Source organism: Bacillus taeanensis (genome assembly GCF_003318295.1).
Lineage (GTDB): Bacteria > Bacillota > Bacilli > Bacillales > UBA6769 > Maribacillus > Maribacillus taeanensis.
Genome location: NZ_QOCW01000022.1, coordinates 1 through 57,671, shown reverse-complemented (window position 1 = coordinate 57,671; position 57,671 = coordinate 1). Strand labels below are relative to the sequence as shown.

Sequence of the window (57,671 nt, the reverse complement as noted above, 5' to 3'; positions counted from 1 at the left end):
GATACCTCCATTAAATAACCTTTATAGTCTGCTGGAGGAGCCTGCCATTTCCACTCGACTTGTTTTTCTTGTGTAACAGAAAAAGATTCACTTTCTATCAGCTCATTTAAATGCCAATACTGAACTTTCACATCGATTTTTTCAGAACTTTTCTTATTCAGTATAAGAGTTGAGGAAACCGTGTTCTCCGGTGAATATTGCGCTTTATCGGTTATTAAACTTTGGATAGCTGGGGCATCTTCCCTTTTCTTTTTATCATTAGAAGTTGTTATGATAAAAATGATGCCGATAATTATACTTGTGATGAGCAGGAAGAAAAGCAATTTTTTACTCATGTTCATTTGCTCCCCTTTATTATTTGACTGACATGAAGAAGTTGATCTAAAAAAGAATCAGCCCCCTCGCATAATATATAACCACTATATATTTTATAAATATGAGAGGGGCCGACCCTTATCAATCAACTTTTTTTAAACTATAAGAAACATATTTTAAATTATTTGTAAGTGTCCCTACCTTGCACTTTCTGTTCCCTTTATTATTTGGCCTTTCCATTCAAGAAGACTTTTACTTCCTTGTCTTCTGATACTGGAATGTTTACATAAAGAGTCGATTGTGCTTCATCATAGAAATAGGTTTCACTTGTTTGTTTGACTTCCTCCACGCTGTTTACTGCTTTATATTTGCTGGATGCAGCTTGAATTTTGCGCGGTTTTTCTACATGATTAAGCTTTAACGTGTAGGCTTCCAACTGAGAATCTTGATAGTTTTGAACTTCTTTTTCTTGTGTAAATGTTACAAGTTTTTTATTTTCATTTGTGACTGTAAAGTTTGTAACATTGTATTCGCCTTTTTTGTAGTCTTCCGTTTCACTGTCATCCTCATAGAAGGAGTAAGAAGCTTCTTGATCTAAATACGTATCCAGTACAAGATTTGTTAATGGTTTTTCACCTGTGTACTGCTGAACTTCACGGCGTGGAATGATTGAGTCTTTCTTTACATAGATTGGAAGAGTTGCAAGATCTGCTTCTTTATGAATTGTTTGACCGCCTTTAAACTCTTCTCCTGTCCAGTAGTCTACCCAATTCTCTCCTGCCGGAAGGTATACGTCACGGGAAGTCGCTCCCTCGTAAACTACCGGTGCCATCATAAGCGAATCACCGAACATGAATTGATCTTGGATATTATGTGTGTTCTCATCCTCTTGGAATTGGTACACGAGCGGCTGCTGGATGAGCTTGCCGTTTTCAGTCGTTTCTTTAAAGGTATTGTACAGGTAAGGCATCAATTCATAACGCAAGGAAATGTACTTGCGGCTGATGTCCTCGACTTCCTTGCCAAACTGCCATGGTTCTTGTCTGCTCCACTCTAAAAGATTACCAGCATCTGTCTCCATCGGGCTCTGACCGGCATTATTGTAATGGTCGCGGGAGAACGGATAGAAAGCGCCTACCTCAATCCAACGCGCAAACAATTCCGGCGTAGGTACAACCCCTTCGTGAGGTTTTTTCGCAAAGCCACCGATGTCGTTTCCTACCATCGCGAAACCTGTCAAACCGACATTCGCATTTTGGAAAATTGAAATTCTGAGCATTTCCCATTCGCTCCAGTTATCGCCTGTCCAGGTTGCTGTGGCGTAACGCTGAGTACCTGTAAACGAAGCACGCGTTAAAACAAACGGTCGCTCATTCGGTTTCAATGTTTTAAATGCTTGATCTGTTGCTTTGTTCTCCAGGTGAGCGTAGATATTGTGTGCTTCTTCATGCGTCATTTTTCCGCCATCATCCGTTTCGAAAACAGTATCGAGCGGTAAAGACCAATAGTCTTTCGTACTAAAGTTAGCCGGTTCATTCATATCGTTCCAAATACCGTCAATGCCTTTATCAAACATCATTTTATGCCAACCTGCCCACCAATCTCGGGTTTCTTGCTTTAAGAAGTTCGGGAAAACAGATTTGGATGGAACACCCCATGGCCAAACTTTACCCAAATAAGGGGTTCCGTCTGGATTTTTAGCCCAAAGATCTTTCTCTGTCCCTTCCGTATAAGGAAGATATTCCGGTTGGCCAGGATCTGGTACACGCATTGCCGGATCGACAATTGCGACCGTATGGTAATTCTGTCCTTCCAGCATTTCGTTCAAGCCATCTGGATCAGGGAATTTATCGCCGAAGAAGAACGTTTTATAATCGTCCATCCATTCGATATCGTACCACATACCGTCTGCTGGGATTTTCTTTTCGCGGTAAGTTTGGGATACTTCCTCAAGGTCTTTCTGATGATAACCCCACGCAGCTTGATGGAATCCCATTGACCATTTTGGAGGCATTTGCATCTTACCGGTTAGATCAGTATAACGGTCAACAACATCTTGAATCTCTGGGCCGTTAATGAAATAGTAAGTCAGTTTTCCGCCATCAGCGTGGAAGTAGTAGTAATCATCACTTTCAGCTGCCATGTCGTAGTAAGAACGGTATGTGTTATCAAATAAAATACCGTATGAATTTGTTCCTTTTAAACCGATAAAAAACGGAACAGAGGAGAAAGTGTATTTTGAAACCGGTTGTGGCTGATTCTCGCGGTTCCAAACTGCAATATCTTTACCGCGGTGGTTCAAACCAGTTGTTTTCTGTCCGAATCCGTAAAAATCTTCGGTTTTGTCGGTTTTCTTGAACACATAAGGCTTGCCGTTCTCGTACCCTACGCCCTGCTCCGCGTCCTCGTTGATAACGTTCCCGTCTTTATCCAAATATTTGATTCCGAACGGACTCTTCTTAATATGTACAGTTAAGCTGTCGGAAGCCAAAACGATTTTTTCGTTATCTTCAGTCATTGTAAATTCAGCCGTATCCCAATCAGTTTTTGCGATACCTACAGAAGTATACTCTTTCTCGCCTTTTTTCAGGACCGACACTTTGGAAATGTCAGGAGACAGCAAGCGGATATAAGCTTCCATTTCTCCCAAGTTCAGCTTAACGCCGTTTTCTAATTTTGTGACTTCTTGCACTTCCATCGGTCCTTGCAGATTGTTTTGATCCAGAGGTCTTTCCGGATGCACATGCTGCAAGTTGCCGTTCTCATCAACCATTTTGCCTTCCCACATTTGGGCCCCTGGGGGAGCCACAAGCTCTGCAGCCGATGCAGCTTTAGGCATTAGAGGCGCAACAGTTCCAGCAGCAGTTCCACTAGTCACTACTGTAGCGGCAAGTAACATGGAAGCACATTTCTTGTTTAACTTCTTCTTTTTTAATTTCATAGCTCTCTCCTTCTTCGATTTAAATTAAACACAGACAAACTTTCAAATGGAAAACTACTTCACACCAGCTTATTTTTTCAGATCCTTTCTCTCCTCTCCCCGATCATTTTCAACCAAGCGGAACCTTGTTTTCCTAGGCTTACTACTAAGTTAGCAACTAAAGGAGATCTAAACAATCGGAAAAAAATCCTATTCGATTGTTTGAAAGCGTCCTCAAACCGAGATGGAAAGCGGTTTCGAAATACTCTTTAAATAAAGGTAAAATAGCGCCAGCCTTAAGTTTTTGTTATTCCTTTTACACCGGGCAGATAATTTCTAGTCTTAGATTTTAAAAATGTGTAATTTCAGAAAATATAGTTCAAAAGAACTAAATAGATGTACGCTTTTCTGACTTGTATACTGGATCGTCAACCTTTTATTTATCGTTTATCGCTTAAAATATGACACTTAAACAAGCGTTTTTTCCTTATTAATTATTTAATTGAAAATATAGGATATCCTTAGTTCCTTTTAGCGGAAACTTAGGAGGGGTAAAATTTTTCGCTCTTCATTAAAAATAAAACACCTTTATATATGGGAGAGGACAAAAATGATATGTTAATTAATAGATAAAAGGCTGGACAAGCAGGCTGTTTCCAAAAACTTCATTGGTAAAAGGCGCTTCTCAACCTGTACAATGAGTAAAGCAAGAAACGAATAAGGCGGGGTGTTATGTTCCAAAAATTTTTATTATCCAGAAGCTTTTCATCGAAAATCATAGTGGCCTTTCTGCTCGTGATATTGATTCCAACGCTTTTTATTTGTTTGGCTTTTTACTGGGAGTCTAATTCTATCTTAAAGAGAAACGTGCGGGAGTCCACCGTCCAAATCGCCAAACAGACGGCGGAGTCGCTCTCTTTCATATTGAATGTTGGAATCGATACCTCCGATTTTATTAGCAGTGACACGAATATTCAACGTGCTATTTTACAATTGAATAACAGAACAGCAAGCGAACAGAGAAAAGATTCTCAATATATTAATACCTTATTGAATAATTCCGTCTATTCCAACTCCTTCGTCAAAATTATTTATGTGTTAAAAGAGGAAGGCATCGGATGGGGAAGCGGTACTTTTGCCGAAACAAACCTTAACAACATACAGCTCTCTGACCAGGAATGGGTGAAGGAAGCCAAGCTCAAGGATGGAGCTTTGGTTTGGCAAGGAATTCAGTATGATCTTTTCCACGGTGGCAGCGTTAATACGGACTTGGTTCTTCCCGTTAGCAGAGTCTTAAAAGATTTTGACACCATGAAAAATATCGGACTTGTGCAGGTTCATTTGGACGGGCGATCCATTCTGAATACGATTGAGTACTTGAAACTCGGGGAGACGGGAAAGTTTTTCGTCGTGGATACCGAAGGAAGGATCATGATCGATTCCAATCTCGACATGATCAACAAGAAGGTGGAGAATCCCAACTTGTACAGGCATATTGTGGGAGACGATGCTGTGGAATTCGAGTTTGCCGTAAAAGGGGTTCCTTATTACGGTGTTAAACAGCCTTTGAGCAACGGCTGGATGCTTGTAGGTACTGTTCCAATCCATGAAATCATTGGACAGTTGGATCGTCTCCAATCTTGGATATTTTTCTCCTCTGGTGTCTTCTCCTTAATTGCGATCGGCATCGGCCTTTTTACTGCTGGATGGGTAACCAAGCCTGTAAAACAGCTTACCCAGAGCATGCTGCGGGTTAAACAAGGGGATTTAAAAGAAAGAACGACCGTTAATTCCTCCGATGAGATCGGCTTTTTGAGCAATCAGTTTAACGAAATGCTTCATGAAATCGAAAACTTAATGCAGCAGGTGGAAAGTGAGCAGAGTGAAAAATATCATGCAGAGCTTCGGGCTGTTATGCACCGGATTAATCCGCACTTTCTCTATAATACACTTACCACCCTTCGTTGGCTTATTGATTCGAATCAAAACGAACGAGCTTCTCTCGTATTGTCAGCACTGAACCATCTGTTGGAAGCGAACATGGGGAAAAGTGGAAGCATCATAACGGTAGGAGAGGAACTGGACATTATCCGGAAGTATTTAGTCATTTTAGAGCTTCGCTACGAAAAAACATTCCATCTGGAGCTGGATATTGAACCGGGTACAGAAAAAATCCCCATCCCCCGAATGCTCCTGCAGCCTGTGGTAGAAAACGCCATATTCCATGGCATCGTGCCCAAAAATACGGATGGACGAATCTCGATAAGGATCCATTTTAATAACGGAGATATAGAATTTCTTATTAACGATGACGGTTTGGGTATCAGGAATGATAAGTTGAAGGAATTGAATGATCCGAAAACTGCCGTCGAAAAGGGAAATATCGGTATCGGTTTACGTCATATCTTTGACACACTAAGGCTGTATTATGACCAAAATTGGGAATGGTCTATTTCTAGCGAGCCGGAGCAAGGTACGACAGTACGCATTTTGCTGAAAAGAATAGTGGAATCTTCCATTAAAAACTAGCTGAACAGGAGGAATAATATGTATAGAGTTCTTATCGTCGATGACGAACCTGTCATTCGTAAAGGAATCACTGCCTTTGTTGATTGGGAAAAGGAAGGAGTAATAGTCGAAGACCAATACGCCAACGGCGCCGAAGCACTGGCTGCTCTTGAAAAACGTTCCTATGATATTCTCATTACGGATATCAAAATGCCTTTGATAGGCGGCATTGAGCTTATGCAGCAAGCACTAAAGCTTTACCCATTTCTCAAAGTGATCCTGATCAGCAATTACAACGACTTTGAATACGTAAAAGAAGGACTTAAGCTGGGGGCAGTCGATTATTTGTTAAAACTAACCTTAAAAAAGGAGGACCTTCTCGCCGTGCTTCGGCGGTGTATCTCCATGCTGGAAGAAGAGCGGAAAAAGGATTCCGAACTAAACCATTACCAACAGGGAGCCGTTTATCTGGCACGGAAAAATGTCGAACAGGAAATCAAACGATTAATCGTGCAGGAGCAAACCTCCCCTTTGCCAACCGATTGGGCCCCCGCATGGTTAGAAAGTTCCTATGCCTGTGTCTATCTTATGCTGGATGAAGCAGAGGAATGGATTGAAAACCACGGCTACCTGTATGTACAGTTCCTATTGGAGGAATGGCAGAAAATGTTTTATATGCAAATTGAGGAAGGAGCCGCACTGCTTGCGGATGAAAGCTGCATGTTTCTCATTTTACCGAACCAGGATAAGAAAGCGAAACAGCGGCTTCTCAATTGGAAGCAGTTATTGGAAAAGGAATGGCATGTTTCAACGTCAGCCGGCTTTGTGACAGAACAAGGTATAGATAGCATTTTCAAGGGGTTTGCCAACAGCCACTCGGCATGCCAAAGGCGATTTTTTGAAGGACTGGGCGGTCTGTATGGTATAAACAGTTCAGAATTATGCATGAAAAAAGAAGGACATCATGATTGGACGTCTTTCTTCGAAATGATTCACAATGGCGATCCGATTTCCTCTGCGATTGAAGTCGCGCTTGAACGCTGGAAGAGCGGAAATTTGACCCCGGAACAAGTGCGGCAGGAGGCATGCAGCCTTATCACGGGTGCTTATCGTTTGCATGGGGACGCAGAATCAATGCTCCCTGAACGTCATGATTTGCTTTGCCGGGCGGAGACAATGGAACAAATGGTATCCCTTCTAATTAGTCAACTGGAAGAAATCGAGACGCCCTTTATACGGAAACTGACTGATACTGGAGACGACGAGCAGGTGATCACGAAGGCGCTGGAATATATATCCGCGCATTATACCGAGAACTTAACACTTCAGAGTGTAGCGGATATCGTTCATCTCAGTAAAAGTTATTTCAGTCTCTACTTCAAAAAACAAACAGGAAGAAACTTTGTTGATTATTTGATCGAGCTGCGTATTAGAAAAGCAAAGCAGCTATTGGTGCAAAATGAAAGTCGGATTTACGATGTAGCGAGGGTCTCAGGCTTTAAAGATGTAAAATATTTCAGCAAAGTGTTTAAGAAAGTAACCGGATTAACCCCGATGGAGTATAGGGAAAAATACCAGACAACAAGATCGTCTAATGATTAAGAAAGGAGGGTTACGTTATGGATTGTCGGTGGGTATCCTTTTTACTAATTCTAGTATTGCTTACCGGGTGTAGGAGTCCGTCCATGATCTCTGATCCAAAGAAGGTTCAAACACTTCAGGATCACGAAAAAACCGTCATTACTTTTTGGCACACATACAATGAAAAAGAAACCAGGTTACTGGAACAAGAGTTGATCCCTGCTTTTGAGCGCGAGCACCCAAACATTCAGGTAGAGTCTATAGACTTGGCTTTTAATAATGAATTAATTAACACCTTAATCGCACGAACCTCTTCCAAGCGTGGCCCTGACGTTGTACGACTCCATATCGCCTGGATTCCCGAGTTTTTATATAAAGAGCTTCTTGAACCGTTGAGCGGGTTCGGTGATTTCGAAAACATCCGAAAAAGGTTTAATACAAATTTAATGAATATAGGTCTCTATAAAAATAATTATTATTCTTTGCCGCTCAACATTTACACGAAGGCTCCTATCTTTAACCGTGAACTTCTGAAGCGTGCGGGCTATTCCAAGCCACCAATTACGATGGACGAAGTGCTGGAGCTTGCCCGACGTTATCAATATACTATTGGACTCAGGGGTTTAGGACCATGGGATACTATTCCATACATTTATAGTCTTGGCGGATCCTTTATTGACGAGCATGCCAACAAAGCTTCTGGATATTTAAATAGTGACGAAACCATCCATGCTGTGGAGCAGTTAACAGCTCTTTTTAAGGAAAATCTCATTGATCTTCCGCAGGACAAGCTAGGTGCAGTAGAAAATTGGGAACGGATAAAGGCCGGAAATATGCTTATGACAGACGATGGTCCCTGGTTCTACAGTTTATTAGATAAATCAGAATTTGATAGTGCTCTAAAGCTAACCTTTCCTGTACCATTTCCACAAAATAATGGTCCTGCTTCAATAATTGGCGGCGAAAATCTGGTCATTATGAAGGACAGTAAACGGAAAGCTGAGGCATGGACGTTTATGAAATGGATGACAGGAAAGAAAGCACAGTTATTACTCTTGGAGCATACCGAATTAATACCGACTAACCTAGAAGTGGCCAAGGCTTCGACAATAACTAGAGATTCTTACCTCTATCCTTATAGAGAAGATGCGAAAAATGCCATCCTGCTCCCTCTCGTTAAGAACTGGCGTAAAATCGATGGAGTGTATACGGAATACATGAATAAAATATTTGAGGGTGAATTATCGGTTAAGGATGGTTTGGACCGCGCGGCGGCTGAAATAGACAGGCTCTTAGCCGATGACCCCGTTACAAACTAAACATAACGAACATTACCTTTTTATTATTATAAAAGCAAAAAAGAGGTTGGATTTGAATGTACACAACCTCTTTTTTCGCAAACAAAATTCGTATAAGCGAAAATATTAAACTATTTGGACTATATAATACACAGCTAAAATCCACTTTTTAATTAGTAGTCGTAATTACTTGTGCTTCAGCAGTAGATACCTTTGCCGTTTTCACCAATAACATATCGGTTTCTGTATCGTAGTACCAAACATCGTTCCCTGCTTCAACTGCTTCTTTAGAATCAACTAATGTTAACTTTGTACCGTTGCGTTCCACAGATCTAACTTCTTTATTATTGCCCGCATTAACCTTTATTTCTGTAACCCATGTTCTCTCTTCAATCTGTCCGTCAAAGCTGCCATTCATCGTTTCAATTTTAAGTGTCACATTACCTTCTTCCGATACTGCTGACGAAAACACTGTATCAGTCGACTGACGGGTTTCATATTTGTAGGTTTTACCGTCATCTTCATATAAAGTAAAGCTTGAAGATTCTCCGTTTTGTTTTGGATAGACCTTCAATGTTATCTCTGATGCAGGTCTTTCATTTGTATAATTTTGTACCTCCTGCTGCGGAATAATCGCACCTTCTTTTACAAATACCGGAATCTTAGACAAGTCCGCCTCATACTCAATCGTTTGCCCTCCCGAAAATGTTTTCTGGGTAATCCAGTCATACCATGTACCTTCTGGAAGATAAATACTTCTCTTAGAAACGCCTTCCTTAGAAATAGGAGCTACCAGCATATTTGGACCAAACATCCATTGATCTTGAATACCATATACATTTGAATCCGCTGCATAATCCATGACAAGTGGTCTCATTAACGACACATTTCCGTCTGTTGTTTGCTTGGCTGCTGAATAGATGTAAGGCAGTAGTCGGTAACGCTGTTCAATGCTTTGTTTTACAATCCCTTCTGCTTTCTCACCAAACACCCAAGGCTCTCTTGTGTTTGTTGGATCCCCACATTCACAATTATGCGCACGGAAGATCGGCATAAAGGAACCAGCCTGCATCCAACGTGTATATAGTTCAGCAGTAGGTTTGCCGTTAAATCCACCAATATCTGTTGTAAAATAAGGCATACCAGACATCGAAGAGCTTAATCCTAATTGCATATTGTGCGTAAAGGACTCCCAGCTTGCATCAACATCCCCGCTCCATACCGTTGCCCCATATTTTTGAATGCCAGAAAACCCGGAACGTGACAAGCTCCATATCCGGTTATCACTGTAGCTTCTATGACCGTTATAGAAAGCTTTTGCTTCGTTTAATGCATAGACATTTCTAATTTCTGCTGCGCTTCCCTTGGAGAAGTGGTGTCTTAACGAATCCATCTCTATTTCTGGTTCATTCAGATCAATCCAATACCCTTTCACACCGGCATCATGTAAGAGTTTCACCTGTGCATTAAACCAATCTACAGCTTTTGGATTGGTGAAGTCCACTAACCCTGCTTTACCATACCAAGCGTCATAAATTATTGTATTTCCCGAAACGTCTTGAACAAAGTATCCATTCTGATCGCCTTCGTTAAAATTGTTCGCCGTTACTTGAATGTACGGATCTACAATCGGTACTGTCTTGATCCCTTTTGTCGCTAACTCCTCCATGCTTTCTTTTGGATTAGCAAAAGCTTCAGACCACGTCATATCAAAGTAATGATTCTCTTTGGCCCAATAAACATCAAGAATCATACCATCTAAAGGAATTTGTTTTTCTCGAAAGGTATCGACGATCTGATTCACTTCTTGCCAGCTCTTATATCCATACTTAGATTGGATATAACCTAATGCCCATTGTGGAGGCATCGGAGGAGTACCTGTTAAGCTTGCAAAACTTTTCATAATATCAGTGAGAGTACTTTCCTTTTCACCAGCCATAAAATAGTAAATCATTTCCCCATTTGGTGCATTGAAAGAATACTTTCCACTATCTGTCGCACCCATATCAAACGTCACATTTTCATAGGTATTATCAAAGTAAAGACCATATCCCTTTGTACTTGTGAAGAATGTACCAGAAATATCAGAAGTATTTCCGCCATATCCTCCCTTCATGCCGTTCTTCATTACGACTTTGTGACCTCTGCGGTCAAAAGATTGAGAGTCACGATCCACACCTAGACCAAAGAAATGCTCATTTGGATCAAGCTTCATAGCGGAATAAACCCCTGTATCGCCATCATAACCTAAACCTTTACCATCAAGATGCTCTGTTAACATCTTAGTATTGGCTGCATCATAGTATGAAAGCTTAAATGGAGACTTGTAAGCACGCAAACTCAATTTTTCCGTTTGAATCAAAACGTAATCTTCTTGATCACTTATTTTAGGGACTACCTTTGCTATTTCTTGATCAACAACAAAAGAAGCTTTTTTCTTAAATGTTCCAGTTTGTTCCATCCATACTTTTGCCGTGTTCTCTTGAACAAACTCTATCTTTATCTTTTCCTGACTTGCAGAATTCAACACAATGGCCTTCCCATCATCGGTTACAGTATATGGTGTGTCAGCATCTAACCTTTCAACATACGATATAGTTTGATGCTCGCTTGAATCTGTTGCTATCATTTTTACATCATCAACATCCAGAACACTTCCGGCTTGTCCTTCTGTCATGACGCCCACCTTGACCACTTCACCATTCATGAGCTCGATATTCGGTATTTTTACTTCTTTCCAATCACTGCTTGCCGGTATAGAAACTTTTTTAGTACCGCCAGAGTATGTGACATAAACCGATGCTTTATCAAAACTTCCAGATTTACGAGTGTTAATAGACAATTGGTAGTTTCCATCAATAGGGGCATTACTAAATTGCCACAAATCGGATGAATAAGCATCCGTACCTGTAACTCGTGCAAACGCCTTTCCATCTTCGGATTTAATGGAGTGGTTGATCATATTGGTTCGACTCCACTGGGTGAAGCCTTGCTCAAAACCAGTGTTATATAGGTTGACCTGTACATCCTTTGAAATCTCAGCGTTCGCTAACCGCAGTTCTACATTATCAATTTGCATGGAAGTCTCTCCTTTAGGGGCTTCCATATAAAACTCTACAGTCAATTGACCTTCCGTAACGTCGATTGTGTCCGTACTGAATTCTTTATACTCAAACTCATCGGCGTTCCACATCTCTTTTAAAGGACCATCCGGATCTTTTAATTGAGGTTTAATTGTTACCTCCACCTTCTCTTTACCAGGCTGAGATATAATCATTTTAGCAACCCCACCAGAAAATGATGGATCTAAATGCGGCATGAGTTTGACCATCGCCGCTACCGTGTATTGGCCATCCTCTAAACCAACAATTGTTTGTTTAGAAGAGACTTTTCCACTGCTATTCGGAGAATACAAGTATTGTTTATACCCTTCATAAGCATCATTTTTATCCACACCATGCCGCACCGTTGTGCCAAAGGTATCGACAGTCCAACCTGTTTCATTGCCCATTTCAAAATCTCCATTAATAAGCTGACCTGTACCGAATTCAACCTGGATGGAATCCATTAAAACGGCACCTGTATCTTTAGCAGTGAATTCCAAGGTTATCAAATTCAACCCTTTGTTCAGTTGTACAGATTCTTCGACAGTTCCCCATTTATCTTGGGTACTTGGGAACGACACTGTAGTCGGTGCCTCAATAACATTCTTCTTTACATCCTCAACGGAAAGAGATAAAGTACCAGTTTCTGCATTACCGTTCGCATATTTCATCGTTATTGGAAACTTTCCTGATTTCGGTACTTCAACGGCAATCATTACCTTTGAGTCTTTCGTATTCAGTCCAGTGATATAGCCAACTCCATCGTACCCCAATTGTTCGTTATCAAAGATCGCTCCGCCTTGATAAGAAGCTGCTTCGGTTTGATAGACTTTTTTCGTTGATTTTGGAATTAACTTCAATACAGTGCTGTCATGCGGCTCCAACATGCTGGAATACATAGTGCGGTAGCCTAGATCTTTATGTTCCCAAAGATCGCGAACAAAAGCTTCTTCCTTGATTCCAAGAGCTTTTTTGAAATCTATTGAAAGCTCTTTGCTTTCATCACTACGATTAAAGAGAGAAACAATCCAAGATCCATCTGGTAATTGACCAGCCCACCTTTCACTGTCGCGACTTATATTGTTCTTATAATGCTCATTTGAATAAAAGATTGGTTTTCCTGCAAAACCAAGTTTGTTCAATTCAATTAATTCAGGATTTTGATAATATTGATAGTTATCTCCAATTGTATCATATTGATCGGCAATCGTAATGGGGGAACCTGCCATAGTGAAAAGAGAGACAGCTGTTTTCTTTTCGTTTTCAGCATAAAGGCCTTTAAACGTATTTAACCTTAAGAAATCACCGTCATTAATCATCGAACTGCGTCCAGAAATATCCGCAAAACCAGTAAACCCTTGGAATGGATTGGCCCATTGAGACCAATTATTCGTCCACTCTTGTCTACGGCCGCTGATATGCTCCCAACCGCCGCTGAAAGCATCCTCATCAATTCGAATCATATCGCCATACTTTTGCTCATATTCGCCGTGATTCTTTAAGTCCGGCATAACCAAACTAAGGAATACACCATTTTCTTTAGTGGCTTCATCCATCCATTGAAGGGCTTTTCGATATTGTTCTCTCGTATGACCTATACCAACTTGACCTAATCCTTTATCGTATCCGCTTTCATACCAGGACAAAAAGTCTACACGTAGATACGAAGCACCTTGTTTGGCAAAAAAGTCTACATATCCTTTCAGAAACTTCTCAGCATCAGGATGATCAACATTTAACCAATAAAGAGCTCTTTCTCCCCCTTGTCCCCCATCGAAGCGATCACCTTGCAGCGTTTTACCGTCACCAATATCTTGAGGTTCTATAATAACAAGATCTGCGACTGGTGTATCTGTACCTATCACTTTGTATTTATCCGGATTTTTTACAACTTCTGGACTAATCCAAAGCGGATTGTAATAGATACCAAATTTCATACCTTTACTCTTTACATAATCTGCCCAGTCTTTCCATGTATGGCCGTTTGGATAACGTTCGTGCGGATAACCCTGCCACGTGTTGTATAATACGGAGACATCGTCAATATCGATTCCAGCATCGCGTGCTTGATTTTCCGTAGGATCTACGATAAATTCTATTTTTAATTCGCCTGAAGTCACATTCACAGTCTCTGTATATGTTGCCCAATTTTCTGTAGTCACTGGCTGGCTTACAGAAGCTTCAGGATTCGTCTTGTCATATCCAGAAAGCTTCATTTCTACAACAACCCCTTTGTCAGCAAAACCATTCTTTCCTTTAGCCTTAGAACTGACGTAATAGTTACCATCCGGTAAATCCGTTATTGTTTGAGAAATTATTTGTTTTTTCGGGTCTTCGCTATAAGTCCATAACGACTTATCACCTTCAGGATCATCATTTCGTCCGTGAGAAAATTCCCCTTCAAAAATCCAGCCTTCCGTTTCATCATGCTCAAACCCGCTATTCATCACTACATTTCCATCAGGAATGGGAGGTTGATCAGAAGATACTGCTTCAAAGGTGATATCATCAAGTTGTAAAGAAGTACTTCCAAGCTTAGAGTCGATGATAAATTCAACCGTCATATCATCTCCAATAGATTCTACATCAAGTGTATAATTTTGGTAACTTGAACTCAGCTTGATTGGCACACTCTTTGCCACTTCCCCATTCTGACTGATACGCATTTCAGCGTAGCTTCCCATGTCATTATCGATAAACTGATTGGAGCCGCTAAAATCCTCTAACGTTGCCCAAGCAGACAGCCGATAGGCTTTACCCTTCTCGAGTCCAGTCACTGTTTGACTTGCGGAAGCGCTGTAAGCTGAATCTTTATAAAAGTAAAACTTAAAGTTATTGCGAGCATTGGACTTATCAACTCCATAACTAGCATTCCCCTTAATCTCCCAGCCTTCCGTAGCAGCATACTCAAAGTCACCGTTAAATAATTTTCCTGGTTTAAGATATGGTTTATCGCGACCATCCATATAAATGGGGTCACTCATCCATCTATCATTATGCGACACAATGTAACCGTTTTCATTTAACAGCGCAGCACCCTCGATCCACCCATCGGTACTAATCATGTCGTAACCGTAATCTTTGAAATTTTCGGCCATCCAATCGATATTTTCTTTCAAACGATGTTCTGGCATGAATACATCTTTTCTGTATTGATGCTCATAAGTAATCCAGTACATCGGACCAGCACCTTGTCTAGTAAACTCACTATCTCTTGCAAACGCAGAACTAACGTTAAAAGCAGAAATAACCAACGCAATCATCATTGTCAGCATCATGGCCTTCGGTAATTGTGTGTGTTTACTTCTTCGCATGTTTACACTCCCTATTTGTTTTTGTTCAATTAGAAACTACTTGTTATTGTTTCTTAAGCCTAAAATACTAACACCTCCTTTAAATCTATTGCAGATTAATAGAAGAGATAGATACTTTTTTCATTGAATGAAGTAATTAAACAAAAGGAGACAACCGCAGTCGTTTCCTTTATTATTTATAAATAGGTACTTTAAACAAATGGCTAGCCACCAGTGCACACGCTCCAATCAACCATACATCCTCACCCATCTCCGTGGTATGGAACTGAAGTTTGCGAGGGTGCTTCACGAAAAAGTGAACGGCTAGCTCCTTTTTAATTCCTTTTAGTAGAAATTCTTCTTCTCTTAATCCTTCCCCGCCTAAAATGACGGCTTCTGGATTAAATAGATGTACCATATTCTTAATACCTATTGCTAGATTTTCTCCTTGCTTTACCAACAATTCCTGCGCATATGTATCTCCTCTTTGAGCTGCAGTCACGACACTTTCTGGGGTAATTGGAGTAAGCGACTCTAGTAATGTAGGAACACCTATCGAGACCATCCTCTTAGCCTCATTCACAAGGTAAGCATCGGAAGCATATAGCTCTAAACAACCTCGTTGCCCACAATAACAAAGGCGATCTCCCTGATGAATAGTGATATGGCCTAACTCTCCAGCTCCGCCAAAGGTTCCCTGGAACAACATATTATCGATGACAATGCCTGCTCCCACACCAGCTCCTACCGTAACCCCAATAAAGTTTCGGTATTCTCTTCCTAAGCCGATCCACTTCTCTGCCAGTGCAAATACATTCGCATCATTATCGATAAGCAAAGGTACATTAAAATGCTCGCCAATCGGCTTCAAATCTCCATGATCCACCTTCAAAATAGGAGAATAGACCACTTCATTGCTTTCTTGGTCTACATAGCCAGGGGTCGCAATCCCAATCCCTACTACTTTGGAGGCGCATACATTTTGTTCAATAAAAGATTCAAGTTTTTCAATAATAACGCCTGATAATTGATTCTTTTCCTTGAGAACGTATGTAAAGTGATCTTTATGTAAGATTTTCCCCTCCAAGTTAGCTAGGCACATTTTTATCTGTTGCTTCTCGATTTTCAGGCCAACAATAACCCCATAATCTCCATTAAATTTTAATAATACCGGCTTCCTGCCGCCCCGTGAATCTCCAGTTCCAATCTCAGAGACAAGATTATCCTTAATGAGTTCATCAATAATATTTGTTATGGTAGATAAACCTAATCCAGTTTTTTTAGCAATTTCGGTGCGTGTAAGATTTCCTTGAAGACGTACCATATCAATCACAAGAGAACGGTTCAGCTCTTTTATAAGATCTTTATTTCCTTTTCGAAGTAAATTCATTCCACTCTTCTCCTCTACCCTCATTTCACTATGTAAAATTTAACATAATTCATTCAGTGAAACAAGATAAATCTCACACAATTCAAAATAATTAAATTAATTATCAAATCTCTCCATTCAAATCGTTGTTTCGTTTCTTTCATTAATAAAACCATCTCGCCTGCTCCCTGCATCAGCGGCTCGATAATGACATCATAAATTTCGTTATGACGTTTTGCAAGTTTTGCTACCGGTACATTTGTCATACTTAGAAGAGTGAAATGGACTATTTTACAAAATTGTCCACTAATCGCACCATTAAGTTCATTTTTCACTAACCATGAACATTCATCATAGCGAAAAAAACCATCATAGTATGCATTCCCCTACGATTCTTTTAGCAGGACGCCTTCCTCACATTCTATAATGAATCGTTATCATAATCCTCCATCTGTGTAAGCGGCAGTCATAAATACTGTTTACTTTTCTCAATAAATTCCTTTTCTTCTGATTTTCATAGTGTATTAGTCCTGCAAATTGTTTTTCTTTAAATGAGGATTTTTAGAAACAAATTTGCCTATCTATCTTTTTTATTTTTATAGAGAAAAAATATTTTAAACTAAATTTGCTCATTATTAGATTTTTAATAGATTATCTTCACATGGTACAAAAAAACTAGGTATAATTACTTAATTTCATATTTTTCAGAAAACGGTTAACAACAAGAAGCATTCGTTTTCATTTTTATAAAATCAAAGATATTAGTTCTTAATACCTATCCTTTGAACCTCTAGAAAAGAAGTTGACGAAACATTTTTTCGATGAGTATAGTGTTTGTAGAACCCATTGACGAAACACTTTGTCGATAGGAACCACATTTTAAGTCTCAAATAATTTTATGGGAGGTGATAACAGACTAGGAACCAAAAATTCTTAATATTTATCTCTTTTATGTACAATGTTTTATGTGTAATGTTTTATGTCCCAAAAAAAATTAGATGAGGTGAGAAAATGAAATTATCGAAAAAATCATTGCGAGTATTAGCTAGCGTTTCACTTGCAACTGCTATCGGTTTTACAGCAGAAGCCCCTAATGTTCTAGCAGCAGTTACTCAACCAGAGCCAGACACTCCTTTAGTGAAAGAAAACCTTCAACACCTTTCCGTTCAAGGAGTTGAAAAGCTTTCTAATGGTGTCAAGTTAGACTTAGGAACAAATGAAGCTTATATTCGTCTTTTTGACAAAGATCTAGTAAAAGTTTCTGTAGTAAAAAAAGGTGAGAAAGAATTCGAATCAAGAGGAATTGCCAAAAAAGCGTCTGAGTGGGATACTCCTATCTTTAGTGCAAACGGTAGCGCAGATAAATACACACTAAAAACAGATGAAATAACGGTTGAAATTAAGATGAAACCATTTGGTGTGCGGTTCCTTGACAAAAAAGGAAATGTCATCAATGAAGATTATGTAAATCAAGGTAAAACATCAGGATATGAAAACGGAAAACCTTATGTATTTAAGAAAACAGATAAAGACGAAGATTTCTATGGCTTTGGTGAACAGGCTGGATTAGAGCTTAACAAACGCGGTGACAGCATTGGTTTATGGAACACAGATGCTTATGCCTACGATAAAGATACAAAATACTTGTATACAGCAATTCCATTCTTTATCGGTTTAAAAGACGAAAAAGCATACGGTATCTTCTTTGACAATACACACCGTTCCTACTATGAAATGGCTAGTGAGTCTGATGACTACTACTACTTCTATGCAAACGGTGGGCAATTAACATATTACTTTGCTTACGGTCCGGAGATTGGAGATGTAATCGACCGCTATACAGATTTAACGGGGAAAATGGATGTTCCTGCGAAATGGTCTCTAGGGTTACATCAAAGTAAATGGGGTTATACGGCAGATGAAATTCTGAATGTTGCGAAAACATATCGTGATAAGGAGATTCCATTAGACACGATGCACTTTGACATCGACTATATGGATGGCTACCGTGTATCTACATGGAATGAGGAGTATAAACAAGCATTAAAAGATTTAAAAGCAATGTCTGGATTCCACGCCATCGCAATTAACGATCCAGCTGTTAAACAAGATGAAAACTACTTTATGTATCAAGAAGGAACAAAAAATGATTATTGGGGGAAAAATCCTGACGGCACTCCATTTGTAGGACCAGTATGGCCTGGAGATTCGATGTTCCCTGATTTCTCTAAACAAGAAGTACGCGATTGGTGGGCAAAAAACCATGATGTCCTATTAAATGAAGGTATTGACGGTATTTGGAACGATATGAACGAACCAGCGGTCTTTCTTGATGATGATAGACATCGTCATACAATGCCGCTTGATACTTACTTCGGTACAGAAGATAACAAAATTATGCATACAGAGTATCATAACTTATATGGTCATGATGAAGCCGATGCAACTTATCAAGCGTTTAAAATGCATAAGCCTGGTACTCGTCCATTCGTGTTAACACGTGATATGTATGCAGGAACACAGCGTTGGGCTGCATTATGGACTGGAGACAATGTAAGTAACTGGGAGCACTTAGCGATGTCACTTCCTATGAATATGAATGTAGGGATGTCCGGTGTCTCATTTGTTGGTAATGATATTGGCGGTTTCGCTTCTCGTCCAGATGCAGAATTATTTGCTCGTTGGATTGAGGTCGGAGCATTCTTACCATTCTCTCGTATTCACTATGATAGTGATGCAAAAGCAGAGGTAAAACAAGGGCAAGAACCTTGGGCATTTGGTCCAGAAGTTGAGAAAATCAGCAAAAAATACATTGAAATGCGCTACAAGCTGCTTCCTTACTTATACAATGAGTTTAAAGAATCAGCAGACAGTGGTAAACCAGTACAGCAGCCGCTTGTTTATCAATTCCAAAACGATGAGAACACTTATGACATCAGCGACCAATATATGTTCGGTGACTCTATGATGCTTGCACCGGTTGTAACAAAAGGGCAAACTTCTCGTAACGTGTACTTACCAGAAGGTGTAAACTGGACAGATTATTGGACTGGTAAACAATATAGTGGCGGACAAACGATTACTGTAGATGCCCCACTAGGTCATTTACCAATTTTCGTGAAAGATGGATCGATTATTCCAACTCGTGAAGTTCAGCAGTACACTGATGAAAAACCATTAACAAACCTTGTTCTTGATACGTATTTAGACAAAAACGCTTCCTATAACTTCTATGAAGATGATGGTGCAACAGAAGACTACAAACAAGGGGAATACAACTTAACAGAATTTGATGTAACACGTAAACCAAACGCGATTACATTCAAACAAAAACAACAAGCTTACAGCTACCAAGACTCTAAACTACATCAATATACGTTGAAATTAAACAACGTAGAAAAACCATCTAGAATCCAAGCTGGTAACAACAAGTATCAAGAGGTTGGTTCACTAGAAGAAACGCAAGGTCAAACAAATACATTCTTCTACGACGAAAACACAAAAGTACTTTATGTAAGTATTCCAGCAGATGAGAAGAAAGAAGTTCAAATCCGTTAAGTTAGACATAAAACCATATAAAGAAGGAACTATCATTTTTGTTAGTTCCTTCTTTTCAAATGTTATAAATAATTCAAAGATAGGATGTGTTCCCAAAGGAAAAGACGAAACGGTGTCTTTGAGGGAAATCGGATTTTAAATTTATGAATAACAAGAAATGAATATCCCCGACTTAATCTTCTAACGAAAATTTGAAGTCGGAGTTTCTAACGTGTCGATCTATTAAAGCGAGCGATTAACGTTAGTGGAGTTGACACATTGGTGTGCAAAAAACACCCAACCCCTCTATCTCGTTGATCTTGTCTCCGATACTTCTTTTAAGGCGATCCATTTGCGCTTGAATCGTTTACGTGACAGAGCTTTCTTCCTACAACAACCATCTATATTTAGTTTTCAAACGGCCTTTTCTTCATTGTAAAGGGGATAAGTGATGATTCAATTAGGTCAAAACCGCTAATTCACCCCCTCCTTCCTTCGTTGAAGAAGGGATACTCTTGGCACATTTGATAGAGACAGATTAAGAATGACAATAAGAGATTTGTAATAGTGAGGTTTGTTTAATTTTGAAAAGAAGAATTCCAAACTGAAATCACAAGAGTAGACATTGTCTAAACTTATTAACTATAATGGGAGTGTTCTTGTATGAAAAAATGGTTATCTTCCCTTGGAATAGCAGCTGGAGTCCTTACTCTTTCTGCTTGTAATCCAGGTGATGTCAATTCAGATATAATTGTTCAATCCAAAGCTGGGGAAATTACCAAAGAAGAGTTTTACAACGAATTAAAAACTCAAGCTGGTGACAAAGTCTTAAGACAAATGATTGATATCATGCTTCTTGAAAAAGAATATAAAGTAACAGATAAAGAGATTGATGCCAAAGTCAAAGATTATGAGAAACAATTTGGTGGTAAAGATGGCTTAAAGCAAGCTCTTAAGCAACAGGGAATTAATGATGAAAAAGTATTTAACAATCTTGTTAAACGAGAGTTATTGGCTGAAAAAGCTGCAACAGACGGAGTTAAAGTTTCTGAAGAAGAAATCAAAAAAGAATTTGAGGACAAGTATAAAGTAGAAATTAAAGCAAGTCACATTCTTGTCAAGGATGAAAAAACAGCAAAAGAAGTCAAGGAAAACCTTGATAAAGGTGGGGATTTTTCTAAACTTGCTAGTGAATATTCAATCGATCCTGGTTCAAAAGACAAAGGCGGAGACCTTGGGTACTTTATAAAAGGGAACATGGTTCCTGAATTCGACAATGTTGCATTTTCACTTGACGTCAATAAGGTAAGTGACCTTGTGAAAACAAAATACGGTTATCACATTATTAAAGTAACGGATAAGAAAACAAACAAATTCGAAGACAGCAAAGATAGAATTGAAAAAGAACTAAAATTTAAAAAGGCTAAGCCAATGAACGAAGTGATTTCCAACCTTCAAAAAGAAGCTGACATTAACATCAAAGACGAAGATTTAGAGGGTATATTAAAAGATTCGTAAAACAATTAAAACAAAAAAATTATTTTATTTAGTTAAATTTTTATCAAAAGGTAAGTTATATTAACCATGTATAATACAGCTTACCTTTATTTTTGAATTTTTAAATAGACACGGAACATACCTCAATAATATCGTAGAACAAGATCATCATTTCATTAAGAAAAGAGTACGCTCCATTCTGGGATTTGAAACGTATGAAACTGTCACTTCAATAAGACATAGGATGAAAAAAGGGCAAATCCACCAAAAAGTGAAGTCTGCCCAAAATCAAAAAGAATTCATTGATAAACTGTTTGACATGTAGCATAATCAGTAAGCTAGCAGAAACTTCATATTCTATGTTTTTTGAAATTACCTTTCACCAGAACCTGACAATGAATGAATGCTTTGATTTTGAAGAGGATAGATAGGAAGTACGACATCAACTGTCGTTCCTTTATCAACTTCACTTTCAATAACAATCTTCCCTTGAAGTGTTTCAACAATTTTATAACAGATCGTTAATCCTAAGCCGATTCCTTCTTCTTTAATACTATAAAACGGTTCACCGAGATATGGAATACGTTCTGGTGGAATCCCACACCCTTGATCAGTAAAACGAATATTTACTTGATGATCATTAAGTTTATTGATTTGGACTAAAATTTCTCCTCCCGCCGGCATCGCTTCAATCGCATTTTTCATAATATTGATAAACACTTGTTTTAACTGGTTCTTTTCACAAGGAATCAAAGGAATGTCGGATTCAAATTCTCTTCTAATTTTTACATTATTCATCGTCGCTTGAGATTGAAACAGTGTTACAATCTGTTCTACTAATAGCTGCAAATCATTAGGATACATTTTCACAGCCTGCGGCTTGGCTACTGACATAAACTCATTCGTAATATCTTCTATTTGTTCGATCTCCAGTAACATCACCTCTACATAACACTGAATGTCCTTATTTTCTGTTGATTTTAGTAATTGCATAAATCCTTTAATAGACGTTAAAGGATTTCGAATTTCATGAGCAATCGCTGTAGCTAATTTTCCTACGACAGCAAGCTTCTCCGATTTCCGTAATAATTCTTCTGTTTTTAACCGTTCCGTGATATCTCGAGAAATAAGCAGTATAACTTCCTTTCCATTCAAGTTAAAAACACGAACACTAAACTCATTATTTATTTTTTTGCCTGTTTTTTTAAAGACAAATTCGTCTTGTAAAGTGAAAGAACGTTTTCCTTCTCTGATTTTTTCTACACTTCTTTTGAGCATGGTAGAATTTTGAGGAACAATATCGGCATATGGCATCGAGAGAAGTTCTTCTCTGCTGCAGTCAAATCTTTCACATCCAACTGGATTGACTTCCAGTAATCGAGCTGGATATCGATCCTCATTCAATTCCACTAAGTATACAGCATCAGCTGCCTGTTCAAATAGAACACGGTATTTCATCTCACTTTCCTTTAATTGTTGATGTAATTGATGGAGTTCTCTTTCTACTTGTTTTCTTTCAGTAATGTCTCTATAGATTGCTGATAAAGCAATCACATTTCTCTTTGAATCCAGAATAGGTGAAAGTGTCATACTTATATCGATAAGACTTCCATCTTTTCGTTGTCTAACCGTTTCTCTCTTAGTTATGGCAGGTTCTCCAAATATAATCTTTTGAATGGTTTCTTGAGCTTGATCCATTAAAAAGTCTGGTACACAAGGTAATTTTACACCTAAAATTTCTTGTGCTGACCAGCCAAATATCTCCTCATAAGCTTTATTAGCTTGTAAAATATGCCCTTTTAAATCAAATATAATGATAGCATCTGTATTATGATTAATGAATGACTTCAGTCGTTCTTTGGTCGCCCATAATTCCTCTTCTACTCTCTTCAACGCCGTTATATCTACGATTGAACCGACTATTTCAACAACTTCTTGTCCATTCCGTAAAAGAGGCCGCAGGGCAACAATGAACGACCTATCATAAACCGATGTCATTTCAAACGTTACACTTTCTCCTTTCCACGCGCGTTCATAATAGACCAATACTTGTTGAAGTGTACTTACTGACAAGAACCTTTTAAACACGGTCGTTGTCTTACCTATTATATGTTGAGGTTTAATGCCTAATTGATGAGCTAACTGTCCGTCAAATAAGGTATAGATAAAACGTTCATTCACCTTTTTAAACTTAAAAATAACACCTTGTTGTTCACGCACTGTATCCCTTAGTTCTTGTTTTGATTCTGTTAATGATTGATTCAATTTCGATAAATCCTGTGTTAATCGATACAATTTTTGGTAAGATTCCATAAGAAAAATGCCCATTAACAGTCCAATAAAAAGGCATAATACACGTGTCATTTCAAAAGCAATAGATAGTTTTAAAGAAGAAAAGAATGTGACTAGAAAAATATGAACACTCATAAGACCAATCAGATAAAGAAAAACATTTTTTAAGGGATGAAGGTTTGGGAAATAAGTTTTGAACACAGTGAATAAAAGAGCTGTTCCAAAAAACAAAAGTTCGCCTCGTATCCAATGATGACCTCCTATGTAATGGTACGCTATGCTAATGCAAATGAAAATGGTTGTAATCCATCCAGCAATACGACCAAAGTAAACAAACGAAAGTATGAAAGGGGCAGCCCGAAGATCAAAGATCCACCCATTGTATGTAACCGGGAAGAACATCAAGATAGCAGCAACACTACCTGCATATAATCCTATAAACAAATGGTAAAACTTAAAATTTTTATGTATTACAAAAATTCGAATACCTATAGCCATACTAACCAGGAAAGTAAAAATAGAAAGGTTAATGAAGAATTCTTTGGTTATCATCTAATATTCCCTCCTCTATTTGATGTTAATGTACAAATGAAAGCAGGGTACGAAATATTTGAGCACCTTTCTCACGAAAAATGCTACGGAAATATTGAAAAAAGCCCTATATTTCTTGAGTGATTGGATAATTAGATAAAATCTGGTTTAAACATCGGCGTTTTTCATGAGTTAAATCGAAAAGGAATTCCCCAAAATGGTCAATCATATTTTCTTGTATGAAATTGTAAAATTATTTTGCAGAGGGAACGACTTTTCAAGGCCGGCGTTTTTCGATAAGTCAGTCCATTGGATGGTACATTGATACTGTTCATTAGAAATTCGGTTCAATCCAACCATTCCCCCCAGAGTAACCTTCAAGAGCATAGCGGACAGCTTTCTTGCCAAGCTGATAAGCTTCTAATCGATCCGTTCCAGATAAATCATTATCAATTGTCTTTGGAATATGAACGAACAAACGTATATTTTTTCCGGCTGCTACAGAGCGTCGATGAAGCTCTGCTACTGTACGGGAAGAGCCGTTTCCCCCTATGTAACAAAAAATCTCTATATTCTCTTCTTCGAGGAATTGAAGGATTTCCTTAAACTCTTTCTCGCTCGGTGAGTATCTTGATCTACCAAGGATTGCCCCCGGCTGTTCAGATGATTTCGTAATCGCTTTCATATTCTCGTGTAATGAAATAATCCCTTTACCGAGAAGACCCTCAAGTCCGTTTCTCATCCCATAGATCTGATCAATTTTCTCCGTTTTGTAAGCTTCCTCTACTGCTCCACGCAGTGTCATATTAATAACTGGCGTTGGTCCTCCCGACAGTATGCTTCAACGATTTATCACCTCTCTTAAGCTATGATTAATCTACATTTTGAACCCAGTTCCTCCTTTATTTCCACATCAATACCATCATCTGTTATCAGCCAATAATGAGGCTGCCAATCAGCAATTTGGATAGTACTTACCTTGTTTAGTTTGGAGGAATCTGCCAACCAGTAAACCGCCTTACCAGATTGGAGAAGGATTTTCTTAACATCAGCCTCCAAAAAATCATGGCACATAAAACCATGACTCGCTGAAATACCAGTTACGCCCATAAACACCTTATCTGCATAAAATTGTGTTAAAATATTCGCCGAAAGTGGATTAAGCAATGTAGTCACTCTGGAACGAAATATGCCGCCTGTTAAGATCGTCGAAATTCCCTCTCGACCTTCTAATTCTTCTGCGATATTGGCAGCGGTCACAATCGCAGTTATATTTTTTCCGTCCAAATGTCTGGCAAAATGGAATGTAGTTGAACCTGCGTCAATCAGGATTGTTTCATTATCTTCTATTAGCGAAGCCGCTTTTTTCCCAATCGCCGCTTTTTCCGCTCTGTGTCTGCAATACTGCTGTTGAAATCGATCATTTAAATAGCTTGAATTTGCTTCAGGTGAATTTTCTACTAATTTAGCACCTCCTCGAACCCTTACAATAAGATTGCTACTCTTTTCAATGTGATTTAAATCCCTGCGCGCCGTCATTCCCGAAATATTAAGCTCCTTCACAATGTCTTCTATACTGACCATCTTCTTTAGCTTAAGTAATTCTAGGATCGCAACCTGCCTTTTTTCTGGAATCATGATGTTAAATTTCCCCTCCTTCTCAATCAGTTTTGTTAAAATTTGTTCAAAAATGATCACGATTGTGAATTTTATTATAAATTTACATTCTACATTCCGCAAGTTATTTTTCTAAAAAATAAGAAAATTTAAAATACTATAATCATTATTGTTTAATAATTTGTTAATTTATGATATTTTTTATAATAATTGTTTTCAATCGAGCATTTTCGAGAAAATTTAACATAATTGATAGTTTGGCAGATGAATGATTATTATTGCTTCAAACCACATTAATCCTTTTTGTTATGCAAGATCTATTAAACTTTCCAGTTCCACTAATTTTGAACGGAAATGGAAAAAAGCCGATAGAAAAGATTGAACGGTTAATGAGAAAAAACAAATGTTGTATTGCTGCAGTGATTCTATTGAACAGGTCGATGATAGAAATATATATTTGAATAACGGAAAATAACGACCTTATTCGCTTTTACTCGTTTTGCCTCCTTATAAATCTCAGCGACTGCTGAACCTTCATGCGAGAGTAGAGCTTTAGCTGCACTGATTGGTTGATGAGTGGAGCAATTTTTGTTCTATTTCTTAAAAATGACAAAACTTTTAATTAAAGCACTTATCTAACAAATTACAATTACTAAGTTCATTTTCCGTTAATCTTTTTAAAAACAGATAATAAAAGGATTCGAAAATGAAAGATAAGGGTATTAAGTAAAATGTGAATTTATTTAAATGGAGGAATTTGTATGCCGAAAAAAGTATTGATTTTAACGGGAGATGCAGTCGAAGCACTAGAGGTTTATTATCCGTATTATCGCTCTTTAGAAGAAGGTCTAGATGTTACGATTGCTGCTCCAGAGAAAAAGACTCTTCATACCGTTATCCATGATTTTGAAGATTGGGATACATATACGGAGAAAAAAGGCTATCAACTAGAGGCACATGCTGCTTTTGAAGAAATTAATCCCGCTGATTACGATGGCTTAATTATCCCAGGCGGTCGTGCTCCTGAATATATCCGTTTAAATGAACACATTCCCAAAATCGTGCGTCACTTCTTTAAAGAAAACAAGCCCATTGGAGCAATTTGCCATGCTAGCTTAGTATTTACAGTGCTTCACGATGAATTGAAAAATCGTGAAATGACAGCCTATGTCGCATGTAAACCAGAGGTTGAACGCATTGGAGCTACATATATTTCTGAACCGCTTCATGTGGACGACAATTTAGTTTCTGGTCATGCTTGGCCTGACTTGCCTGGTTTTATGCGTGAATTCCTAAAGCGACTAAACAAGTAGTTTATCGTGTCTAGCAAAAACTGTCTACTGTATCCTAGCAGTCACATCAAAATCAACTATTGAAAGCAGTTCGTTTCGATCATATTCTGAGAGCCGACATGCCGGCTCATTGACATCAATAAACCGAAAGTAGTCAGATTGTTTTTCAACCTCGGCTAATAAGATCGCATCATTTGTATTATTGAATAACTCACGATACTTTGCTTCACTTTCAGAATGCTTTTCCTCTTCATCCTTTTGATTAGTAATATCACGACCAAAAATGACAAGTCCTTTACGGCTTCCATCAGAATAATAGAGCGGAACTTTAATAACATCAAGAACTTTATTTCTTCCATCCTTTTGAGGAATTCTTTCTTCCCCGCGCATCGTATTTCCTTGTTTCCAAACGTCTTGATCCGATTTTTTACAATACAAAAGAGCCTCTTTATAAAATGGGCTGTACTCCGCTAATTCAGAATCTTTTTCTCCATAATAGGACACATCTTGGAGTTCAAATAAGCGCAGACCAAATTCGTTTACCTCAATCCATCTTCTCTCTCCATATCTTTAAAGCAAATAAAATCTGGAGCAGCATTGAGTAATATTCGTAATTGATTTTCTTTTTCCACTAGACTTTGTTTCGCTTTTTTCTTTTCGGTAATATCTAAAAAAATCGTCTGAACGGCTGGCTTTCCATTAAACGTTGTCGGAAAGCTAATCACATCTACATAAATCACTTTTCCATCTATACGAATAAATTTTCCCTCAACACGTTCAACACTTTGTTTATTTTCTTCAATTCTTTGAATTCGTTTGTTAGCAATTGGTCTAAAGTCTGGATGGATAAAGTTCATTAATGATTGACCGATTATCTCTTCAGGTGATGATGCTCTAACAATTCCACCCCAGCCAAATTTACAAACAGCACGTTTCTATCGTTTTTGGAAAGAGTACCCCTTCCTCAAGGAATGTGAAGGGCGATCGCCCAATCAGTAGGGAGGGGTGAATTTCCATCATTTATGACGAACGCAAGTACGTAATAAATGATATCATAATAGTTGTACATCCTTGTACATGCTCATTGAAAACTGAACATATAAGGTTATAGCAGGAAAAGACGCTCTGCTGCGTAAAATGTTCAAGCCTAGAGAAGCCGAAGATGCGTGATACATGACTAGCACAACGTGTGAAAATGTTGCAGTAGGCTTATTAAAAGAAGTCCCAAAGGTAAGACCAATGGGATAGAGGAGTTGGGCGTATTTAGACCGCCAATGTGTCAACTCCCCTAACGTTAAGCGTTCAGAAATGTTCGATACGTTAGAAACCCCCACTTCAAATTTTCGCTAGAAAATTAAGTGGCGGGAGTATTCATTATGTGAAATTACTACCGCATTCAGAAGGTTATCCATTACATTCTGAAATCCTTTTTCAAGCATTTTTATCCCCTTACTTTTAACTACCAATTTTTTTCTTCCCTTTACACCTTCATTTATATCTTATATCCCTTCTTATATCAATGTGTTTTTTCTACTTTTTATGGGGACATTTTTATGAATTTTCGTCAAATTATAAATACACCTAAATTTTAATACTAGAAAAACAAACAGCCCTAGTTCGAAAACTAGGACCGCTTTTTATCAATTACCTATTTTGTAAATACTTTCCAAATGGTCTGACCGTAACCATATTTCGAATTGGCTGTACAGCAGGCTGCGGTGCATTGCCATTTCTGCGTCTTCTTGTCATTCCATAAGCCGCAGCACCCATTCCTAAACCTAATAAAGAAAGCATCATACCGCCTCTATTATTTCGTCTATTTCCAAACATCTGCAGAATCTGTTGAACGCCTCGTCCAACGTTAAAAATCCAAGCTAAATTGTTCACCTTGTTGAACACCTCATTTGCTTTTTTATTAGAAGACATGACCTTCCAACGCTTTTATTGTTTGAGGTTTTCCTGTAAATATGTTCGGATAACAATTCCATTTTTTTATTTGTAATGATCTCCTCACATATTCTAAAAGTTCATGTTCATACTATAAGATAATGAGTTTAAAGCTTTATTACTTATTCACCGCGCCGCTTTTCTGATGGTTCTTCATATAAATCTGGCTCTTCTTCATCCAGGTTAAACAATGTATCAAGATCTTCTTCATCACCTACATTTCTTGGGTCTGTATCTAGATCGTTACCTCTCATCTCCATATCTCGATCATTATTACGATCATAGCGAACCAGTTCAACATTCACGTCCTCAGGCTCAATCATGTTATTGTGATTGACATTACACGCAGATAAAACAGTTAATGAAAAAAGAATGGCTATGATTAAGATGATTAATTTTTGTTTCATTTTTTATCTCCTTATCATGTTAAACTGAAACTATTTTTAATATGTACATTGTGCGAATTTTTAATCATTTCACAAAAAATATGTCCCTCATTTCTTTTGAGAGACATACCTGTTTGAAAAATCCTTATTACTTTATTTATTCAAATGATTGAAAACCTTCATACTCAAACATGGCTTGAACAGAAGCAGTGATCTTTATGTCACCTTCTTGTATAGGTGTCGCTGCTTCAGCTGGTGCTGCTGCGTACAGCACAGGTGTCGGATAACGAGGCGTTTCGAACTGAACGCTTTCTTCAACCACCCACAATGGAATTCGATTAATCGTTAAGCCTAATGAATTGGCGATCGTTTCTGCTTTTTTTCTTGCATTTAGAGAAGCTTGTTTTAAGGCTTCTTGGTAATAATAGTTACGATCTGAAACTTCAAACTCAACTTGGTTTATGACATTTGCTCCGTTCTGTGCAGCAGCATCGATTATTTCTCCTACTCTAGAAAGGTCTTTCACTGTAACCTTAAGCATATGCTTTACTTTATAACCTCGAAATACTTTTTCTCCATTTGGGTAATCATACATTTGTTCAATTGTATATGATTCGGTTTCAATTTCATCTTCTTCAATCCCCATGTTATGGAGCGCGTTAATCACTTGATTTGAAATGAGCGCATTTTGTTTTTGAGCCGTCTGCACTTCCATATCTTCTGTCACAATACCAAGCGATAAGACTGCCTGATCGGGCTTTGCTGATAAAATGCTTTTTCCTGTTACTTTAATTGTATGGTTTTCTTTTCGATTTCTCGGATAATAAGAACGCTGATTATAGTTAAACGGATATTGATAGCCCACATTTGCCTGATTTGTTCGCATGAAATGATTTATTTTCATCACGTCCTTCCACAAAAAAGATTCACGTAAAACAGCAACATTTTCGTTTTTATATCCATCCAAAACTAGATTATGTAACGTCCCCTCTTTAAGTTCTTGGAATAAACGCCTATTTTATCATCTAACTATAAGAGAATTTGGGATGGCAGTATCTGCTCTTAAATACACCCGAAAAGCTTAATAAAAATGGAGGTATAGAATGCTATGCTTTACACTGTACAAAACGGAGATACATTATGGGGTATATCTAATAGGTTTCAAGTATCCATCAAGGACCTTTTACATGCGAATGTGATTTGTAATCTTAATGTGATTTCTGCTGGAATGCCGCTTATTATTCCAGAAAAGGATATTCAGCTTCCAAAATCAGGCGGTATACCTTATTATGTTGTGCAGCCAGGTGATACACTACCATGTTTGGCAGCCCAATTTAACACAACAGTAAAAGGATTGATGAAAGCTAATCGATTAAGAGGCTATATAAGTGTTGGAGATGAGCTTCTTGTTGGTTTTAAAAAGCCAAACCCTACTGAGCTTTATAAAACGTGGAACAACATGGGGGGAGCTCCTTCGTGTGAGCTGATGAATTCTCTTTTACTGCACGGTGTTTACTATATTGGCACATTTCAATGGGAAGCGTTAGGAAATGAAGCGATTCCGTATTTATCTCAATTAACGAAACATCCGTGTTCGTCTGTAAGGTCTTATGCGGTGATTAGTCTTGGACGGATTGCTTCTTGGCAGGCCCAGCAGGTATTACAAACAGCTGCAAAAGATAGTGAATCATTTGTGGCAGACAATGCTCGTTTAACACTTCAACGTTCACAACTGACTCATCAATTTCATACAAAGCGATTTCATGTAACAATGCATGACCATATCCTTTTAGAAAAACCAGAATCAAATTCACAGGTAACTAAAATACCAAAAGGAACAGCTGTCATATCGCTTCGTTGGCATATTCCAAGTCCTTCCCAAGAGGAGGGACCGCTTGGAGATTTACAAATTTTTGATCTTGTCCAAATTGCGCAGACTGGTCAAATCGGCTATATGCCTCGTGTTGGTTATAGAGAGGTTTGGCTTATTTGAAAGGTTTTTAACCGGGGTTGCAGACGCAGCTCCGGTTATTTTTGTATATTTTATTTGATTAACCTCTATTAGGAAACAATATTATAAGGGAGCCGTTTTGAACCTATCGAAAAGTACTTACATTTTGTATCTGCAATAAATTTACAACTATTTCCCCAATTTGCCTGCCTAACCTTAAGCCTTCATCATTGTCTACTTTAAAATGGACGCCGGCATATAAACGAGATTGAGCCGTTTCTTCCACTAAATTCCTTATTGGGAATGACTCTGCTGGAAAGAAATAGCTTAATATGATCTCTGCACATCCTGCGATCGTTGCGTGTGCAGAAGGATATGCTGGAAAACGAGGGGTAATCAGCACAGCAGGTAGATTCCTGTCGTATTGAGTGGGTCGGGCTACATTAAAGAGATACTTAAGATGCCATGTGATCACACAGACATCATTGACAGCAGCATGGAAACACCCTAATACTCTAGCAACATGAGGGGATCCCATTCGATTATTTTGGGCTGAACTGATAATGATAGCAGTAATTTTTTCGGTTAGTTCACCTGTTCCCCAATATTGTGCGATACGTCTTTGTTGAGGAGTTAATGATGCCAATGTTTGTTTTACAATAACCAGCTCTTTTTCCCAATCAATCGTATAAGGATTTTTAATTTTAAAATGGATCCGCTGCTGAAAGGGATCTAGAAAATCATTAGACCCTCTTCTTGAAATAAAAAACATCGGCCAATATCCTGGTTCTGGATAACCTCTAGGGGGAACTTGTTCTCCCGGATAAGGGTGTTCTGACCACCTTTTATAATCGATCCGCATAAACCTCCACCCCTTATAAAATGTTCTTCTTGTTCTTATGATTCAAAATAGTTAAATATGACAATCCATAATCTAGGTTTCTATCTATACACTTAAACACTTCACTGAATATATAGATTAATGTATGAAATAAACTTACAACAAGAAAAGAGGTTAAATGCTTATGGCATTTCAAGGGTTAGTTGGACAGTTCTATACCCTTCCAGGTCCTTTAACATTGCCCAATGGTGTAATGCTTCCTCAAGGCACACGTGTTTTTATCCACAAAGTTGATTATGCTCCTCCAGCCTTTCTTGAGATGGTGACAATCGTAGCTCCTTTACAAGGCCCCTTCCCCGGCAGCTGTGTAGCTGGATCAGCACAAGTGACAGCTAGTCAGCTTCAGTCTGGTACAGGAGGCGGCGTAGTAATGTACGGAGCACCTCCAGGGCAGCCAATGTTCGGAGCACCTCCAAGACCACCAAGATAAGGTAAGTTTTCCTTAAGAAACAGGGACTATGTTCAAATTTATTTTAAATACAAAAAAGGAAGGTTTAGCGGTGAATATTATATATCCCTTACCTTCCTTTGATTTTCTACATATTTATGAAATTTATTATAAAAGATAATATTGATCAGCATAACAGGGATATAAAACAAAAGAGAATACCAAGACTTCCATGTTTTATAAGTAAATAAATGAAAGTATTTAACTGCGATCCATTCTAATCCATTTGGGTTATCGCCCTTCACATCCCTTGAGGAAAAGGTACTATTTCCAAAAATGTTAAAAAAATAAAGGAGTTGTTTCGCCACAGCTCTTCTTTGCCACTTTTTTATTGTAGGTTATTGCTCTTTACTTTCAGTTTCCCATTTCGCTACTTCTTTACGCACTTTTGGGGCCACTTCTTTTCCTAACAATTCAATCGCCTTCATGACTTCATGATGAGGCATAGAGCCAACTGGGACATGCAGCATAAACCGTGTAATGCCAACATTTTTGCGAAGATGAATGATTTTCTCGGCAACAGTATCCGAATCACCGACATACAATGCCCCTTCAAAGCTCCTTGCAGCATCAAAGCTTGAACGAGTATACGGTCCCCAGCCCCGCTCTTTTCCTAATTTGTTCATCACATGTTGGGTAGAAGGGAAAAACTGATCAGCCGCTGTTTCGGTATCCTCGGCAATGAAACCGTGCGAATGCGAGGCAACCGGAAGCTTCGATACATCATGACCTGCTTTTTCTGCCGCTCTCTTATAAAGATCCACAAGCGGCTTAAATTGAAGCGGACTTCCGCCAATGATCGCTAAAACAAGCGGCAGCCCAAGGAAACCTGCGCGGATAACAGATTGTGAATTGCCTCCGCTTCCAATCCAGACCGGCAACGGCTCTTGAACAGGCCTTGGGTAAACGCCGAGATTTTGAATCGCCGGTCGATGTCCGCCTCGCCACGTAATTTTCTCTGACTCTCGTATTTGCAGCAGGAGCTCGAGCTTTTCCTCAAACAATTCATCATAATCATTTAAGTCATAGCCAAACAGTGGAAACGATTCGATAAAAGAACCCCGGCCCGCCATAATCTCCGCGCGTCCGTTTGAAATCCCATCAAGCGCCGCAAAATCTTGAAACACCCGCACTGGATCAGCAGAAGAAAGTACCGTAACCGCGCTTGTCAGCCGGATTCGTTTTGTCTGCGGGGCAGCCGCAGCTAATACAATCGCAGGATTAGAAGCCGCAAAATCTTCGCGATGATGTTCCCCAACACCAAATACATCTAAGCCTACCTGGTCAGCTAAGATAATTTCCTCAACAACTTCACGTAATCGCTGTGCATGGCTAATGACTTCACCGGTTTTCGCGTCTGGTGTTGTTTCTACAAATGTGCTAATACCAATTTCCACTAAAATTCCTCCACCTTCCTGTTTTTCTCTCGTTTACAATCGCTTTAAGACTATCATAAATCTCAATTTAAAGATTCTTCAAATCGAGGTTTATTATATAGCCGTAAATTGCTTTTGTCTAATTTTTTGTTTTAAAGGATGAGAGGATGCTTCTAACTTTCTTCACCTTTTATAAAACGAATTAACATTTCTAACTTTTCTTCTGTTAATAAACCGGAATTATCAAACTTTAAGATAGAAGAATCCGGGATGTTCCAAGCGATTTCAGGAGCACTTATTCTTTCTTTAAACTCATCCCAATGCTCGAGCTTCCACTCATCTCTTGAGAAGCCTCTCGCTTCAATTCTTTGCTTCGCTATTTCTGTATTTTCCACTTCGATAATCATAACTTTTATATCCACATCTCGTATCGTAAAGCCTTTTCGCTTCAGTACCTCATCGATCCAGTTCGGAATTGCTAACTCTTTTGTAAAAGGCGCGATCAATGCTGCATTTTGCTTTGCTTCTAAATTTTCTAGCGCAAGATCAGTAATCGCTTCATAAGGTAAATCTCTTAAATGTTCTTTATAAAACTTAGAATCACGATCATCCGCGCTTCTTCCGCTCATCGTCAGCATTTTATTTACAAAACGCGTTCCGACTGTATCCATATCTAAATAAGCCCACGAAAAATGTTGGGATAATACTCTCGCAATATAAGATTTTCCTGTACCAGCTGTTCCAACAAAAAAAACTAATTTGTTCACTTTAACATCTTCTCTTTCTTTAACTCATTTGTTTTTTTACTGAGTTTCACATATTTTTTGTAACTAATCATCCTTATTTTTTCCTTTTCCTATCGATTCTATTATGTATGACATAGACAGAATTTCCTTTAGGCAAACTCCTCTTCTGCTTTTTGCATCAGCAGCTTAAATACCAAACGTATTTCCACCGTTTACGGAAATTGACTGTCCTGTTATAAATCTTGCTTCACTTGAAGCGAGAAATGCCACGGCATTTCCAATGTCGCGGGGCTCTCCCATTTTGCGAAGTGGGACTCCTTTTGCATATTCACGTAAAGTAAGCGGATTGACTTCACTATGTCTTTCAACCGGAATAAAGCCGGGATTTACTAAATTAACTGTAATCCCAAACGGGCCTAACTCATTTGCCCAAGAACGCGTCATGCCAATTTGAGAAGATTTAGCTGTGACATAATTAGAAAAGTTTGGATTCCCTAACTGAACAACTTCACTTCCAATAGTAATAATTCTACCTTCACCTTTTTTCTTCATTCCTGGTAAAACGGCTTTTGTTAATAATAAAGGCGCTTTTACAAAGAACACAAGCTGATCTAAGTAGTCATTCCATGTACTTTCTTCAATTGATAGTTCAGGCTGCGGACCTGTCGCATTATTGACTAAAATATCAATTGTTCCACCACATGTCGCCTCCACTTCTGTTACAAGCTGTGCTACTGCTTGTTCGTCTGTAATATCTCCTCTAACTGTAGCAGCTTTTCCACCGCTAGATTGAATCGAGACTGCAGTTTGTTCGGCTGCTTCTTTATAATTTGCATAGTTTACAATCACCATTGCTCCTGCTTCTGCCAACCTTGTGCTAATCACTTTTCCAAGTCCTTTTGAGCCGCCAGTAACGAGGGCAATTTTACCGTCTAAATGATAACTCATATGTTATTCCCCCTATTTTTGAAAATTAGTGCAGACAAACACAATAAGAAGGCTTAACTCCTTGCTGTGCTCTTTTATATGGATCGCTTATATTTTCGCAATCAAAATTTTTATTGAACATAACAAAAAAGTGAAGTCACCAGCACCGCTTTATAAACCAAGTTTATATGTTTATTCTTTTAAAAAACGAGTTTATTTATTTCTTTACTATTACTTTTTTACATAAATATGTATTTTATTATAACACACAGCATATGGAGATTAATTCGCTTCTCCTTTATAATCTGATCACTAGAATGTTCAAAGAAAGTTTTTTAGAAATTTTGAATGAGAAGAGCAAGATTGACAGCGATTAGTCATACACTTATTTAGTTTAAACCTTTCGCTAACAGCCTTTACCTCATAAGCAAACTCTTTTTAAAAGGTGGGATGACATGCCGGCATGTAATGGGGCAGCTTTTTTAAAAAGAATTCGTAAACTGCAGGCAGAGATATGGATTGACGGACAGAAAATGAACGGAAATATTTGTGACCATGATGCCTTTAAAGGACTGTTAAAAAGTAAAGCAAAGCTCTTTGATCTCCAAATGGATCCGAAAAATTCAAGCTTTATGACATACCCGTCCCCCTTAACAGGAGATCGTGTTGGAACGTCGTATTTGTCTCCCCGCTCAAAAGAAGATTTAAAAAAAAGAAGATTAACAACACAGGAATGGGCAAAAACATCCGGCAGTATGATGGGAAGATCGCCCGATTATATTAATACAGCCCTTATGGCATTAGGTACTGCTTGGGATGCCTTTCAAGACAAGAATAACCGCGGAAAAAACCTTAAGAATTTGTATGAACACGCGCGTGAAAATGACTTAACATTTTCGCATACGTTTGTCAGCCCGCAGGTGAATCGTTCCGTCGGGTATTATGAAGATGATGACGAACCTCTCTCTGCTCAAATTGTTAAAAAAAATAAAGATGGCTTAGTCATTAAAGGGGCTAGGTTACTCGCAACACAAGGCGGCATTACTGATGAATTGTTAGTGCTGCCGGTCGGGGGAAAGTTTATTAAAGACTCGTTTGTTTATGCTTTTTCGATTCCAAGCAATACGCCAAATCTAAAGTTTATCTGTCGTGAATCTTTCGCTTACCGAGGCTCAACATTCGATCATCCTCTAGGATCACGGTTTGAAGAAATGGATACGATTGTTGTATTTGATCATGTATTGGTTCCGTGGGAACGAGTTTTTTTGTACAACAACTATGCGATTGCAAATGCGATGTATAAGGAATCGAATTTCTATCCCTTTCTGCTGCACCAAACGGCTTCTCGACAGGTTGTAAAAATTGAATTTCTCCTCGGCGCTGCCCAGCTTATCGTCGATACCATTCATATTGGTGAATATCAACATGTCCAAGAAAAAGTGAGTGAATTAATCATAGGGCTGGAAACAATGAAAGCACTTCTTCTAAGTTCTGAAGTGGAGGCAAAACAAGATAAAAGAGGAACAATGGTCCCAAGTGAAAATCCATTGCATGCAGCGATTATTACATTTTCGCGGTTATACCCTCGGTTTACTGAAATTATTCAGCTCCTCGGAGCAAGCGGGTTAATCTCTATTCCGACTGAAAAGGATTTTAACTCCCCTTTAAAAAACGATTTAAATCACTATCTACAAGGGGCGTTTTGTAACGGCGAAGAAAAAACAAAAATCTTTCGGCTTGCATGGGATATAAGTACAAGTGCATTTGGCGGAAGACAAACATTATATGAACGATTCTTTTTCGGTGATCCTGTAAGACTAAGCACAGGTCTTTACAACAATTATGCAAAGGATCATGCCGTTAATTTAGCAAAATCCCTTTTGGATCATTAAGCTGAAGCCTTATAAAACATATCGTTAGAGGTACAAAAAAGCACCCATCCTCATTAAAACCTTTACTTTAATGAGGGGGGTGCCTTATCCAGTTTACCTACATAATATTCACAATCCTACTGTGTCTTTCTTTGTATAGAAATGTCTTCCTCTTACCTAAGCATTCTACATTTTTTATCCTTTAATGCTGCTTGGAATTACTGCTGGACTCTACCTGTTCAAGCATTGTCTTCTAAGGTTTAAATCACGTAATCATCTTCCAATCACCACACATATATTATTGAAGTAAAGTAAATAAAATATCTTTTTAGAGGAGAAATAAGCATGTATGATAGAGCATCCAATTATCCTTGGTATTTCTATACTTATAAAAGAAGTGAGTTATTTGGATATTGAAAAGTTTCCACCTCAATTAAAGCTGAAATATTCCTTCCTACACCAACTGGCTTCAAGAAGTATAGACTGGGTAAATCGTTACCTTTATTTGTTTTCTCCGATTAAAGACAACAAACTAGATTATGACGGGCTTCAAGCTTTCTCGGAATTATCAGTGGTTTACACCTATTTGCATCAATGGAAAAACTTAAATCTTACTAATCATCTGCCTGCTTGGTATCACTTTATTTCCCACCATTGTGAAAACCGATCCTATGCTCAAACAGCTAGAAAATACCCGATCATTTCATTTTCGATCCTGTTTCCATATCTTATGCTGCGCGCTTCCGGTTATCGCTTATTATATTATGAAGAAACTCTCGAATACCTTTCCCGATTTGGATATCTCTATACGATGGAAGCAGATTCTGAGTTGATAATGGAACAAGCATTTGTATATTGGAAAGCAAATTACTGCCAAGAGCCGAATTGGTTAAAGTTATACAGGAGAACCTTATTAGGAAACAAATCCAGTCCCATATCCCTCACTGAGGATGATGCTTATTCTGTTACTCATACACTGTTTTATATTACTGATTTTGGCAATCAATCGTTTTCCTGGCTTTTAGATGATAGAGAAAGAATATCGGCAGTTGTAGAATATCTTTTACTTCATTATTTACAAGTTGGTAATTGGGATTTAGTAGGCGAGCTGCTCATAAACTTAAACAGTCTCGGAAAATGCAGCTCTCCCATTTATCGTGAGGCTGCTCGGGCATTTCAAAACGCTTGGCGGAATGATGGAGCTATCCCATATGGACGGATGATAAAAACAAAACTTGATATGCTGCAGGGAAAAATAGGGGCTGAGGAGATCTTTAGAATTTGTTATCACACCACACTAATCGGCATATTGTATTGCGCTACAGCGATGAACCAAATGTTAATTATGTAAGTGCTAGTGCCGCTTGTCCCATTTCTATAGATGAAGCCAAAGAGGATATATAATTTTCCCCTTTGGCAGCAATCATCTCTAACAAAGAGCTAAAAGGATTTGCGGTGTAAAGAAGAAACAAGGCGCTAATGTAGGGAAGCAGAATGCGATTGTAATAAACCAATTCACGAAAGCTACCCATGCAAGAGAAACACTAATACCACCAAAAGGATTTTGATAGAAGATCAGTGTCCATCTGCCCTGACAAGACCAAATTCCATTAAATCGTTCATCGTCCCTATAATTGTAATTATAGGGACCTGACGTTGGAGAAGTTTGCGAACCTAACAATTGATAGACTTGTGTTAATCCTTGTGGGCGCTGCTGTACGAGGCTCATCAGCTGTTGAGACGGTAATGAATTTAAACGATTATAAAGACTTACAAGTTGCTGTGGCGGTTGTGTAGTAGGACGTTGGATTTGCTGCATAATTTGCTGTACTTGCTGTTGTTGTGCTGGACTTAATTGACTAGGCAGCCCTCCAAAACCACCAAGACCTCCAAGACTACCTACACCATCAAATCCACCGGTTCCACCAAAGATACCGCCTAGACCACCTGTTTGACCTGTTCCCCCAGTTCCATAAGGAAATTGACGCGGATCATAATCATAATCATAATACATCTATCAAACTCCCTTTCCACTATTTAATCAGTTTGTTACATTGGCTACTATATGCACAGCTGACTATTATGTGTAAGGGAAATTGTTTATTTTGTATTGTGTAAGTCCACTTCTCAAAGCAAAAGATTTCTCCTTCTTTGCTGTATTTTCAAAAATTATTAAGTGAATGTTAACAATCCATTACGTTTTAATAAATTTACAAAAAATAGTTGAATATTATAAAAATGATTCTTTATACTGAAGAAGAATGAACCGCAATACCTTCACACCTACACCTTTTCTACTAACTAACATGTTCATTTTTTAACTTTTCCAACAGTGACACGTTGAAATTACTTTTATTTTAAAACAAGTGAATTATTTACTAGGGGGTAAAGCTTATGAAGCGTTTTTCTAAAGAGGAAAACAGCTGGGTATTATATGACTGGGCAAACTCTGCTTATTCGATTATTATTACAACCGCTGTCTTTCCGCTCTTTTACAAGGCCGCTGCTGAAAATGCCGGAGTGAGTGCTGCGAATTCCACAGCGTACTTAGGTTACACGATTGCAATTGCAACATTTATTCTGGCCATGCTTGGACCTATTTTAGGAATCATCGCAGACTATCAAGGCTTTAAGAAAAAGTTCTTCACCTTCTTCTTTGCCCTTGGAGTAACCGCAACAGCAATACTTGCGTTTATTCCGAGTGATCAATGGCTAGCTTTACTCATTTGTTATACGGTGACTGCTGTTGGAGCAACAGGAGCAAATGTATTTTATGATGCCTTTCTTGTCGATGTCACAACTGAGGAGCGGATGAACAATATATCTTCGCGCGGTTTTGGATTAGGATATATCGGCAGTACGATTCCATTTATACTAAGCATTGCCATAATTATCTTGGCGCAAAACGAGCTCTTACCTCTTTCAATCACTGCCGCAAGTAAAATTGCTTTTCTAATCACTGCTTTATGGTGGGGATTATTTACGATTCCTTTATTTAAAAACGTTCAGCAGCGCTTTTATATCGAGCGTGAAGCAAGGCCTGTTGTTAACAGCTTTAAGCGGCTTGGAAAAACGTTTAAGGAAATTCGCAAATATCGGGTTGTCTTTTTATTTTTAATCGGTTATTTTTTCTACATTGATGGCGTGGGAACAATTATATCAATGTCTACCGCCTATGGAACAGATTTAGGAATTGGCGCAACAGACCTTTTAATTATTTTATTTGTTACACAAGTTGTTGCCGCTCCATTTGCGATTTTATACGGAAAACTAGCAGAGAAATTTACAGGAAAGAAAATGCTTTATGTTGGAATTCTTATTTATATTATTGTTTGTATTTACGCTTACTTCCTAGAAACGACACTAGATTTCTGGATTTTAGCGATGCTTGTAGCCACATCACAGGGCGGCATTCAAGCGCTGAGCCGCGCCTATTTTGCGAAGCTCGTACCAAAGAACAATGCCAATGAATTTTTCGGATTTTATAATATTTTTGGAAAATTCGCCTCCATCATGGGTCCATTATTAGTAGGAGCAACCGCTCAAATTACCGGCAATTCGAGCATGGGAGTATTCAGTTTAATCGTTTTATTTATTGTTGGGATTATCGTGCTTATGTTTGTACCAGAACCAAAAGAGGTTTCAGTACCGGAATCTGTGAATTTAAATTAAATCTTACCCCATAGAATGAGCATTCAGTAAATAACATGGGTATCTGCCTGCTTCAGTCCCAAAAAAAGAAACAACAAGACATTCGCCTTGTTGTTTTTTTGTACAGCTGGAGCTTGTTATTCAATCCTAAGGAATGATTCTCTTACTTATTTAAAAGGTTCAACTGCCAAGAAACACCAAATTGATCACTAACCCAGCCAAACTTTTGACTAAATGGATAAGCATTTAACGGCATTAACACTTCACCATTTTGTGCCAATTTCTGAAATACCCGGTCAAGCTCCTCTTCCGTATCACAAGTTACATACAGTGAAAGTGATGGGGTAAAGGTAAAATCATGTTTTACGATACTATCGGTACACATAAACACTTGTCCGTTTAATGAAAAGCTCGCTTGTGAAACTTTTCCTTCCTCTCCCCCTTCATTTGCCCCGTAACGTGAAATGGTTATAATTTCTGCATCATCAAATAGAGAGACATAATAGTTCATTGCTTCTTCAGCACTGCCTTCAAATAGTAAAAAAGGTATAATTTCTGACATCATAAAAACTCCTTTGTGAATACATTTTTTTAATTATGATGCTAAAGCTTTCTACTTATCATGAATGCTAGAATGGCTGATCTTGTTCCTTTTCTTTCTACTGCAAAGTTTATATCCAACAAAAGCTAAGATAGCTGCGGTAGAAAGAGCCACTAATATATACTGATCAAATTTCTTTGAAAGAAACCCTAATGGTATGAGAGATAATATAAAAAAATAAATTAAATTACCAACAGCTGTTGCTAATAAGAAATGGTTAAAACGAACAGTACTTAGGCCAGCAGCAATATTAATGATACTTGTTGGAACAAAAGGAAAAATCCTTCCTATCAATACATACATAAAACCGTTTTGTTCGATTTTATCTTTCATTCCAGAATAACCTTTCTGAAGCAATACATCTTGAAACAATCCTCGTACAATGAGAAAAACAATTACAGCTGCAGCTACACTTGTAAACCAACTCCACATATACCCATAAAAGAATCCAAATAAAGTAATATTAAGCGTTAGCAATAAAATAAGCGGAATAACCGTAAACGTATTTTGAATAATCATCATGACGAAAGTAAGCACGAATATAAAGAATAAATTTTTATCGGACCACAAGCGAACTGCTTCGATATCACCATCTCTTAATACAATAAACAATTCTGTATTAAAAACTATTAAACATAAAATGGCGATTATACTTATAAAAGAAATCACTTTTACCCATATACTAATATTCGTTCACCTCTTTTGGCAAAGCTCAACTTCATTTAAATACCTTTCTTTTTTAATTCTTTCTTCATCAAATATAAACCTTCAAATCATCTAAAATATTCCAATTAATCTCGATAAGCAGCGACCATTTCAAAAAAAACAACACCCTTTAAAGAGTGTTGGCTGCTACGCAAGCGATTGCTGATCTAAAACTTTGACGACCTCAAGAGATTTTATATGATATCCTTCTACTTCGAGTACTTTAAACTGGTAATCATTCACCATGATTTTATCTCCTGCTGCTGCTTCTATCTTTTCGGTCAGCACCCAGCCGCCAATCGTATCAACATCTGTATCATCAATCGAAAGTCCAAACAGATTATTTACTTCTTCAATCAACACTTTTCCATCAATAACTGTTCGGTTCTCATCAATACGATTAATATCCGGGACCTCATCATAATCAAATTCATCGCGAATATCTCCTACAATTTCTTCAATAATGTCTTCAACGGTTACTAACCCTGCCGTTCCGCCATACTCATCGATTAAAATAGCCATATGAACACGTTCTTTTTGCATCTTCACCAACAAATCATGGATGGCAATCGATTCAATCACTTGAATCACAGGGCGTGTATAGTTTTCAATCGTACCCTCTAAGTTTTTCCCTTTTACAAAATGAATCAACACTTCCTTCATATTGATCATCCCAATAATATTGTCTTTATCACCATCAGTAACGGGATATCTCGTATAGTTCTCTTCCTTCACAACCTCTATAAACTCTTGCAGCGTTTGCGTTCGATCAAATGCAACGATTTCAGTACGGGGAACCATAATCTCCTTTGCAATACGGTCATCAAATTCAAAAATATTATTTACATATTTGTATTCAGATTGGTTAATTTCTCCACTCTTATAGCTTTCAGAAAGAATAAGACGAAGTTCTTCTTCTGAATGAGCAATTTCATGTTCAGATGCCGGCTTCAAGCCAAAGATTCCAGTTACTAAACGAGCGGATCCATTCAAAATTTTAATAAATGGATACATGATTTTATAAAAAAACATCATCGGTTTTGCAAATAATAATGTGACCGATTCAGCTTTTTGTATCGCAAGTGTTTTCGGAGCAAGCTCTCCAATGACTACATGTAAAAATGTAATGGTCGCAAAAGCAAGAATGAACGATAAAATCGTCGATACGGATTCAGATACATTCAATTGAACAAATAATGGATGCAGTAAATGTTCTACTGTTGGCTCTCCTAACCAGCCAAGTCCTAATGCTGTAATAGTGATTCCTAGTTGACATGCTGAAAGATATTCATCCAAATTCGTTATTACCGTTTTGGCAGCAAGTGCATTTTTATTTCCTTCTAACACTAATTGATCAATCTTTGTACTGCGAATTTTCACAATCGCAAACTCAGATGCAACGAAAAATCCGGTTAAAGCGATCAAAATTGCTACCATCATTAAATTAAATATCTCCAAATGGTCTCCTTACTGCATCGCTGCAAGTAAGGAATACACCTCCTGTTTTTTTATATTCTCAGTCATTAATATTAATTATTTAGTTTGCAGTTTCATGCTATATTTTTTACAAGTAACAGTTCCAAAAAATAGAAAGGTTCCTAGTATAACGACTTATCTTTTCAGAAGATGTCAGGTTAACCATTAGAAAAATAAAAGCAAGAAAAGAAGAATGGATGGTTGTATAATAATTGGTTTGCTGCTTTATTATCCAAATAATAAAAGCAGTGTCTGCGACAATGCTGTACCTCGTGGCGCTAGTTTGTTCATGATTACCTTATGTTGTTTTTCATCTAAGTTTTCAAGCAGAGGCTTTATTTCTTTAATTTCAGTCTCAAGATGCTTCATAATATCTGCAATTTGTTCCATATGCTTTTCAACTTTACAATCATCAGCACCATCATTTGATTTTATTAATCCAATCGCTGTTTTTATTTCATCTAATGGCATATTCAACTTTTTATAATGCTCAACAAGCTCTAAAATATGAATGGACTCTTCCCTATATAATCTGTAATTCGATGCCGTTCTTTCCGGATTAAGTAATCCTATTTGGGTGTAATAATCAATTGTTCTTTTAGAAACATTGGTTATACTTGCTAATTCACCAATTTTATAAAACTTCCCAATTTAATCACCCCATCCATTTAAATTAATTTTAATTTATAACATACAAACCGTACAGTCAACGTTTTAGTTTGAATATTTTTCGAAAATTATGTACATTATTTCCACCTACAACTTGTCGTTAATCCTATCGATAAAAAATCCATTCCAATTAGGTTACTCCTAGATTTTTTTGTAATCGCTTCCTTTAATGGTGTGAAAGAGTTCAACATAACTCTCTGTTTTTCCAGCATCTTGACTTTTTCCAAAAAACAGTTATGATCTATTTTATCCATTAACTTTCTTGTATATTTTGCAAGAAAGAATGGTCCACCTAAAAGAATAATAGATATTGTTAATAAAAAATAAATATATTAAATAAACTTAGATACTTGAACTTTGAAGAGGTGAAATGATGAAGAATTTATTCAACAAACTGAGATTCAGTAATAATTATATGAGCCTTTTCTTACTAGCTGTGATCTTATTATGGATAAAAACCTATTACAGTCAGCTAAATGAATTTAATTTAGGAATTGAAAATAGTATGCAGGAGTTTTTACTATTTCTTAATCCATTAGGTTCATCACTTTTCTTCCTTGGATTTGCGCTTTTTGCAAAAGGAAGAAGAAAATATATTTGGCTCATTATCATCAACTTTTTATTAAGCTTTTTATTATTTGCAAATATCGTCTACTATCGTTTTTTCAATGACTTTATTACTTTGCCAACATTAACACAGACGCAAAACTTCGGTGATGTTAGCGGCAGTATTACATCGCTGTTAAAAGCAACAGATCTATTATTCTTTTTAGATACAATCATATTACTTGTTTTAGCTGCATTTCGCTTTGGCAAACAGCAAAACATCCAAATTCAGCGCAGAAAAATCGCTGCCGTTTTTACAGCGGCGATTATAATTATGTCCGTAAACTTAGGGTTGGCTGAAACAGACCGCCCGCAGTTGTTAACAAGAACATTTGACCGCAACTATATTGTAAAATATTTAGGAATGTATAATTACACGATTTATGATGCGGTGTTAAGCACGAAAGCTTCTGCAAAACGTGCGATGGCAGATAGTAATGATATTACTGAAGTAATTAACTATACAAATGCAGAGTATGCGAGTCCTAATCCGGAGTATTTCGGAGCGGCAGAAGGCATGAATGTGATTTATCTTCACCTAGAGTCGATTCAAAATTTCTTGATTAACTATGAACTTCATGGCGAAGAAGTAACACCATTTTTAAATTCGTTAACAGCAGAAGAAAATACGCTGTATTTCGATAACTTCTTCCACCAAACAGCACAGGGAAAAACATCCGATGCTGAATTTATTTTAGAAAATTCGTTATATGGCCTTCCGCAAGGTTCTGCCTTTTCAACGAAAGGAATGAACACGTACCAAGCAGCACCTGCTATTTTAGGACAAAAAGGCTACACGTCAGCGGTGTTTCATGGAAACAAAGGTTCATTCTGGAACCGTAATGAAATTTATAAATCATTTGGATATGATGCATTTTATGATTCCAGCTATTATGAATTGAATGAATTTGAGCTTGCCGATTACGGCTTACATGATAAACCATTTTTTGAACAATCTATTCCATTATTAGAATCGTTACCGCAGCCTTTCTATACGAAATTCTTGACGGTATCTCACCATTATCCTTATCGAATCGATCAAGAACAAACAACGATTGAGCCGCATACAACTGGAGATAAATCTGTCGATAATTATTTCCAGACAGCACGCTATGCGGACGAAGCATTAAAAGAGTTCTTCGATTACTTAAAGGAATCTGGTTTATATGATAACTCTGTTATCATTATGTATGGTGATCATTATGGAATTTCAGAGAATCATAACAAGGCTATGGCACAAGTTTTAAATAAAGAAATTACACCGCTTGAAAGTGCAGGCTTACAACGAGTTCCTTTATTTATTCGTGTTCCTGGCATTGAAGGCGGCACAATGCATCAATACGGCGGTCAAATTGATCTTCGTCCAACACTACTGCATTTATTAGGAATTGATACAAAGCAGTATATCGAATTTGGGACAGATTTATTATCTGAAGAACACGATGAAGTCGTTCCATTTCGAAACGGTGATTTTATGGGACCAACGATCTCCTATACAGATGATAAATTCTATGATTCTACGAGTGGAGAGGAAATAGAAGCAACAGAAGAAGCGCAGCAATTAAAGAAAGCTGCTGAGATGAAACTGCAGTTCTCTGACCGTCTTGTCGAAGGAGACCTGTTACGTTTTTACACTCCTGAAGGTTTTGTTCCTGTCGATCGTTCTCAATATAATTATAAAAAGAAAACCGTCCCAACTACGCCTCCAAACATTCCTGGCGTTGAATAAAGTGAAAGCTGCTGAGCGTCATGCTCAGCAGCTTTTTTATTTCTTTCTATTTAAATCAAAAGACATTCGCTAAGATACGTACTGTTTTAATAAATAATCTTTCACTTTATTTCTTCCTCTATAAATTCGTGATTTCACTGTACCTAAAGGAAGCTTCATATAACGGGCAATCTCTTCTTCCTTTAATCCTTTTTGAAATTTCAACAAAAGAATTTCACCTAACTCTGGTTTAAGCTCTCCTACGAATTGCAGGAGGTCTTCTTTTAGAAAAAGCTGCTCAACTTCTTTCTCCACACTGCGACTTTTCCATTTGTCTTCGTTCAACTCAAGGATGATCGATTCGACTGGTACCGCGCCGCTTCGCTTTTCTTTACGTACAAAATCGATTGCGGTTCGGACAGCGATCGTTGACAGCCAGCTTCCGATTCTACATTCCTCGTCCATTTTTTCAATGTTTTTATAGGCTTTAATAAACGTCTCTTGTACAACATCTTCTGCTATGTGGCAATCTTTTACGACCGACAAAGCTGCATGATAGACTTTCATATAATAATTTCGATAAATCAATCCAACGTCTTTTTGATTCTCTTTATGCTCTAAGACAGCCCCCACTTTCCCCATCTCCTTCTTGTTTTTATTCGTTTATTGCTTCTTGTACAAAATCAGGTGCAGCTTCCTTGGAAAGATACTGTGTTTCGATATAGGCTCCGCTCTTATATTTGAAAGCAATGATATAACTACTATTTTCACGGCCATTATCAATATTTTGTAAGAGCTGATTATTTTTTTCATTATCGGTAATTTTTAATGCGGTTCCTTCATCGAGCAGTTCTTTAATCCTTGTCTCCACTTCTACTGCATACCCTCCAGTCGGACTTAACTCTTTGCTTTTTGCAATAACCGCATAGTCGATATCGTCCGCCGTTAAAATCGCCGCAGCAAGAAGTTCCTCTTTTTTCAACCAGTTCAAGAGCTCCTGATATGTTGGTGATAATTCCATATAAACAGGTTGTTGATTGTCGTTATTTAATTCAACTGAGATATGGGAATTACGTCCTTTTTCGTTTATCATCTCTTCATATGATGCATTTGTAACCTCTTCTTTTAAAATCTCGATAACCTCCATGATTTTTTCAGGATCAGCTATCGTGACGCGGTGATCAATCGGTCCGTTTGGAGAAATAGTGATTCGGTCAACTTGACTATTTTCGACACTTAAAATCTTATACGTAGTCTTCTTATATTCAGCAGACTCATAGATTGGTTTTAAATATTCTTCAAAAGCAGCACTCGCAGGAACCTTGTACTGACGAATTTGTTTGTCGCCATCTTTCAGTTCATACACAATAAATAAACTTCGCCAGTTAGGATTTTTCGCTTCCACACCTTCTTGATTCGCAATCATTTCATTGTGTAAGTCTATAATTGCCTTAATGTTTTCTTCCTTATAAATATAGTGTACAGGTAATTCACTTTCTTCTTGGTTGATGTAATCCCATGGCGATTTGTCATTGAAATAAACGCGCTCAATCTCATCAAATTCCGGTATGTTGCTTTCATATCCCGTAACATCAAATTGAAACAAGACAAAAACAACAATGATCACTAATGAATATGGAATTAATCCCTTTAAACTTCCAAACACCCTCCATGATTTTTGGAGCACCATTTCTGAAATATAATAGCCAATAACAGCACCAGAAGCGTATCCAAATAAAACCCAATATAAACTTTCCTGTGTTTCGCCAAAATATAAACCGCCGAACAGCATTGTGCAGAACGTTAGCCCATATTTGAAAACTGGTCTTAATTTCGAAAACGCAATTGCTTGGGATGCCGCTTCATTTTTTCGCTTTTTATAAATAACTAAAGATAAAGCCGTTAAAGTGATCGCCGCAGCAAGATAAATGATTACAAACTTCAGACTGATTGGCTGGCGATCAAATTGTTCTAAATGTGTAAGTGGTGAAAACCGTTCAAGATTATTATTTAAATAATAATCTGCTGGATATCCGAATAAAAACTGTTCCAAGTTAAAGTTAAACAACAAACTTATTCCAAGCGGAAAGAAAAGCAAAAGATACGTAAGCACCGCCTGAACAGCAGACAATCCCGTTAACATCCCGACAAAAACAGCGGCACTAAACAGCAGCAAATCAAGCAAAATCGTTGTGCCAAGCCAGACTGCCAGCTCTTTCATCGTAAAAAAGGCTGTCATATCAAAGAAGCTGTTAAACAGCACTAAAATAACCGCAATAACCAGCACCGGCAGGATTAAAAAGGTGTTTCCAATAACCAGATGATGATAAAAGACGCTTTTTCTTTTGAGTGGTAAACTGTGAATAAAATCGGTTGACTGCTTCAACTGTAAATATCTGAAAAGAAATAATCCAAGTAAAACTGGAATCCCAGCAAATAAAACAATCTGAACTTCAGCATTATAAGAAAAAAGATTTTCATAATGTGGGAAATAGTAAGCATCCTCCCTTGTCATTTCCATGATGATTTTTAAAGGAATCGCAAACAATAATCCTAAGAAATAAACGAGACTAACCCATCCGACTGTTCGTATATCCTGCAGAACGATCTCTTTATTAAACCAAGATGTTTTCGATGGCATAACCGGCTCCCCCCATTTCATAAATAAAAATTTCTTCTAATGTAAGCGGCAGCAAATCAAAAATAACCGGGTTATAACGCTCCACCTTTTGGAATACCTCTTCATGAGCCCCTCGTACAATGCAAAGCAAGACGCTGCCTCTTTCCTCTTTATATAAAACATTTAACTCATCGAAAAAGTGATCAGGTACGTTCTTTTTAAAGGCGATCTGAATTTTATGAATATCTATTTTTAAGTCATCGAGCTCGCGTTCCAACAGCATCGTCCCTTTATGTAAAATCCCGATGTGATCGCAAATATCTTCTACTTCCCGAAGATTATGAGAAGAAATCATGACCGTCATTTCACGCTCTGCAACGTCCTGCACAATTAAATTTTTCACCTTTTTCCGCACAACTGGATCGAGTCCATCAAAAGGTTCATCTAAGATAAAAATTTCAGGCATCGCAGACAATCCTAACCAAATTGCAACCTGCCTCTGCATCCCTTTTGAAAGCTTTTGAATTTTCTTATGTACATCAATTCCAAAAAGCTGTTCTAATTTCTTAAATCTTTCCGAGTTCCATGTTGGATACAAGCTTTGATAATACATCGCCATCTGTTTGATCGTGTACTGTGGGAAAAAATAAACCGTATCGGTGAGAAAGATGATCTTCTGTTTAATAAGATTATTTTCAAACACTTCATCGTTTTCGATGCGAATTTCTCCTGCATCTTGTTTATAAATTCCGGCAATTATTTTTAAAAGCGTTGTTTTTCCAGCACCATTTGAGCCAAGCAGCCCGTAAATGGAGCCTTTATGAATGGAAAAACTAACATTTGACAGCACGTTTTCACGATCAAATGCTTTGCTTATTTCTGTAATATTAATCATCTTGGCCGCCTCCCCCTATGGATTGTTCAATTTCTCTAACCAGCTCATATATCTCTTCTCGTGTTAATCCTAAGTATAGCGCTTCAGCTAAATATTTTTTTAACTCTTGTTTTACTTTTGTTAACTTTTCTGTATTCACTTCCTTAGCAGACGCACTAACAAAGCTGCCTTTTCCTTTAATCGAATAAATGTATTCTTGTCTCTCCAGCTCTCGATACGCTTTTTGAATTGTATTCGGATTAATTGTTAACTGCTGTGCAAGGATCCTTACAGAAGGAAGTTTTTCATCAACTTCAAGCACTTCATTAATAATCAGCTCTTTAATCTTGTCGATTAATTGTTCATAAATCGGCTTTCGGCTTCTTACATCTAATTCAAACATTGCTGCTCTCCCTTCTGTACTATGTGTATGAATTGTATTAACTGTACTACTATATTTAATACAGTTAGATTATATACGATTGAAATGGAATTTAAAAGGGAAATTTTTAAAAACAACATGACTTCATACTAAAAAACCCGATTTCCTTTATAACTTAAAAGGAAATCGGGTTTTCATTTTTTCATAAAAAAGCTGCCGCAAAAAATAAGGAGGCCTATCCCTAATAAGACAGACCTTCTTCAATGACATGTTTGTTTACTAAATGTTTCGGCGTTTTCCTCTCTACCCCCTGCAGTAAGTTATCTGCTGCAAGATTTGCCATGTTCATTCTTGTTTTCTTACTCGCACTGCCGATATGAGGAAGTACGACAACATTAGGTAACGTTAACAGCGGGTGATCTAATGAAATTGGCTCTTCTTTAAATACATCTAACCCTGCCGCAAAAATTTCGCCACTTTTTAAGGCATGATACAAGTCACCTTCATTCACGATGCCGCCTCTTGCCGTATTCACTAATACAGCAGATGATTTCATTAACGCTAACTGTTCTTTGCCAATTAAATTTTCCGTTTCCGGCGTATAGGGCGTTAACACACAAACAAAGTCAGACTCCTTTAACAGTGTTTCAAGATCCCTATAGTGAATGCCGAGCTCCTCTTCCGCCTCTTTTTTGCGGCTTCGATTATAGTACAAAACGTCCATATCAAAGCCTTTTGCTCGTTTCGCAACGGATTCACCGATTCGTCCTAAGCCAATAATCCCAAGTGTGGCACCATACATATCTTGACCGGTTAACATCATCGGCGACCATGTTTTCCATTTACCAGCCTTCAAATAATCTGAAGCCTCAACTAACCGGCGACCAGCAGCCATCATTAATGCAAACGTAAGATCAGCGGTTGTTTCCGTTAACACACCCGGCGTATTCGTAACGAGTATTCCTTTTCCTGAAGCAGCATCCACATCGATGTTATTGTAGCCAACCGCCATATTGCTGATCACTTTCAGGTTATTCGCTTTACTTAAAAGCTCTTTATCAATGGATTCCGTTAATAAACAGTACAGTCCATCAACATTTTCTATTTCTTTTTCAAGCACTTCTTTTGGCACCGGAATATCTTCTTCATCCCACATGCGCACTTCACAAACTTCCTTTATTTTCTCTACAACAGGTAACGGCAGCTTTCTTGTAATATAAACGTTTGGTTTCAAGGTTTTCATACCCTTTCTTACGTGAAAATTTCTCAATCATTAATGACCGTTAATTGATTGATAACGGTTAAAGTAGTCTTCCACATCTCTCCTATTTTTTCCTCCCTAATCCCGTTAAATCACCCGCTTCCTGCTTCATTATTACACATTTTAACTACCATATTTTACCTTTATGTGACTTTCGAATTAGAAAAAATGAAGGATTATACGGTATAAAGAAAGAATATTAGTTTTAAGAAATGGAACAACAGAGAAATTGATGAGGTGGCTATCACATGTTCAACCGATACAATACAGATAAGAAACGAACAATGTTTGAAGAAATTATTCCATATAACCATAAACTAGCACCACTTTTTATTCGCAACACATTACACGCGCTTATTCCAGAAGGTACAGAGCATATTTATGTTGTCGGAATTGGCTCTAACCTAATAAACGGCGATAGTCTCGGTCCTTTTGTTGGAACATTACTTCGTGATTTATATCCAGACCACTTAACAGTACGCGGAAATCTTCAATCACCTTTAGATGCGACAACGCTTGTCCCGGAAATATCAAGAATGATTTTACCAAAAAACAGCTTTGTCATCGCAATTGATAGTGTGCTGGGAACGGCAAAAACCTTAAACTCAATCGTTGTTCGCGAAGGTGCTTTGCTGCCGGGTGCAGGTCTTAACCAACATCTTCCACCAATCGGAGACTGCAGCATTATGGGAGTCGTTCTCGAAAATAATCCTGCCATTGAAAAAGGGGAGCTTTTTTATACGAACCTCCATCTTATTTACACGATGGCCGCTAATATCGCAAAAGGCATCTCGCTTGCGGTTAGACAATACTTTAACTATCCTTCTAATCAGCCGATTTTACTTTCTAGTTCGTAATAAATTTGGATTCAGTTATGAACTAAAGAAAAAACCTGTTTTTGAAAAAGTGTGATCAAAAACAGGTGTAAAGAAGAATAAGTAAGTTTCTTCAATTAAACTTCTCGGCATCAAAATTTTGAAACACATATTTATCATAAATTGGAAATATTTCTTTTCTAAGCAGATGATTAATAATTACCTTGTTGCGGTGAACAGCAAGCCCTAAGTTTGTTGAGCCCAATCCGTGTGAATGTGAGATGCCGCTGTGCACATAAATTTGATTTGGCAGATCGAGACGAAGCCGGTAATCAGCCTCTACTTCATACCTGCCTTGGTCATCCCACGAAATATAAGAATCTAACTTTTTAACAAAATCTGGTACATTCGGACGGTAGCCGGTACCGACAATAACGACTTCACTTTCATGGGAAAATTCTTTATTTTGCTGCCACTGATGACACAAAATTTTATAGTTATCCCCTTTTTCTTCGATTCCTTTCACTTCTGTTAATACCTGCAAGCTCACATCTAATTCTTCTCCGGAAACAGAATGCTCATACAGCAAATTATAAATATCAGTCGTTGTATGCGCGCTAATTCCTTTATAAAGAAGGTCTTGGGAAGCAAAAATTTCATCTTTTTTTTCTTGGGGAAATTGATAAAAATAATTTACATAATCAGGAGAAAATTGTTCGACACTTAATTTCGATTCTTCCATTGATAAAAAGCTTGGTGAGCGTGTAATCCATGTTAGTTGATACTGATGATCGAGCCGTTCTTTTAACAATTCACGAAATACTTCTGCCGCACTTTGCCCCGAACCAATCACTGTGATCGATTTCGCTTTTCGACACCGCTTCTGCCGCTTTAAAAACTGTGACGTATGAAACACATCTTCTTCTGAAAAACCTTGAAACGATTTTGGCATCACCGGCGTACTGCCCGTACCTAAAACAATGTTTTTCCCTTTATATGTTGTTATCTCTTTCGTTTTCATATCTTGAACGGTAATAACAAAACATTTTTCCGACTGCATGTATTCTAACGAAGAGACCTTCTTTCCAAAACGGCAATTTTTTAATCCATCTGCCGCCCATTGACAGTAATCGTTATACTCTCTTCTCGGAATATCTAAGCGCTGTAAAAAATAAAACGGATATAAGCGATTTTTTTCCGATAAATAATTTAAAAAGCTGTATTTATTTGTTGGATCCGCTAACGTTACTAAGTCCGCCATAAACGGAACTTGAAGCCTTGTGCCTACAATTAGCATGCCTGGATGCCAATCAAAATGCGGTTTTTGATCAAAAAAAACGGTTTTTACTTCTGTACAATCATCAAGCAGCGCCGCCAAACTTAAATTAAAAGGACCGATCCCCACTCCTACTAAATCATACACCTTATGATCCACCATTTTATTGTTCCTCCTCCAAGCCTTTTCTTTATATTATTAGAAAAAATGGAAAAACAATTCTTAAATACAACTTTATTATGTAACATTACTTTATACTAAAAAACCCGCTTTCCTTGATGATCTACACAGGAAATCGGGCTTTCTTTTCTTAATCTATTACTGCAGCACTTACTTGTTGTACCGGCCAATCCTCTACTTTATACGCCATATCAAAAAACATATATTCAAGCTGACAGCTGACCATAAAGAGTTCCTTCATGCGCAGTTTTTCTTCTTCTGAAGCTTGTTCTGCTAGTTCGTCAAGTTTGTCAAGATATACATTCATTCTCGGTTTTTCTTGGGCACCGTAAAACGTAATCCACTTATAAAGAGGAAGTCGTTATATTTACAAATGTTTCTTTTTTAACGGACTCAAAACACGCATCAAGTACCTTCAAATTATGAATTGTATTTTCCATCATTCCCTCTGGCATTTTCCCTTCTAACACCCATTTTGAGAAGGATTCAACTTCAAGCTGATATTGATGTCCAATCACGGTTTCTTCACGACCATTTTCGTCATTTGCAGCAATCAAAAGTGATGCTTCGCCTTTATAAATCTGTGGTATAAACGCTCGTGGTACGCGAATACTGCCCTTTGTACCAATTACCTCGTACGTATCAATCCGGGTACGATCCATGCCCGCATCAAATACCGCTGTTATGCCGTTATCAACTTTTAGAATGCCTGCTGAAGACATGTCTACTTCACTTTCAGGATGCTTTTGAACAGAAGCGAATACTCGATTCGGTTCAGCTCCTAAAATATTTCGAATTGAATGAACACAATAACAGCCAACATCGTACAAACTGCCGCCGCCAAGCTGTGAATTCATGCGGATATTGTTAGCACCATGTTCAAAGTAAAAGGAAAGACTTACTCTCATCACTTTTACGTCACCAATTTCACCAGAAGCAATTATTTCCTTTACTCGTTCATGCTGTGAATGAAATTAATACATAAACCCTTCTAAGAAAAGCACATTATTTTCCCGGCAAACATTAATCATTGCTTCCGCTTCGGCTGCGGTTAATGCAGCAGGCTTCTCGCATAACACATGCTTTCCTTTTTTGGCCGCTTTTTTAACCCATTCTGCATGAAGAGCGTTTGGAAGTGGAATGTACACCGCGTCAATGTCAGGATCGTCTAATAAATTTTCATAGGAGTTATATACTTTTGAAATGGTAAACGTTGAAGCAATGTCATTTACTTTCGGATTCGAACTCGCAATGGCCGTAACTTCTGCATTACAAGCGTCCATAAAAGCAGGCAGTAATTCGTCCTGGGCAATTTGAGCGGTACTTAAAATTCCCCAGCGAACAGATTTATTCATTATTTTCAGCTCCTATAAATCAATTCTAAATGTAATCGCTTTTATTCCCCTGTTAAAAATTTACTGAATTAATCATTATAATTTTAGGGCAATTTCTAAAAATTGTCTTTGTACTATAGCGACATGTTTTTATATTTTAGAGACTGTTTTAAATAAGAATAAAGAATACATGTTATAAAATTCGGGTATTCATCTCTACAAGACTATATAAAGGAGTGTATGTTATGAAGCCATACCTAAGATTTGCAGGAATGGTTTTAATCTCAGCCATTGTGATGTTTATTTTCAAATATCTGAGCACATTTAAGTTTGATCATGTATTCTTTAGTGAAACAAGAGCTTATATGGCGCTGTTAATGGGTGCAACAATGACGATTATTATGTTACTTTTTATGCTTCATATGCTCAAAAATCGCAAAGCAAATATTGCCATTATTTTAGGAAGTATTGTTGTATTTTCCACTTCACTGTTTCTATTAAGAAGCCAAACATTAGTAGATGATGTGGATTATATGGAAGGAATGATTCCCCATCACTCCATTGCCATCTTAACGAGCGAACGCGCTGAAATTACAGACCCACGAGTTCGTGATCTTGCTGACGAAATTATAAAAGCGCAGCGTAAAGAAATTACTGAAATGAAAAATTTAATTGAAGATCTTGAAGATGAATAAACACTAACTGTATGAAAAAATGACTCCACTCATATGAGCTGGGAGTCATTTTCTTGTTTGTAATCAAAGTTCTCTGTATCCCATTTCTTCAAATGCGATCCCAAAAAATAGATTTAAGTTTATGAACCTCCCCTCCCTACTGTTTTGCATTTGAGGAAGGGGACTTCTGGCTGAATTTTATTAAAGGAAACCATTTCACTTTCCTTCATCATAAAATAAAAAGAGTAATTTCCAATCATTACCCTCAACACTATAACCGTTTATATACTACAAAACTTTCATTTTCGGCATTATTTATAGAATTTTGTTAACCTGGAGTTAAGTCAATGTAGTAGAAAGGATGATTACTTGCAAAGCAAAATGAACCAGTTGTTTAAGGATCAAAGAAGTGTTCATGTACTTTATGCGTATAAGGAAATGGACAATTATCTTGAACAAGTTATGAGTTACATACAAAATGGCATCACAGCGGGAGATCACGTCATTCTTATTGAAAATGAACCTATTTACCGTATGATTCATAAAAAACTGAGCTCGCAGTTAACAGAAGAACAAATGGAAATGGTCCACCCTGTAAACAGTTTTAATTTTTATTTTTCAAGCGGCAGCTATCATCCTCCTGCCATTCTTGATTACTTTAATAAAACAGTTCAGCCATATGTAATAAAATTTCTTTCCGATCATGGGCACATGTGGAGTGGCTCACTATGGAAGAGACCCTGCATATAATAGAAGATTTTGAGAAGATAGCAGACGAAGCTGTGAACCTTCTGTCTTTTCCATTAATTTGTGCGTACACAAAAGAGAAAATGCCGGATTACCTCACAAAGATTTTGATGGAAACACATCCTTACATTCTAATGGAAGATGATTTTCTCGTTTCCGATCAATACCAACAAAAGATTGATATGAATCTCCCCCACTTACCTACGGTTGAAGTGAGGGTTTCTAATGTTTCTCAACGGCTCTTAAACATTTTAAGTTCCATCAAGCTTAACACTAGTGGAGTTGACACAGCGGCGTGCTGAAAACGCCCAACCCCTCTATACCGTTTGTCATGATTCCCATGCATTCGGTACTTCTTTTAGACAATTTTTGATTGTGGATGCCA

General features: G+C 37.7%; 46 protein-coding genes and 2 pseudogenes (1 of these 48 running past the window's edge). 17 read left to right on the top strand and 31 right to left on the bottom strand.

From position 1 onward, the window contains the following. Together DS031_RS17465 and DS031_RS17460 are read right to left on the bottom strand one after the other, a co-directional pair. A protein-coding gene (locus DS031_RS17465) for a glycoside hydrolase family 66 protein (protein ID WP_181833217.1) crosses the window boundary here: on the bottom strand, positions 1-335 show its 5' portion. The gene continues 1,441 nt to the left of window position 1, outside the view; 335 of the gene's 1,776 nt are visible here — the first part of the coding sequence; it begins with the start codon at positions 333-335; its stop codon lies beyond the left edge, outside the window. A 203-nt stretch (positions 336-538) separates the two neighbouring features. Beyond that, positions 539-3,256: a glycoside hydrolase family 31 protein gene (locus tag DS031_RS17460; RefSeq protein WP_220182099.1), complete on the bottom strand. Its 2,718-nt coding sequence runs from the start codon at positions 3,254-3,256 to the stop codon at positions 539-541. 711 nt (positions 3,257-3,967) lie between these two features. On the opposite strand from DS031_RS17460, the gene DS031_RS17455 reads away from it, so the two are divergent. From DS031_RS17455 to DS031_RS17445, 3 genes are all read left to right on the top strand, one after another. Further along, positions 3,968-5,764, top strand: a complete 1,797-nt coding sequence (locus DS031_RS17455) for a cache domain-containing sensor histidine kinase (protein WP_113807347.1) — start codon at positions 3,968-3,970, stop codon at positions 5,762-5,764. Positions 5,765-5,782: 18 nt separating this feature from the next. After that, entirely contained in the window at positions 5,783-7,345 is a 1,563-nt protein-coding gene (locus tag DS031_RS17450) for a response regulator transcription factor (RefSeq protein ID WP_113807346.1), read from the top strand. Between the two features lie 83 nt (positions 7,346-7,428). Beyond that, positions 7,429-8,643 (top strand): extracellular solute-binding protein, encoded by a 1,215-nt coding sequence (locus tag DS031_RS17445; protein ID WP_181833216.1) that lies wholly within the window; start codon positions 7,429-7,431, stop codon positions 8,641-8,643. A gap of 148 nt (positions 8,644-8,791) precedes the next feature. Here DS031_RS17445 and DS031_RS17440 read toward each other — a convergent pair whose 3' ends face one another. The 3 genes from DS031_RS17440 to DS031_RS17430 form a co-directional block, all read right to left on the bottom strand. Continuing rightward, positions 8,792-14,692: a TIM-barrel domain-containing protein gene (locus tag DS031_RS17440; RefSeq protein WP_342767262.1), complete on the bottom strand. Its 5,901-nt coding sequence runs from the start codon at positions 14,690-14,692 to the stop codon at positions 8,792-8,794. A gap of 520 nt (positions 14,693-15,212) precedes the next feature. Then, on the bottom strand, positions 15,213-16,409 hold the full coding sequence (locus tag DS031_RS17435) for an ROK family transcriptional regulator (RefSeq protein ID WP_181833215.1): 1,197 nt from the start codon (positions 16,407-16,409) through the stop codon (positions 15,213-15,215). A gap of 53 nt (positions 16,410-16,462) precedes the next feature. Continuing rightward, on the bottom strand, positions 16,463-16,723 hold the full coding sequence (locus tag DS031_RS17430; RefSeq protein WP_113807342.1) for a hypothetical protein: 261 nt from the start codon (positions 16,721-16,723) through the stop codon (positions 16,463-16,465). Between the two features lie 676 nt (positions 16,724-17,399). On the opposite strand from DS031_RS17430, the gene DS031_RS17425 reads away from it, so the two are divergent. The 3 genes and pseudogenes from DS031_RS17425 to DS031_RS23970 all read left to right on the top strand — a co-directional run. Beyond that, entirely contained in the window at positions 17,400-19,946 is a 2,547-nt protein-coding gene (locus tag DS031_RS17425) for a glycoside hydrolase family 31 protein (protein ID WP_113807341.1), read from the top strand. 642 nt (positions 19,947-20,588) lie between these two features. Further along, positions 20,589-21,443 carry a peptidylprolyl isomerase gene (locus DS031_RS17420; RefSeq protein WP_113807340.1) on the top strand — a complete coding sequence of 285 codons (855 nt, stop codon included), beginning with the start codon at positions 20,589-20,591 and terminating at the stop codon, positions 21,441-21,443. Between the two features lie 106 nt (positions 21,444-21,549). Then, positions 21,550-21,747: pseudogene (locus DS031_RS23970) on the top strand (IS6 family transposase); the annotation flags it as partial. Positions 21,748-21,794: 47 nt separating this feature from the next. Here DS031_RS23970 and DS031_RS17410 read toward each other — a convergent pair. The 3 genes from DS031_RS17410 to DS031_RS17400 all read right to left on the bottom strand — a co-directional run bounded on the left by DS031_RS17410 (position 21,795) and on the right by DS031_RS17400 (position 25,883). Then, on the bottom strand, positions 21,795-24,266 hold the full coding sequence (locus tag DS031_RS17410; RefSeq protein WP_113807339.1) for a PAS domain S-box protein: 2,472 nt from the start codon (positions 24,264-24,266) through the stop codon (positions 21,795-21,797). Between the two features lie 313 nt (positions 24,267-24,579). After that, positions 24,580-25,080 carry a 6-phosphofructokinase gene (locus DS031_RS17405; protein WP_281269142.1) on the bottom strand — a complete coding sequence of 167 codons (501 nt, stop codon included), beginning with the start codon at positions 25,078-25,080 and terminating at the stop codon, positions 24,580-24,582. A gap of 26 nt (positions 25,081-25,106) precedes the next feature. Continuing rightward, positions 25,107-25,883, bottom strand: coding sequence for a DeoR/GlpR family DNA-binding transcription regulator (locus DS031_RS17400; protein ID WP_113807337.1), 777 nt, complete (start codon positions 25,881-25,883; stop codon positions 25,107-25,109). A 740-nt stretch (positions 25,884-26,623) separates the two neighbouring features. Here DS031_RS17400 and DS031_RS17395 point away from each other — a divergent pair. Continuing rightward, positions 26,624-27,175, top strand: a complete 552-nt coding sequence (locus DS031_RS17395) for a DJ-1/PfpI family protein (RefSeq protein ID WP_113807336.1) — start codon at positions 26,624-26,626, stop codon at positions 27,173-27,175. Between the two features lie 24 nt (positions 27,176-27,199). Here the strand turns inward: DS031_RS17395 and DS031_RS17390 are convergent, their stop codons facing one another. The 5 genes from DS031_RS17390 to DS031_RS17370 all read right to left on the bottom strand — a co-directional run bounded on the left by DS031_RS17390 (position 27,200) and on the right by DS031_RS17370 (position 30,391). After that, positions 27,200-27,658, bottom strand: coding sequence for a PAS domain-containing protein (locus DS031_RS17390; RefSeq protein WP_113807335.1), 459 nt, complete (start codon positions 27,656-27,658; stop codon positions 27,200-27,202). A 35-nt stretch (positions 27,659-27,693) separates the two neighbouring features. Next, positions 27,694-28,029 carry a PAS domain S-box protein gene (locus DS031_RS17385; RefSeq protein WP_342767261.1) on the bottom strand — a complete coding sequence of 112 codons (336 nt, stop codon included), beginning with the start codon at positions 28,027-28,029 and terminating at the stop codon, positions 27,694-27,696. A gap of 769 nt (positions 28,030-28,798) precedes the next feature. Beyond that, entirely contained in the window at positions 28,799-29,041 is a 243-nt protein-coding gene (locus DS031_RS17380; protein ID WP_113807333.1) for a hypothetical protein, read from the bottom strand. Positions 29,042-29,223: 182 nt separating this feature from the next. Further along, positions 29,224-29,508, bottom strand: a complete 285-nt coding sequence (locus DS031_RS17375; RefSeq protein ID WP_113807332.1) for a hypothetical protein — start codon at positions 29,506-29,508, stop codon at positions 29,224-29,226. A 136-nt stretch (positions 29,509-29,644) separates the two neighbouring features. Beyond that, on the bottom strand, positions 29,645-30,391 hold the full coding sequence (locus DS031_RS17370; protein WP_181833213.1) for an SIMPL domain-containing protein: 747 nt from the start codon (positions 30,389-30,391) through the stop codon (positions 29,645-29,647). Between the two features lie 204 nt (positions 30,392-30,595). Between DS031_RS17370 and DS031_RS17365 the strand changes: the two genes are divergently transcribed. Next, complete coding sequence (locus tag DS031_RS17365) at positions 30,596-31,480, top strand: LysM peptidoglycan-binding domain-containing protein (RefSeq protein ID WP_113807330.1); 885 nt, start codon at positions 30,596-30,598, stop codon at positions 31,478-31,480. Positions 31,481-31,583: 103 nt separating this feature from the next. On the opposite strand, the gene DS031_RS17360 is transcribed toward DS031_RS17365, so the two are convergent. Further along, entirely contained in the window at positions 31,584-32,300 is a 717-nt protein-coding gene (locus DS031_RS17360) for a vanadium-dependent haloperoxidase (protein ID WP_113807329.1), read from the bottom strand. 163 nt (positions 32,301-32,463) lie between these two features. Between DS031_RS17360 and DS031_RS17355 the strand changes: the two genes are divergently transcribed. After that, positions 32,464-32,769 carry a hypothetical protein gene (locus DS031_RS17355; RefSeq protein ID WP_181833212.1) on the top strand — a complete coding sequence of 102 codons (306 nt, stop codon included), beginning with the start codon at positions 32,464-32,466 and terminating at the stop codon, positions 32,767-32,769. Between the two features lie 356 nt (positions 32,770-33,125). On the opposite strand, the gene DS031_RS17350 is transcribed toward DS031_RS17355, so the two are convergent. The 3 genes from DS031_RS17350 to DS031_RS17340 all read right to left on the bottom strand — a co-directional run bounded on the left by DS031_RS17350 (position 33,126) and on the right by DS031_RS17340 (position 35,857). Next, positions 33,126-34,184, bottom strand: coding sequence for an LLM class flavin-dependent oxidoreductase (locus tag DS031_RS17350; RefSeq protein WP_113807328.1), 1,059 nt, complete (start codon positions 34,182-34,184; stop codon positions 33,126-33,128). 152 nt (positions 34,185-34,336) lie between these two features. Then, a complete protein-coding gene (locus tag DS031_RS17345) occupies positions 34,337-34,930 on the bottom strand; it encodes a P-loop nucleotide/nucleoside kinase family protein (RefSeq protein WP_113807327.1) in 594 nt (197 codons plus the stop codon). Between the two features lie 165 nt (positions 34,931-35,095). Next, the gene (locus DS031_RS17340; RefSeq protein ID WP_113807326.1) at positions 35,096-35,857 is read right to left on the bottom strand and encodes an SDR family oxidoreductase; all 762 of its coding nucleotides are present in this window, start codon (positions 35,855-35,857) and stop codon (positions 35,096-35,098) included. A 434-nt stretch (positions 35,858-36,291) separates the two neighbouring features. Between DS031_RS17340 and hpaB the strand changes: the two genes are divergently transcribed. Together hpaB and DS031_RS17330 are read left to right on the top strand one after the other, a co-directional pair. Further along, a complete protein-coding gene (gene hpaB / locus DS031_RS17335; RefSeq protein WP_113807325.1) occupies positions 36,292-37,728 on the top strand; it encodes a 4-hydroxyphenylacetate 3-monooxygenase, oxygenase component in 1,437 nt (478 codons plus the stop codon). 328 nt (positions 37,729-38,056) lie between these two features. Next, positions 38,057-39,058, top strand: coding sequence for a DUF6895 family protein (locus tag DS031_RS17330; protein ID WP_113807324.1), 1,002 nt, complete (start codon positions 38,057-38,059; stop codon positions 39,056-39,058). 78 nt (positions 39,059-39,136) lie between these two features. Here DS031_RS17330 and DS031_RS17325 read toward each other — a convergent pair whose 3' ends face one another. After that, a complete protein-coding gene (locus DS031_RS17325) occupies positions 39,137-39,721 on the bottom strand; it encodes a hypothetical protein (protein WP_113807323.1) in 585 nt (194 codons plus the stop codon). A gap of 380 nt (positions 39,722-40,101) precedes the next feature. On the opposite strand from DS031_RS17325, the gene DS031_RS17320 reads away from it, so the two are divergent. Continuing rightward, complete coding sequence (locus tag DS031_RS17320; RefSeq protein WP_113807322.1) at positions 40,102-41,379, top strand: MFS transporter; 1,278 nt, start codon at positions 40,102-40,104, stop codon at positions 41,377-41,379. A 142-nt stretch (positions 41,380-41,521) separates the two neighbouring features. Here DS031_RS17320 and DS031_RS17315 read toward each other — a convergent pair whose 3' ends face one another. From DS031_RS17315 to DS031_RS24515, 4 genes are all read right to left on the bottom strand, one after another. Continuing rightward, the gene (locus tag DS031_RS17315; protein ID WP_425451989.1) at positions 41,522-41,920 is read right to left on the bottom strand and encodes a VOC family protein; all 399 of its coding nucleotides are present in this window, start codon (positions 41,918-41,920) and stop codon (positions 41,522-41,524) included. Between the two features lie 51 nt (positions 41,921-41,971). After that, positions 41,972-42,481, bottom strand: coding sequence for a TVP38/TMEM64 family protein (locus tag DS031_RS17310; RefSeq protein WP_142675791.1), 510 nt, complete (start codon positions 42,479-42,481; stop codon positions 41,972-41,974). Positions 42,482-42,811: 330 nt separating this feature from the next. Continuing rightward, positions 42,812-44,122: a hemolysin family protein gene (locus DS031_RS17305; RefSeq protein ID WP_113807319.1), complete on the bottom strand. Its 1,311-nt coding sequence runs from the start codon at positions 44,120-44,122 to the stop codon at positions 42,812-42,814. A gap of 246 nt (positions 44,123-44,368) precedes the next feature. Next, positions 44,369-44,773: a MerR family transcriptional regulator gene (locus tag DS031_RS24515; protein WP_281269140.1), complete on the bottom strand. Its 405-nt coding sequence runs from the start codon at positions 44,771-44,773 to the stop codon at positions 44,369-44,371. 409 nt (positions 44,774-45,182) lie between these two features. On the opposite strand from DS031_RS24515, the gene ltaS reads away from it, so the two are divergent. Beyond that, entirely contained in the window at positions 45,183-47,144 is a 1,962-nt protein-coding gene (gene ltaS / locus DS031_RS17295; RefSeq protein ID WP_113807317.1) for a lipoteichoic acid synthase, read from the top strand. Positions 47,145-47,213: 69 nt separating this feature from the next. Here ltaS and DS031_RS17290 read toward each other — a convergent pair whose 3' ends face one another. The 5 genes from DS031_RS17290 to DS031_RS17270 form a co-directional block, all read right to left on the bottom strand. Further along, entirely contained in the window at positions 47,214-47,756 is a 543-nt protein-coding gene (locus DS031_RS17290; protein ID WP_181833211.1) for an RNA polymerase sigma factor, read from the bottom strand. A 22-nt stretch (positions 47,757-47,778) separates the two neighbouring features. Next, on the bottom strand, positions 47,779-49,764 hold the full coding sequence (locus tag DS031_RS17285; protein WP_113807315.1) for a DUF6449 domain-containing protein: 1,986 nt from the start codon (positions 49,762-49,764) through the stop codon (positions 47,779-47,781). Next, positions 49,739-50,638: an ABC transporter ATP-binding protein gene (locus tag DS031_RS17280; RefSeq protein WP_113807314.1), complete on the bottom strand. Its 900-nt coding sequence runs from the start codon at positions 50,636-50,638 to the stop codon at positions 49,739-49,741. Before DS031_RS17280 ends, DS031_RS17285 begins: the two co-directional genes overlap by 26 nt. Further along, entirely contained in the window at positions 50,631-51,020 is a 390-nt protein-coding gene (locus DS031_RS17275) for a GntR family transcriptional regulator (protein WP_113807313.1), read from the bottom strand. Before DS031_RS17275 ends, DS031_RS17280 begins: the two co-directional genes overlap by 8 nt. A gap of 220 nt (positions 51,021-51,240) precedes the next feature. Further along, positions 51,241-52,233, bottom strand: coding sequence for a 2-hydroxyacid dehydrogenase (locus DS031_RS17270; RefSeq protein ID WP_113807312.1), 993 nt, complete (start codon positions 52,231-52,233; stop codon positions 51,241-51,243). A gap of 275 nt (positions 52,234-52,508) precedes the next feature. On the opposite strand from DS031_RS17270, the gene yyaC reads away from it, so the two are divergent. Continuing rightward, the gene (yyaC, locus tag DS031_RS17265) at positions 52,509-53,117 is read left to right on the top strand and encodes a spore protease YyaC (RefSeq protein WP_245947511.1); all 609 of its coding nucleotides are present in this window, start codon (positions 52,509-52,511) and stop codon (positions 53,115-53,117) included. Between the two features lie 91 nt (positions 53,118-53,208). Here yyaC and DS031_RS17260 read toward each other — a convergent pair whose 3' ends face one another. The 4 genes and pseudogenes from DS031_RS17260 to DS031_RS24260 all read right to left on the bottom strand — a co-directional run bounded on the left by DS031_RS17260 (position 53,209) and on the right by DS031_RS24260 (position 55,886). Further along, complete coding sequence (locus tag DS031_RS17260) at positions 53,209-54,513, bottom strand: lysine N(6)-hydroxylase/L-ornithine N(5)-oxygenase family protein (protein ID WP_113807311.1); 1,305 nt, start codon at positions 54,511-54,513, stop codon at positions 53,209-53,211. A 148-nt stretch (positions 54,514-54,661) separates the two neighbouring features. After that, the gene (locus tag DS031_RS17255; RefSeq protein WP_113807310.1) at positions 54,662-54,838 is read right to left on the bottom strand and encodes a hypothetical protein; all 177 of its coding nucleotides are present in this window, start codon (positions 54,836-54,838) and stop codon (positions 54,662-54,664) included. 37 nt (positions 54,839-54,875) lie between these two features. Next, positions 54,876-55,478 (bottom strand): annotated as a pseudogene (locus tag DS031_RS24265) (Gfo/Idh/MocA family protein); the annotation flags it as partial. 27 nt (positions 55,479-55,505) lie between these two features. Next, positions 55,506-55,886, bottom strand: a complete 381-nt coding sequence (locus DS031_RS24260) for a Gfo/Idh/MocA family protein (protein ID WP_245947509.1) — start codon at positions 55,884-55,886, stop codon at positions 55,506-55,508. Between the two features lie 224 nt (positions 55,887-56,110). Here DS031_RS24260 and DS031_RS17245 point away from each other — a divergent pair, with 224 nt between their 5' ends. The 3 genes from DS031_RS17245 to DS031_RS24590 all read left to right on the top strand — a co-directional run bounded on the left by DS031_RS17245 (position 56,111) and on the right by DS031_RS24590 (position 57,588). After that, positions 56,111-56,560, top strand: a complete 450-nt coding sequence (locus DS031_RS17245; protein ID WP_113807309.1) for a DUF305 domain-containing protein — start codon at positions 56,111-56,113, stop codon at positions 56,558-56,560. Positions 56,561-56,908: 348 nt separating this feature from the next. Further along, positions 56,909-57,289, top strand: a complete 381-nt coding sequence (locus DS031_RS17240; RefSeq protein WP_342767260.1) for an MEDS domain-containing protein — start codon at positions 56,909-56,911, stop codon at positions 57,287-57,289. Beyond that, positions 57,268-57,588, top strand: coding sequence for a hypothetical protein (locus DS031_RS24590; RefSeq protein ID WP_342767259.1), 321 nt, complete (start codon positions 57,268-57,270; stop codon positions 57,586-57,588). Before DS031_RS17240 ends, DS031_RS24590 begins: the two co-directional genes overlap by 22 nt. Positions 57,589-57,671 lie beyond the last annotated feature (83 nt).

What these genes read in the sequence shown, in the direction of transcription:
- DS031_RS17460 (WP_220182099.1), bottom strand. Translation starts at nt 3,256, where the DNA reads ATGAAATTAAAAAAGAAGAAGTTAAACAAGAAATGTGCTTCCATGTTA.
- DS031_RS17455 (WP_113807347.1), top strand. Translation starts at nt 3,968, where the DNA reads ATGTTCCAAAAATTTTTATTATCCAGAAGCTTTTCATCGAAAATCATA.
- DS031_RS17450 (WP_113807346.1), top strand. Translation starts at nt 5,783, where the DNA reads ATGTATAGAGTTCTTATCGTCGATGACGAACCTGTCATTCGTAAAGGA.
- DS031_RS17445 (WP_181833216.1), top strand. Translation starts at nt 7,429, where the DNA reads ATGATCTCTGATCCAAAGAAGGTTCAAACACTTCAGGATCACGAAAAA.
- DS031_RS17440 (WP_342767262.1), bottom strand. Translation starts at nt 14,692, where the DNA reads ATGGATGGTCGCGATAAACCATATCTTAAACCAGGAAAATTATTTAAC.
- DS031_RS17435 (WP_181833215.1), bottom strand. Translation starts at nt 16,409, where the DNA reads ATGAATTTACTTCGAAAAGGAAATAAAGATCTTATAAAAGAGCTGAAC.
- DS031_RS17425 (WP_113807341.1), top strand. Translation starts at nt 17,400, where the DNA reads ATGAAATTATCGAAAAAATCATTGCGAGTATTAGCTAGCGTTTCACTT.
- DS031_RS17420 (WP_113807340.1), top strand. Translation starts at nt 20,589, where the DNA reads ATGAAAAAATGGTTATCTTCCCTTGGAATAGCAGCTGGAGTCCTTACT.
- DS031_RS17410 (WP_113807339.1), bottom strand. Translation starts at nt 24,266, where the DNA reads ATGATAACCAAAGAATTCTTCATTAACCTTTCTATTTTTACTTTCCTG.
- DS031_RS17400 (WP_113807337.1), bottom strand. Translation starts at nt 25,883, where the DNA reads ATGATTCCAGAAAAAAGGCAGGTTGCGATCCTAGAATTACTTAAGCTA.
- DS031_RS17395 (WP_113807336.1), top strand. Translation starts at nt 26,624, where the DNA reads ATGCCGAAAAAAGTATTGATTTTAACGGGAGATGCAGTCGAAGCACTA.
- DS031_RS17375 (WP_113807332.1), bottom strand. Translation starts at nt 29,508, where the DNA reads ATGAAACAAAAATTAATCATCTTAATCATAGCCATTCTTTTTTCATTA.
- DS031_RS17370 (WP_181833213.1), bottom strand. Translation starts at nt 30,391, where the DNA reads ATGAAAATAAATCATTTCATGCGAACAAATCAGGCAAATGTGGGCTAT.
- DS031_RS17365 (WP_113807330.1), top strand. Translation starts at nt 30,596, where the DNA reads ATGCTTTACACTGTACAAAACGGAGATACATTATGGGGTATATCTAAT.
- DS031_RS17360 (WP_113807329.1), bottom strand. Translation starts at nt 32,300, where the DNA reads ATGCGGATCGATTATAAAAGGTGGTCAGAACACCCTTATCCGGGAGAA.
- DS031_RS17355 (WP_181833212.1), top strand. Translation starts at nt 32,464, where the DNA reads ATGGCATTTCAAGGGTTAGTTGGACAGTTCTATACCCTTCCAGGTCCT.
- DS031_RS17340 (WP_113807326.1), bottom strand. Translation starts at nt 35,857, where the DNA reads ATGAGTTATCATTTAGACGGTAAAATTGCCCTCGTTACTGGCGGCTCA.
- hpaB (WP_113807325.1), top strand. Translation starts at nt 36,292, where the DNA reads ATGCCGGCATGTAATGGGGCAGCTTTTTTAAAAAGAATTCGTAAACTG.
- DS031_RS17330 (WP_113807324.1), top strand. Translation starts at nt 38,057, where the DNA reads ATGATAGAGCATCCAATTATCCTTGGTATTTCTATACTTATAAAAGAA.
- DS031_RS17325 (WP_113807323.1), bottom strand. Translation starts at nt 39,721, where the DNA reads ATGTATTATGATTATGATTATGATCCGCGTCAATTTCCTTATGGAACT.
- DS031_RS17320 (WP_113807322.1), top strand. Translation starts at nt 40,102, where the DNA reads ATGAAGCGTTTTTCTAAAGAGGAAAACAGCTGGGTATTATATGACTGG.
- DS031_RS17315 (WP_425451989.1), bottom strand. Translation starts at nt 41,920, where the DNA reads ATGTCAGAAATTATACCTTTTTTACTATTTGAAGGCAGTGCTGAAGAA.
- DS031_RS17310 (WP_142675791.1), bottom strand. Translation starts at nt 42,481, where the DNA reads ATGATGATTATTCAAAATACGTTTACGGTTATTCCGCTTATTTTATTG.
- ltaS (WP_113807317.1), top strand. Translation starts at nt 45,183, where the DNA reads ATGAAGAATTTATTCAACAAACTGAGATTCAGTAATAATTATATGAGC.
- DS031_RS17285 (WP_113807315.1), bottom strand. Translation starts at nt 49,764, where the DNA reads ATGCCATCGAAAACATCTTGGTTTAATAAAGAGATCGTTCTGCAGGAT.
- DS031_RS17280 (WP_113807314.1), bottom strand. Translation starts at nt 50,638, where the DNA reads ATGATTAATATTACAGAAATAAGCAAAGCATTTGATCGTGAAAACGTG.
- DS031_RS17275 (WP_113807313.1), bottom strand. Translation starts at nt 51,020, where the DNA reads ATGTTTGAATTAGATGTAAGAAGCCGAAAGCCGATTTATGAACAATTA.
- yyaC (WP_245947511.1), top strand. Translation starts at nt 52,509, where the DNA reads ATGTTCAACCGATACAATACAGATAAGAAACGAACAATGTTTGAAGAA.
- DS031_RS17260 (WP_113807311.1), bottom strand. Translation starts at nt 54,513, where the DNA reads ATGGTGGATCATAAGGTGTATGATTTAGTAGGAGTGGGGATCGGTCCT.
- DS031_RS17255 (WP_113807310.1), bottom strand. Translation starts at nt 54,838, where the DNA reads ATGAATGTATATCTTGACAAACTTGACGAACTAGCAGAACAAGCTTCA.
- DS031_RS24260 (WP_245947509.1), bottom strand. Translation starts at nt 55,886, where the DNA reads ATGAATAAATCTGTTCGCTGGGGAATTTTAAGTACCGCTCAAATTGCC.
- DS031_RS17245 (WP_113807309.1), top strand. Translation starts at nt 56,111, where the DNA reads ATGAAGCCATACCTAAGATTTGCAGGAATGGTTTTAATCTCAGCCATT.
- DS031_RS24590 (WP_342767259.1), top strand. Translation starts at nt 57,268, where the DNA reads ATGGAAGAGACCCTGCATATAATAGAAGATTTTGAGAAGATAGCAGAC.